The sequence below is a fragment of the Almyronema sp. genome (assembly GCF_052168255.1).
GTDB classification, from domain to species: domain Bacteria; phylum Cyanobacteriota; class Cyanobacteriia; order Phormidesmidales; family Phormidesmidaceae; genus Sphaerothrix; species Sphaerothrix epifaneia.
Map to the genome: position 1 here is coordinate 1 of NZ_JBQLZL010000029.1, position 57,671 is coordinate 57,671.

The 57,671-nt window shown below is 49.3% G+C and carries 46 protein-coding genes, 1 pseudogene and 1 CRISPR repeat array (1 of these 48 running past the window's edge); of the genes and pseudogenes, 29 read left to right on the forward strand and 18 right to left on the reverse strand.

Annotated features, from left to right (window positions below):
- The first annotated feature begins 101 nt into the window (after positions 1–101).
- A CRISPR array of direct repeats spans positions 102–1,532; the repeat unit is 37 nt; unit sequence GTCGCAACCCCCCAAACCCCCGCAAGGGGATTGAAAC.
- A gap of 179 nt (positions 1,533–1,711) precedes the next feature.
- From ACTS3T_RS05075 to recQ, 3 genes are all read left to right on the forward strand, one after another.
- On the forward strand, positions 1,712–2,005 hold the full coding sequence (locus ACTS3T_RS05075; protein WP_377961004.1) for a hypothetical protein: 294 nt from the start codon (positions 1,712–1,714) through the stop codon (positions 2,003–2,005).
- Between the two features lie 12 nt (positions 2,006–2,017).
- Positions 2,018–2,920: a DUF4253 domain-containing protein gene (locus ACTS3T_RS05080; protein ID WP_377961002.1), complete on the forward strand. Its 903-nt coding sequence runs from the start codon at positions 2,018–2,020 to the stop codon at positions 2,918–2,920.
- A 290-nt stretch (positions 2,921–3,210) separates the two neighbouring features.
- On the forward strand, positions 3,211–5,421 hold the full coding sequence (gene recQ, locus ACTS3T_RS05085; protein ID WP_377961000.1) for a DNA helicase RecQ: 2,211 nt from the start codon (positions 3,211–3,213) through the stop codon (positions 5,419–5,421).
- Between the two features lie 26 nt (positions 5,422–5,447).
- Here recQ and ACTS3T_RS05090 read toward each other — a convergent pair whose 3' ends face one another.
- Together ACTS3T_RS05090 and ACTS3T_RS05095 are read right to left on the reverse strand one after the other, a co-directional pair.
- Positions 5,448–6,695: a hypothetical protein gene (locus ACTS3T_RS05090; RefSeq protein WP_377960997.1), complete on the reverse strand. Its 1,248-nt coding sequence runs from the start codon at positions 6,693–6,695 to the stop codon at positions 5,448–5,450.
- 246 nt (positions 6,696–6,941) lie between these two features.
- Positions 6,942–10,553, reverse strand: a complete 3,612-nt coding sequence (locus ACTS3T_RS05095) for a WD40 domain-containing protein (protein ID WP_377960994.1) — start codon at positions 10,551–10,553, stop codon at positions 6,942–6,944.
- Between the two features lie 743 nt (positions 10,554–11,296).
- Here ACTS3T_RS05095 and ACTS3T_RS05100 point away from each other — a divergent pair.
- The gene (locus tag ACTS3T_RS05100; protein WP_377960992.1) at positions 11,297–12,532 is read left to right on the forward strand and encodes a permease; all 1,236 of its coding nucleotides are present in this window, start codon (positions 11,297–11,299) and stop codon (positions 12,530–12,532) included.
- A gap of 115 nt (positions 12,533–12,647) precedes the next feature.
- On the forward strand, positions 12,648–13,028 hold the full coding sequence (locus ACTS3T_RS05105) for an FKBP-type peptidyl-prolyl cis-trans isomerase (protein ID WP_377960989.1): 381 nt from the start codon (positions 12,648–12,650) through the stop codon (positions 13,026–13,028).
- An 84-nt stretch (positions 13,029–13,112) separates the two neighbouring features.
- Here ACTS3T_RS05105 and ACTS3T_RS05110 read toward each other — a convergent pair whose 3' ends face one another.
- Complete coding sequence (locus ACTS3T_RS05110) at positions 13,113–13,934, reverse strand: hypothetical protein (protein ID WP_377960986.1); 822 nt, start codon at positions 13,932–13,934, stop codon at positions 13,113–13,115.
- A 296-nt stretch (positions 13,935–14,230) separates the two neighbouring features.
- The gene (locus tag ACTS3T_RS05115) at positions 14,231–15,247 is read right to left on the reverse strand and encodes a multicopper oxidase domain-containing protein (RefSeq protein ID WP_377960984.1); all 1,017 of its coding nucleotides are present in this window, start codon (positions 15,245–15,247) and stop codon (positions 14,231–14,233) included.
- Positions 15,248–15,424: 177 nt separating this feature from the next.
- Here ACTS3T_RS05115 and ACTS3T_RS05120 point away from each other — a divergent pair, with 177 nt between their 5' ends.
- The 5 genes from ACTS3T_RS05120 (at position 15,425) to lepB (ending at position 18,531) form a co-directional block, all read left to right on the forward strand.
- Positions 15,425–15,799: a hypothetical protein gene (locus ACTS3T_RS05120; protein ID WP_377960981.1), complete on the forward strand. Its 375-nt coding sequence runs from the start codon at positions 15,425–15,427 to the stop codon at positions 15,797–15,799.
- A 14-nt stretch (positions 15,800–15,813) separates the two neighbouring features.
- Positions 15,814–16,095, forward strand: a complete 282-nt coding sequence (locus tag ACTS3T_RS05125; RefSeq protein WP_377960978.1) for a PepSY domain-containing protein — start codon at positions 15,814–15,816, stop codon at positions 16,093–16,095.
- A 774-nt stretch (positions 16,096–16,869) separates the two neighbouring features.
- Complete coding sequence (locus ACTS3T_RS05130; RefSeq protein WP_377960976.1) at positions 16,870–17,349, forward strand: hypothetical protein; 480 nt, start codon at positions 16,870–16,872, stop codon at positions 17,347–17,349.
- A gap of 99 nt (positions 17,350–17,448) precedes the next feature.
- On the forward strand, positions 17,449–17,895 hold the full coding sequence (locus ACTS3T_RS05135; RefSeq protein WP_462934834.1) for a thermonuclease family protein: 447 nt from the start codon (positions 17,449–17,451) through the stop codon (positions 17,893–17,895).
- Between the two features lie 72 nt (positions 17,896–17,967).
- Positions 17,968–18,531, forward strand: coding sequence for a signal peptidase I (gene lepB / locus ACTS3T_RS05140; RefSeq protein WP_377963195.1), 564 nt, complete (start codon positions 17,968–17,970; stop codon positions 18,529–18,531).
- Here the strand turns inward: lepB and ACTS3T_RS05145 are convergent.
- The 3 genes from ACTS3T_RS05145 to ACTS3T_RS05155 form a co-directional block, all read right to left on the reverse strand.
- Entirely contained in the window at positions 18,495–19,682 is a 1,188-nt protein-coding gene (locus ACTS3T_RS05145; RefSeq protein WP_377963197.1) for a sensor histidine kinase, read from the reverse strand. The two genes, lepB and ACTS3T_RS05145, sit on opposite strands and share 37 nt — an antisense overlap.
- A complete protein-coding gene (locus ACTS3T_RS05150; protein WP_377963319.1) occupies positions 19,672–20,376 on the reverse strand; it encodes a response regulator transcription factor in 705 nt (234 codons plus the stop codon). Before ACTS3T_RS05150 ends, ACTS3T_RS05145 begins: the two co-directional genes overlap by 11 nt.
- A 203-nt stretch (positions 20,377–20,579) precedes the next feature.
- Complete coding sequence (locus ACTS3T_RS05155; RefSeq protein ID WP_377963199.1) at positions 20,580–22,016, reverse strand: caspase family protein; 1,437 nt, start codon at positions 22,014–22,016, stop codon at positions 20,580–20,582.
- A 105-nt stretch (positions 22,017–22,121) separates the two neighbouring features.
- Here ACTS3T_RS05155 and ACTS3T_RS05160 point away from each other — a divergent pair, with 105 nt between their 5' ends.
- On the forward strand, positions 22,122–24,227 hold the full coding sequence (locus ACTS3T_RS05160) for a hypothetical protein (protein WP_377963201.1): 2,106 nt from the start codon (positions 22,122–22,124) through the stop codon (positions 24,225–24,227).
- On the forward strand, positions 24,217–25,002 hold the full coding sequence (locus tag ACTS3T_RS05165) for a hypothetical protein (protein ID WP_377963203.1): 786 nt from the start codon (positions 24,217–24,219) through the stop codon (positions 25,000–25,002). Before ACTS3T_RS05160 ends, ACTS3T_RS05165 begins: the two co-directional genes overlap by 11 nt.
- 215 nt (positions 25,003–25,217) lie before the next feature.
- Here the strand turns inward: ACTS3T_RS05165 and ACTS3T_RS05170 are convergent, their stop codons facing one another.
- The 3 genes from ACTS3T_RS05170 to ACTS3T_RS05180 form a co-directional block, all read right to left on the reverse strand.
- Complete coding sequence (locus ACTS3T_RS05170; RefSeq protein WP_377963205.1) at positions 25,218–26,129, reverse strand: hypothetical protein; 912 nt, start codon at positions 26,127–26,129, stop codon at positions 25,218–25,220.
- A 116-nt stretch (positions 26,130–26,245) separates the two neighbouring features.
- The gene (locus ACTS3T_RS05175; protein ID WP_377963207.1) at positions 26,246–26,839 is read right to left on the reverse strand and encodes a hypothetical protein; all 594 of its coding nucleotides are present in this window, start codon (positions 26,837–26,839) and stop codon (positions 26,246–26,248) included.
- A complete protein-coding gene (locus ACTS3T_RS05180) occupies positions 26,839–27,372 on the reverse strand; it encodes a hypothetical protein (protein ID WP_377963209.1) in 534 nt (177 codons plus the stop codon). The genes ACTS3T_RS05175 and ACTS3T_RS05180 overlap by 1 nt, the downstream gene beginning before the upstream one ends.
- A gap of 501 nt (positions 27,373–27,873) precedes the next feature.
- Here ACTS3T_RS05180 and ACTS3T_RS05185 point away from each other — a divergent pair.
- Positions 27,874–28,974: a hypothetical protein gene (locus ACTS3T_RS05185; protein ID WP_377963211.1), complete on the forward strand. Its 1,101-nt coding sequence runs from the start codon at positions 27,874–27,876 to the stop codon at positions 28,972–28,974.
- Here the strand turns inward: ACTS3T_RS05185 and ACTS3T_RS05190 are convergent.
- On the reverse strand, positions 28,945–29,163 hold the full coding sequence (locus ACTS3T_RS05190; RefSeq protein WP_462934835.1) for a hypothetical protein: 219 nt from the start codon (positions 29,161–29,163) through the stop codon (positions 28,945–28,947). The two genes, ACTS3T_RS05185 and ACTS3T_RS05190, sit on opposite strands and share 30 nt — an antisense overlap.
- Between ACTS3T_RS05190 and ACTS3T_RS05195 the strand changes: the two genes are divergently transcribed.
- From ACTS3T_RS05195 to ACTS3T_RS05215, 5 genes are read left to right on the forward strand one after another with little or no spacing between them, the layout of a single operon-like run.
- Entirely contained in the window at positions 29,152–29,736 is a 585-nt protein-coding gene (locus tag ACTS3T_RS05195; protein WP_462934836.1) for a hypothetical protein, read from the forward strand. The two genes, ACTS3T_RS05190 and ACTS3T_RS05195, sit on opposite strands and share 12 nt — an antisense overlap.
- 15 nt (positions 29,737–29,751) lie before the next feature.
- Positions 29,752–31,224, forward strand: coding sequence for a TrbI/VirB10 family protein (locus ACTS3T_RS05200; RefSeq protein ID WP_377963215.1), 1,473 nt, complete (start codon positions 29,752–29,754; stop codon positions 31,222–31,224).
- Complete coding sequence (locus tag ACTS3T_RS05205) at positions 31,221–31,988, forward strand: hypothetical protein (protein WP_377963217.1); 768 nt, start codon at positions 31,221–31,223, stop codon at positions 31,986–31,988. Before ACTS3T_RS05200 ends, ACTS3T_RS05205 begins: the two co-directional genes overlap by 4 nt.
- Complete coding sequence (locus ACTS3T_RS05210) at positions 31,985–33,772, forward strand: type IV secretory system conjugative DNA transfer family protein (RefSeq protein ID WP_377963219.1); 1,788 nt, start codon at positions 31,985–31,987, stop codon at positions 33,770–33,772. Before ACTS3T_RS05205 ends, ACTS3T_RS05210 begins: the two co-directional genes overlap by 4 nt.
- Positions 33,773–33,789: 17 nt before the next feature.
- The gene (locus tag ACTS3T_RS05215) at positions 33,790–34,839 is read left to right on the forward strand and encodes a hypothetical protein (protein WP_377963221.1); all 1,050 of its coding nucleotides are present in this window, start codon (positions 33,790–33,792) and stop codon (positions 34,837–34,839) included.
- A 13-nt stretch (positions 34,840–34,852) separates the two neighbouring features.
- Here ACTS3T_RS05215 and ACTS3T_RS05220 read toward each other — a convergent pair whose 3' ends face one another.
- Positions 34,853–35,212 (reverse strand): hypothetical protein, encoded by a 360-nt coding sequence (locus ACTS3T_RS05220; protein WP_377963223.1) that lies wholly within the window; start codon positions 35,210–35,212, stop codon positions 34,853–34,855.
- 8 nt (positions 35,213–35,220) lie between these two features.
- Complete coding sequence (locus tag ACTS3T_RS05225; protein ID WP_377963225.1) at positions 35,221–35,772, reverse strand: hypothetical protein; 552 nt, start codon at positions 35,770–35,772, stop codon at positions 35,221–35,223.
- A 616-nt stretch (positions 35,773–36,388) separates the two neighbouring features.
- Between ACTS3T_RS05225 and ACTS3T_RS05230 the strand changes: the two genes are divergently transcribed.
- Positions 36,389–36,832 carry a hypothetical protein gene (locus ACTS3T_RS05230; protein WP_377963227.1) on the forward strand — a complete coding sequence of 148 codons (444 nt, stop codon included), beginning with the start codon at positions 36,389–36,391 and terminating at the stop codon, positions 36,830–36,832.
- A 4-nt stretch (positions 36,833–36,836) separates the two neighbouring features.
- Here the strand turns inward: ACTS3T_RS05230 and ACTS3T_RS05235 are convergent, their stop codons facing one another.
- A complete protein-coding gene (locus tag ACTS3T_RS05235; RefSeq protein ID WP_377963229.1) occupies positions 36,837–37,679 on the reverse strand; it encodes a tetratricopeptide repeat protein in 843 nt (280 codons plus the stop codon).
- Positions 37,680–37,909: 230 nt separating this feature from the next.
- Here ACTS3T_RS05235 and ACTS3T_RS05240 point away from each other — a divergent pair, with 230 nt between their 5' ends.
- The 6 genes from ACTS3T_RS05240 to ACTS3T_RS05265 all read left to right on the forward strand — a co-directional run bounded on the left by ACTS3T_RS05240 (position 37,910) and on the right by ACTS3T_RS05265 (position 44,732).
- Entirely contained in the window at positions 37,910–38,686 is a 777-nt protein-coding gene (locus ACTS3T_RS05240; RefSeq protein ID WP_377963231.1) for a hypothetical protein, read from the forward strand.
- Between the two features lie 117 nt (positions 38,687–38,803).
- Positions 38,804–39,574, forward strand: coding sequence for a hypothetical protein (locus tag ACTS3T_RS05245; protein WP_377963233.1), 771 nt, complete (start codon positions 38,804–38,806; stop codon positions 39,572–39,574).
- A complete protein-coding gene (locus tag ACTS3T_RS05250; RefSeq protein ID WP_377963235.1) occupies positions 39,558–40,448 on the forward strand; it encodes a TRAFAC clade GTPase domain-containing protein in 891 nt (296 codons plus the stop codon). Before ACTS3T_RS05245 ends, ACTS3T_RS05250 begins: the two co-directional genes overlap by 17 nt.
- A 2-nt stretch (positions 40,449–40,450) precedes the next feature.
- On the forward strand, positions 40,451–42,337 hold the full coding sequence (locus ACTS3T_RS05255; RefSeq protein ID WP_377963237.1) for a hypothetical protein: 1,887 nt from the start codon (positions 40,451–40,453) through the stop codon (positions 42,335–42,337).
- Between the two features lie 15 nt (positions 42,338–42,352).
- Entirely contained in the window at positions 42,353–43,414 is a 1,062-nt protein-coding gene (locus ACTS3T_RS05260; protein WP_462934837.1) for a hypothetical protein, read from the forward strand.
- Entirely contained in the window at positions 43,386–44,732 is a 1,347-nt protein-coding gene (locus ACTS3T_RS05265) for a vWA domain-containing protein (RefSeq protein ID WP_377963241.1), read from the forward strand. The genes ACTS3T_RS05260 and ACTS3T_RS05265 overlap by 29 nt, the downstream gene beginning before the upstream one ends.
- On the opposite strand, the gene ACTS3T_RS05270 is transcribed toward ACTS3T_RS05265, so the two are convergent.
- The 4 genes from ACTS3T_RS05270 to ACTS3T_RS05285 are packed head-to-tail and all read right to left on the reverse strand — an operon-like array spanning position 44,729 to position 51,693.
- On the reverse strand, positions 44,729–45,286 hold the full coding sequence (locus ACTS3T_RS05270; protein WP_377963243.1) for a hypothetical protein: 558 nt from the start codon (positions 45,284–45,286) through the stop codon (positions 44,729–44,731). The two genes, ACTS3T_RS05265 and ACTS3T_RS05270, sit on opposite strands and share 4 nt — an antisense overlap.
- A 14-nt stretch (positions 45,287–45,300) precedes the next feature.
- Positions 45,301–48,681, reverse strand: a complete 3,381-nt coding sequence (locus ACTS3T_RS05275) for a hypothetical protein (RefSeq protein WP_377963245.1) — start codon at positions 48,679–48,681, stop codon at positions 45,301–45,303.
- Positions 48,682–48,701: 20 nt separating this feature from the next.
- The gene (locus ACTS3T_RS05280; protein WP_377963247.1) at positions 48,702–50,675 is read right to left on the reverse strand and encodes a hypothetical protein; all 1,974 of its coding nucleotides are present in this window, start codon (positions 50,673–50,675) and stop codon (positions 48,702–48,704) included.
- A gap of 28 nt (positions 50,676–50,703) precedes the next feature.
- Positions 50,704–51,693, reverse strand: coding sequence for a 5'-methylthioadenosine/S-adenosylhomocysteine nucleosidase family protein (locus tag ACTS3T_RS05285; RefSeq protein WP_377963249.1), 990 nt, complete (start codon positions 51,691–51,693; stop codon positions 50,704–50,706).
- A gap of 354 nt (positions 51,694–52,047) precedes the next feature.
- Here ACTS3T_RS05285 and ACTS3T_RS05290 point away from each other — a divergent pair.
- The 4 genes and pseudogenes from ACTS3T_RS05290 to ACTS3T_RS05305 form a co-directional block, all read left to right on the forward strand.
- Positions 52,048–52,597: pseudogene (locus ACTS3T_RS05290) on the forward strand (IS1 family transposase); the annotation flags it as partial.
- Between the two features lie 139 nt (positions 52,598–52,736).
- Positions 52,737–55,328: a phosphorylase family protein gene (locus ACTS3T_RS05295; RefSeq protein ID WP_377963251.1), complete on the forward strand. Its 2,592-nt coding sequence runs from the start codon at positions 52,737–52,739 to the stop codon at positions 55,326–55,328.
- A gap of 81 nt (positions 55,329–55,409) precedes the next feature.
- Positions 55,410–57,161 (forward strand): tetratricopeptide repeat protein, encoded by a 1,752-nt coding sequence (locus ACTS3T_RS05300; protein ID WP_377963321.1) that lies wholly within the window; start codon positions 55,410–55,412, stop codon positions 57,159–57,161.
- A 218-nt stretch (positions 57,162–57,379) separates the two neighbouring features.
- A protein-coding gene (locus ACTS3T_RS05305) for a tetratricopeptide repeat protein (protein ID WP_377963253.1) crosses the window boundary here: on the forward strand, positions 57,380–57,671 show its 5' portion. The gene runs 887 nt beyond the window's last position; only the first 292 of its 1,179 coding nucleotides appear in the window; the start codon lies at positions 57,380–57,382; its stop codon lies off the right edge, out of view.

The following is a 57,671-nucleotide window of genomic DNA, read 5'->3' on the forward strand; positions in this document are numbered from 1 at the left end:
GCTGTTTCATGAGCCTAAATCGAGTTTAGTGTCTGTTTTTTTAGGGGTTCGCGCAATTGGGCTTTGAAAGTGGCTCTAGTAGTCGGTTTTGAATGCCTACAGTCGCAACCCCCCAAACCCCCGCAAGGGGATTGAAACAATGAGGCTTAGGTCATTCCCTGTCGGTTGCATACGCTACCGTCGCAACCCCCCAAACCCCCGCAAGGGGATTGAAACGCTTTCATGGTGGCCAACGATGCCGCGCTAGGGGGTCGCAACCCCCCAAACCCCCGCAAGGGGATTGAAACAAGCGCATTTGGAATGGTCTTAGCCGCATTTTTGGTCGCAACCCCCCAAACCCCCGCAAGGGGATTGAAACCGACCACTCAAAGCCCATCGGGGGCAGAGCAAATTTTTTGAGGTCGCAACCCCCCAAACCCCCGCAAGGGGATTGAAACTACGACGTTTCCGTCTGCATCAATAACTTTTAGATTAGTCGCAACCCCCCAAACCCCCGCAAGGGGATTGAAACTGCCGTCTTCAACATCTTTGCCAATCTTCTTGACGCGTCGCAACCCCCCAAACCCCCGCAAGGGGATTGAAACACCATTCTCATCGACAGGAACGATTTCGACAAAAGCAACGGTCGCAACCCCCCAAACCCCCGCAAGGGGATTGAAACTATTCATCGCTAATCGAAAGCTGCGAAAGAGAGATGTCGCAACCCTCCAAACCCCCGCAAGGGGATTAAAACACTAAATTTGATACCCATTCTTCTCCAATTCCTCTGTCGCAACCCTCCAAACCCCCGCAAGGGGATTGAAACTCTCCTTTGGATTGCCGACCTTCTTTTACTTTTCTGTCGCAACCCTCCAAACCCCCGCAAGGGGATTGAAACGATTCGCGATCGCATAAAAAGCCAATTGCGCCCTCGTCGCAACCCTCCAAACCCCCGCAAGGGGATTGAAACGATAAATTTGTGCAGGTCTGCGGGTCTGCTTTCCAAAGTCGCAACCCTCCAAACCCCCGCAAGGGGATTGAAACCGTATATGCGGCTAGAACTGAACTTCCTTTTAGTGGTTGTCGCAACCCCCCAAACCCCCGCAAGGGGATTGAAACTTTAAAAGTAATTAGTCGGGCGTACTGGGTCGATCCGTGTCGCAACCCCCCAAACCCCCGCAAGGGGATTGAAACCACTCACGCCAAGATATTAGCTTAAAGCCAGAAAGTCGCAACCCCCCAAACCCCCGCAAGGGGATTGAAACATTCCTGAATATAAGGGGCGGTACGAAGCTGGGCAAAGTCGCAACCCCCCAAACCCCCGCAAGGGGATTGAAACTGAAAGATGTCGAGGATTATCGATTCCCCGATGCTGTCGCAACCCCCCAAACCCCCGCAAGGGGATTGAAACGAAGCTTGGCGAGGTGAACCTTATATAGGGTATCGTCGCAACCCCCCAAACCCCCGCAAGGGGATTGAAACTTGGTTCTTGATAGTTTGCCGGAGCTGGGCGTCGGTCGCAACCCCCCTAACCTCCGCTAGGGGATTAAAACCCTTACTCAACCGATCGCCAAAAACTGACCCAACTAAAAGCCCTTTATTAACCCAAAAATAGCTCGACGATTACCCGCCCCCTTGCTAAATTCAGGATGTAACACCGCCCACCAACCCCAACCAATCGCCCAACCAGTGCCCTTAGACCGTGCCTTAAATCCATTAAATTAAAAAGAACATGACCCCACTGAGGATCGTTTTAGCCTGCACCACCAGCCGCTATTTGGGAACCATCGCCAACAGCAGCCAGCTAGCCTCAGACGGAATTTTGATCATTATTGCCTTAGGAGCCGCATTTGGCCTATTCAGCTTGCTAACAGGTCTAATCACCCTCCTCAAAAACCCCAAAACACCCCCCATCGGCAGCGGTTGGAGCAGCAGCGACGCTAGCTTTTGGGGTGACTTCTCCAGCCCCGAAATAGGCGACTCCGGCAGTTGCCCCGACAGCGGTAGCTCCGGCGGAGACTGCTAAGAGCGCCCACCCATGCTTAACACCGTAGACGCCCTAGCCGCACTGCTACACGGTAGCTGGCTAGAAAAGCACACCCTCACCCCCCTGACCATTGCCGAATCTGAGCAAATAGCCTTTGCCCTTCAGGTTGAAGCCGCCAACGCCTTAGCCGCTTGGCAACTTTTGCGATCGCACCTTCAGCAAACCCAAAGATACCCGATCCTCTCTGAAGGCTGGGGCAGTGACGACTTCTTTGCCCGCTTTTACTATCAAGAAGAAGTCAGCAGCGGCACCCTACAAAACACCTCACCCGAGTCAATTTTGGCTCAGGTCGCCACAGCCGACACTGACGCCTTTTTAGCCGCCCGCCAAGCCGCCAGCGCCGACTATTTAGAAGACGCCATCCCCAGCGCCCTAGAAAATACCAAAGCCTACTGCGGCACCTGCCCCACCGAGTCAAAAATTAGAGAACTCATCGCCGACGGCACCGTTTGCACCGAACTGGACTTAGAAAAATGGCTATTTAACTGGGAGTTGCAAAACTGCGAAGCCAAAGCGCTCACCCCCCTCGACACTTGCCATCTCGATTGGTTTACCCCCGACAACCCCACCTTACTGCTGCTGCCAATCGATCAAGGCTGGCAGTCACTGGCTTATCTCCACTGGTACGGCGCTTGCAGCGTCGGCACCCCCATCGCCAGCCGCTTTTTGCAAAAGTGGCATCAGCAATATCACGCCGAACTGGTGTGCCACTACGGCACGATGCTGCAACTTCAGGTGGGCAAACGGCCTGCTAGCCCAGCCGCAGCGTTTGAGTTAGCTTGGCAGCAAGTCGCCTTAGCCGAATGCACAATCTTGCTTCCTGGCGTTTCCCTGCGCGATCAGGCACGGGCTTTATTAAACCTCGATCGCTGGTTTTTGCACGAACGCCCCTAGCCAGCCCAAAAATACCTGCGATCGCCCCTAGCCCCTCAAATGATGTTTGCAAAGCCAAAAGGGAATCAGCTTAGAAGTCCCCCTTTTTAAGGGGGATTTAGGGGGATCTCAACCGTTTTGTTACGCAGCAAATATCTTTTCAAACCTCCTCTCAGGCTGATTTTAGGCACTCATCGATCCCCTCTAGCCTCCCTTAAAAACAGTTGCTTATAGACGCTGGCGATCGCCGTGCTTTAGCATAGGCATCTGCGGCAGTTCTTGCCGTTTCCAGCAGCAAGCCTGAAAGCTCAATGGTGAATCTTCCCCTTGATGGTTCGGTACCGCCCGCATTAGATCAAACCAACTTCCCCTCTTTAGAAAAAGCCCTTAAACACTTTTTTGGCTACGACCAGTTTCGCCTGCGCCAGCGGCAAGTCATTGAAGACGTTTTGCAAAACCGCGATAGCTTAGTGGTTATGCCAACAGGCGGCGGCAAGTCGCTTTGCTATCAGCTCCCCGCCCTGCTCAAAATAGGGGTAACGCTGGTAGTTTCTCCCCTTATTGCCCTCATGCAAGACCAGGTAGAAGCCCTGCGAGACAATGGCATTGCCGCCACCTTTCTCAACAGCAGCCTTTCTTTAACCCAACTGCGTCAGCGCGAAGCGGCGCTACTGCAAGGGCAAATTAAGCTGCTCTACATTGCCCCAGAGCGACTTTTAAGCGATGCTTTTTTGCCGCTGCTTCAGCGTTTGGCGCAAACCGTTGGCGTTGCTGCCTTTGCCATTGACGAAGCCCACTGCGTTTCTGACTGGGGGCACGACTTTCGACCTGAGTATCGCCAACTGCGGTTTTTGCGGCAGCAATACCCCACCGTACCCATGCTGGCGCTCACAGCCACCGCTACCGAACGCGTCCGCGAAGACATTGTCGAACAACTGCAACTGCGCCACCCGGCGCTGCATATTACCAGCTTTAATCGGCAAAACCTCTACTACGAAGTTCAGCCCAAAGGCCGTCAAGCCTATGCCCAGCTTTTGGCGCTGGTACAGCAGCACGCAGGCACCGGAATTATTTATTGCCTCAGTCGCCGCCGGGTAGACGAAATTGCGCTGCGGCTCCAGCAAGATGGCGTAGCGGCGCTGCCCTATCATGCGGGCTTATCTGACGCGGCTCGACAAGAAAACCAAAGCCGCTTTATCCGCGATGATGTGCGGGTGATGGTTGCGACGGTGGCGTTTGGCATGGGCATTAACAAGCCAGACGTACGCTTTGTGGTTCACTACGACTTGCCCCGCAGTTTAGAAAGCTACTACCAAGAGTCGGGGCGAGCCGGACGCGATGGCGAAGCGGCTCACTGTACGGTGTTTTTGGGCTATGGCGACATTGCCACGGTAGAATTTTTAATCGATCGCAAACCTGATCCGCGTGAGCAGCGCATTGCCCGACAGCAGCTACGCCAGGTGATTGACTATGCCGAAAGCGCGGTGTGTCGTCGGCAAATTCAGCTTGCTTACTTTGGCGAAGATTTTGCCGGGTCGTGCCAGAACTGCGACAACTGCTGTTCGCCGCCGCCGCTAGAAGACTGGACGATTGAAGCCCAAAAGTTTTTGTCTTGTGTGGCTCGTTGCCGCGAACGCTTTGGCATGACGCATATTATTGATGTTTTGCGCGGCTCTCGCAAGCGACGACTGCTAGAGCTAAACCACGATCAGCTTTCTACCTATGGCATCGGCAAAGATCACAGTTTGGATGATTGGCGGCTTTTGGGGCGATCGCTTTTGCATCAGCGCCTAGTAGATGAAACCAGCGATGGCTATTCGGTACTCAAGCTCAACGCCGCTAGCTGGCAAATTTTGCGGGGGCAACTGGCGGTGCAAATTGCCATTCCCAAACCGCTATCTACCGCTGTGGGCGAAACCAGCGATCGCACCCCGGCAGAGGTCAGCCTTTTGCTGGGCAAGCTGAAAGCCTTGCGCAAGCGACTAGCCGACGAACAGGGGGTACCGCCCTATGTGGTTTTTGCCGAATCTAGCCTGCGGCAGATGGCTCAGCAGCGACCTCAAACCCTCGACGCCTTTGCTCAAATTTCTGGCGTTGGCAACCGCAAGCTAGCCCAGTACGGTCAGGTGTTTACGACTGAGATTAACCAGTTCTGTCAGGAACACAACCTCAGCCCCCAGACTAAAAACCGAATTGTCTCAACCACCCAAACCCTCACCAGCACCCACCTGACAACGCTACAGCTTTATCAGCAAGGGCTTACCCCCGCCGAAATTGCCATCGAGCGGGGGTTACGGCTTAGTACCATTAGCGATCATCTGGCTCGGCTGATTGAATCAGGCCAACCCGTCGAACTCGATCGCCTGGTTTCTCGCGAACGACAGGCGGTTATTCAACAGGCGATCGCCACGATGGGCGATATGCCCCTGCGAGAACTGCGAGAACACCTCGGCAGCACCTACGACTACAGCGAAATTCGCCTGGTCAAAGCTGCTTGGCACCAAGCCGCCCAACGCCGCTAACTCCTGGCAAGGCCAACTGTTTTTGCCTAATGGCAGAAGCCAAAGCCGCCAAAGTTGGTTACTAAGGCAATGTTTGTATGCTCAAGCGACTCTACCAACCAGGGCACATCGCCCCGTTGGCGAGTTTCGTGCAGGTTAAACATAACCGAAAAGCAGCGCTCTAAAGCGGGTCTCGCCGCCGAGCAAAGCAAAACGATGCGCAACAGCAGCCCCGTGGTCAGGGTATAGCCCATATCTTCTAGCAGCCGTCTAAAAATGACAAAAATCGGACGGCGGCGGTTTTGCAGCAGCAAAAAGATCAGCAACTGACGAATAAGTTCTACCAGGGTAAAGCTATTAAGCCGTTGCTCATCAAAGTCGGTCAAGGTGGCGCGAGCCCATTCTCGCAAAGCCCGACTAAACTGATTGTTACGATATTTGGGAATTTCAGCCGCGATCGGCAGCAGCAAATAATCGTTAACCAGTTCTTCTTTGAACTCCCGGAAGGTTTTAACCGAGCGGCTATAGGTGGAAAACCAGCTAGCAAACTCTTTGTAGGATTTGGCTTCGTAGCTTTTGCCCGTGTAGTGATCGAGCGCTTGATTGAGTTGCTGATCGCTCAAACGCGTCGGATTTTCAATCGGCTTGCGAGAATGGCCTAAGCGATAGCTGTTGTAGCGAGCCAAGTTGATGCCCAAGCGCTGCTCGGCTTGCTGCTTCAGGTTTTGGATGCTGCGCTTTTGCTCGTGATCGCTGTCTTTAGTCAGCAAACTGTGATCGTAAAGAAAAGGATAGTGGCGCAGCAGCGTACCCACGGGCTGATGATGCTGAGCGTTGTAGGCATTGTCAGCATCCGGCTCACCAAAGACCTGACGTAAGCGGCTGAGGGCTTCGTACTGGTCGGTTTGGGTAAAGCGAGCCACCAGTTCGCGAATGCGGCGGCTAGCGGCTAACCCCGGATCATCCGTTGGCAGATCTTCAAACAGTTCTATCAAACGGGGGATGGCTGCGTGGCAGCGGGGTTGGCTATACCAGTAGTTAATTAAGGTATAGCAGCAGCGGTTGAGCGTGTATTTAAACTGCCGATCCGATTCGGCGGCGTTGGCTAAGCGATTAACAACTTGCCAAACTTCGGGATCGGGGTAGTTGAGCGCTTCAATAAACAACTTAAAGAAGCGGTTAATAATGGCATCTTCAGACTCTTTGCTACGGTGGTAGCGCAGGTGTTGATAGAGAAAATTTTCAGCAGGGCTAGCATTTTCGACCCAACCGTCGAAAGAATCAAAGGAGTTCATGGCTGTTAAGAATCAGATGAACGGGAGACGCAGCGCCTACGAAGTCTCTAAAGAACTGGTGGTAGCAGCTCCGTTGTGACTGGAGACAGGCTGACAAAGAGATCTATTTCAGATATCTCAACTGTTATTCAAGTAGATGCGGAAACCGGATAGGTAGGGACTGTCCATTATTTTATGGCCAATTCTCAATTCAGATCAAAAAGTTTTATACAGTTTTTGCCGTAACTTTAGATTTTTAGCGCTAAACTATAGCTCCACTGCGCCCAAGAGCTGTAAAAGGTGCTTTTCTAGCGGCTCTAGACCGACGCTATCACGGATGTTCAGGCGTTCATAGGGGCGATCGACGTGCAGGGCTAAGCGCTGGGTGCCAGAGGCAATTTCCCAAATACCTAATTCTGCATTGGTGCTAAGGCTGATGAGATGTTGGTTATCGGCACTTAAGGCGGTTTGTTCTACCGCCGTTTCATGCGCCTGACGGCTGTAATAGGGCTGTTCGGCTTGAATCGACCAGTAGGCCAAAGCGCGATCGCAGCTACTGACCACCCTCGGTTCGTCTGCTGACTGAAATAAAACTTCACAAACCCGGTGCTGAGGCTGTTGCCAGGTAGTCAAACACGCTAGCGGCTCAAGCTGCCACAGTTTGACCTGCTGATCATAGCTGCCGCTTAAAAGCTGGGTTCCGGCAGCATTAAAGCACAGCCGATGAATCCGCCGATTGTGCGCCTGATCGATTATCTGGGCGTGCCCGTGGGGCAGGTACCACAGGTGCAGGCTTTGATCGTCGCCACCGCTGGCTAACCAGCGGCCATCAGCGCTAAAAGCCAGAGCATAGACGGCAGCGGCATGGCCTGATAGCTGGGTTGAAAACCGCCCCGTTTGAACTTGCCATAATCGGATAGAGCCGTCTTGTCCGGCACTGGCCAGGGTTTGGCTGCTGGGATCAAAAGCCAGCGCCCGAACGGGGTCTGTATGGCCGGAAAGGGTATAGGCAAAGTCAGCATTGGCGGTTTGCCAGAGGCGAATCGTGCAGTCGTCGCTGCCGCTGGCTAGCCAAGCGCCATCAGGACTAAAGGCTAAAGTGCGTACCCAGTTTTGGTGCTGAAACACCTGCTGGCAGCGGCTATGGTTGGAATAGAGGTTGACTTGCCAAACCCGTACCGAATCATCGCGATGACCGCTAACCAGCAGCCCTTGATTAAAGTCGCCTGTAAAACTACTAACCGGGTAGCGACTGCCGCGCAGCGTTCGCAAAACCTGGGCAGTGGCTAAGTCCCAAAGCTGGATCAGATAGTCGCTGCCGATCGCTAAATAGCGCCCGTCGGGGCTAAACCGCAAAAAAGAAACGGGTTGTTCAAATTCGGGCGGCGCGGCTAGAGGAGTTTGGTTGGGCAGGTGCCACAAAGCCACCTGCCGCGACTGACGACTGTAGGCTAAATAGCGGCCATCGGGGCTAAGGGCGATCGCGGCGGGTGGGGTTTCGAACTGCTCTGGTAAAAAGCGCCGCCAGGGGCGATCGGCATCAATCTGCCAGAGCAAAACGCTGCGATCGCTACAGCTAACCGCCATCGGTCGCCAGGTTTGAGCCGCCGCCATTGGCTCTAGCGCCGCCGCTGGCAAAAAAGCCACCGTACTCAACCAGCTATCGGTACCATTGCGAAACGTATGGCTGGTTTCGGTGCGCACGTTCCAGTAATGAATGGTTTGGGCTTCGCTACAGCCCATTAGCCAGTCGCCATCGGGGCTAAAACACAAGCTGGTGATTGGGGCAGCGGCGGTAGCTAAGCAAGTGAGACAATCGCCCACCCCCACATCCCAAAGCTGAATTGCGCCGTCATCGCTGCCGCTAGCCAGTATTTGGTCGTCGGCGCTAAAGGTTAAGCAGCGGATGACCTGGGTGACGCCTTGAAACGGATAGGGATGCTCTTGTGGCAAGTTCCACAGCCGCAGTTGTTGATCGTCTGCTCCTTCCGCTAAGAACTGACCATCGGCGCTAAAAGCCAGGGCGTGAATAGCCGCCCCACTGACGTTAGAAAAAACCTGCTGCGGTTTGCCATCGCTCAGCCGCCACACAATGATGCGCCCTTCATCGTCTCCGGTGGCTAACAACGGCTCGGTAGGATGAAAAGCTGCTACCGGATTTTTGCTCAAGGGTTTGGCAAACACGGTTTCTGATAAAACCGTCTGCGATAGGTCAATGCCGTGCAAATTGAGTCGCTGAAAATCGGCCTGCCGCAGCGACAGCTTTGACCATTCAAAGGCTGAGAGGGGCAGATCTAGCTGCTGGCAGAGATTGATCAAGTTGCCAGCCCCATAGTGATGTTCGCCTAAAGATGAAGAACTCATAGCCGCCAGCAGCCGCCCAAACTTTTCGATTAGCGCTTGTTTGGAGGGGCAGCGCTGTTGCAAATGAGCCGCTAGCGGCTGCAAAAGCTGACGCCGTTGTTTGTGCTGAATGGCTTCTTTGGCTTTGGCTTGTATCAGGGCATGGCTGTTGAGGAGCCGGGGGGAGGCTTGATCTAACTCGCTTTTGACCTGCTGGCGAAACTGCTGCAAGCAATAAAGCTGAATCAGCGGGCTTTGCCCCAAACGCTCTGGGTCGCGATGAAAGACGCCCAGCGATCGCCCTAGCAGCGAACGGATAACCTGTTCTCTGAGATCTTCTACTGAGATAGCCTGCAACGTTTCAAACGACAGGGGTTCATCTGCGATCGCCAGCCAGTACATCACCCGCTGCTCAGCCGCCGATAGCCGCTGAAACAGGGGTGCAAACGTTCGACTGATTTCGTCATCTAGTTCTAGCGGCTGTCGCAAAAACTGCTCAAGCTGGCCTTGAAAGACGGTATCAATGGTTAAGGTGGTCACCAGCAGATGACGCGGGTTACCGCCATAGCGATCGCGCAGTTCTGCCCAGGCAGTGGCGGCGGCGGCGGAGAGTTTGTTTTGCAGCAGGGCTTGCACTTCAGCGGTTTTCAAACCCGTTAGCTGATGCGATCGCACAGCGGCAGTGTTGAGCAATCGCGCCTGCTCTCGCCCTACCCACAGCAAGCAGCTTTTGTGCTGCCGAACAGCAATAGCTTCTAAAAAATCGCGATAGACTTCACAGCCAGAGCGGTAGGTGCCCAAAAGCTGCCGCGCCGCAAAAGCAGACTCTACCCCATCTAGCACAATCAAACAGCGTTGCTGGTCAAATTGCCGAAGCAGCCAGTCAATTTGCTCAGCCGGGGTCTGCGGTAAAGGCGCAGACGAGCCATTAGCCAAAAAGTTAACTAACTGCGTCAGCAAATCAGCCGTCGTCAACTCTGGTGACAGCCAGCAGCAAAAAACAACGTCAAACTGCGCTTGCAACTGCTGCGCCAGCTTGACCGCCAAAAAGGTTTTGCCAATTCCGGCTTCACCCCAAAGATTAACCAGCCGACAGCGATCGCGGATTATCCAGTCTTTTAACTGCTCAAATTCGGCTTCTCGCCCCAAAAAATTGGAAACATCCAGCGCTAAATCCCCCCAGCTTTGTCGAGGGCGAAGCGGCGGGGCAACCACAGCCACGCTAGACGACGACGCCCCACTGGCAAAATCTTCTACAGGCTGTCCGCCATTGCTAGAGAGAGATAAACCAAAGCGCAGTTTGAAATTCTTTTTGCCAATCGGCTCTTGCAAAAGCTGAGAAAGCCGCTTCCATAGCTTAGGGCCGATGTCGCGTTTGAGATAGCTAGAGCTATAACCAACCCCTTCTGCTGCTTGCTCATACGTCACATTGTCCCAGGCTGCCGAAAGAACAACTCGTTCTGCCTCGCTCAAATGACGCCCTTCTGCGTCAAAGACCAGCGTATCGACTGTACTGAAGACTTGATCAAAGTCCATGCACCCGCGACTTGCATATTGCCCAAATCTTAAGTGCTTAGTTTAACCTGAATTTTCCAGAACTTTGCAGAACTTTTTATAAAGAACCCAGCAGCCGCTAGGAGCCAAAGCGATCGCTGCTGCCCCTCAGGTTAAGACACAGCTCTGGCTGCAAGCCGCTGACCGCAAAGCTTTGCTTCCTACCCTTTGCCCTTTGCTGGCTGGCTTCAGCGATAAAACCATTCTGGCCAGGGCGGAATTTTTATTCACGCCTGCATGGCCGTTCTGCCTCTGGGCAGAAGCCAAATCAGCCATAATCTGGCTCAATCAATAACGTTCTGGTGCGCTGGAGGTAAGCACTTGTAACCGTTCATCAACGGCTCTTAACGCTCTAGCTGACTGGAGATTTTAGGGTAGATTGACCCCGCTGAACCCTCAGCCTCGGTTTGAGTTTGCTTGTTCAAGACTCGATCAACCAGCCCTGTGAGCCATTCCCACACCGCTACGTCGCTCTCCACTGCCGCTAGCCCTCCCGCTGGTGCTAGCAGCCCTGCTCAGCTTGCTAACCATAGCCCCCAGAGGTTTAAGCAGCGGTTTTGGACTTCCCTGATTTTGACCTAGCCGATTCTTTACTTGTCGGCTCAGTTGCCAAGCTGGTTGGGCGATGAAGCAGCTTCATTCCAGCGTAAGGGTGGCGATTAATGTCGTTAGGTTGCCACAGACCGCCAGCACCAGCAAAAAAAGCAGATCAGGAGGCAAACGTTTTGGCAGAGACTCATTTTTGGCACCTTTACGGAGAAGCTGCGCTCACGTCGTTGGGGTATTTTTGGCAAGCTTTATGGGCTTTTGTGCTGGGCTATGTGATTAGCAGCCTGATTCAGGTTTTTGTCACCCGCGATCGCATGCAAAAAGCAATGGGTAAAGCTGGCCGCGGCAGCGTTGCCCTGGGTACGTTTTTTGGCTTTATTTCAAGCTCTTGCAGCTTTGCAGCGTTGGCAACCACCAAGTCTTTATTCAAAAAAGGGGCGGGCTTTGTTCCGGCAATGGCTTTTTTACTGGCTTCTACCAATCTGGTGATTGAGCTAGGGATTATCATTGCCGTGTTTTTGGGCTGGCAGTTTGTCGTGGGTGAGTATGTGGGGGGTGTCTTACTCATTTTGTTTTCCTGGCTGATCTACAAGTTCACCCGCCCCAAACAGATGATTCGCAAAGCCCGCCGTCGCCTGCGGGAGCAAGAAGGCGAAGCGGACAGCAACCAGGCTCAAACCGACTGGCAAGACAAGCTAAAAAGCCTTGCAGGTTGGCAACAAGTCGCCCACCGCTACTTTATGGAATGGGGCATGGTCTGGAAAGACGTGACCGTTGGCTTTACGATTGCTGGCATCATTGCCGCTTTTGTGCCGTCTGCCTTTTTTCAAACCCTGTTTATCGGCGCCGGTCAAGGCAACAATCCCAGCTTTTTAGCCGTGCTAGAGAACGTCTTGATTGGCCCCATTGCAGCCTTTTTTACCTTTATTGGCTCTATGGGGAACATTCCGCTAGCCGCCATTTTGTATGGCAACGGGGTCAGTTTTGCTGGCGTTATGGCCTTTATTTTTAGCGATTTGGTCGTGTTTCCGGTAATTCGGGTCAATGCCAAATACTACGGCTGGAAAATGGCGCTGTATATTTTGGGGCTGCTGTTTGCCTCTTTAGTGGCGGCTTCGCTAGTGTTGCATTATGGCTTTGCCCTGATCGGGTTTTTGCCCCAGGGAGCAACCGGGGGCGCTCCAGAAAATCGCTTCGCGATCGACTATACGTTTTTCTTAAATCTGGCGTTTTTGGCGATTACAGGCATTTTAGCAGGGTTGCATTTTGGCAGTCTACCGCCATCCGACTCGCACGCCGCTCATAAACAAGGGGGTGACCAAAGCCCGGTAGAGATTATCCTGTTTTGGTTAGCGATGGCCGCCTATGTCTGGCTGGCGGGTGGACTGGTCGCGGCTTATTTGAGTTCATAGTGGGGTGAGCCGCGCCAAATTGATCAGGGGCTAGGCTACAGGCAAAGAGCAGAGGGCTTGGCTGTCAGAGGTTTTAGCCAAGGGCGGGTCTAGTTGTGATTACGGCTCTAAAACTGTGAAGCTTAAAAAAGGCGTCAAGCTGCTAGCGGCGATCGCAGGCACTGGCCCCCTGGTTGAGCGCCAGCAGCGCTATGTTTTAGCGTTACGCCTCTGGTTGAACCACGGGGAGCGGGTAAACTTGCCCAATCAATGCCTCTCTCACGCCGTAGCCGAACCGACAAAGGTTCATGCAGATGGGTTCTTTGAACACCAGGTTCGTATCGATCGCGAAAATTTGATAGCAGGCATTTTTTACGCTGTGCAAGGGATGCGCATTGGGGGCTACCGGAAAGTCGCTATCAGTCCTCACCTGGCCTATGGTGAAAAAGGCATTCCAGGGGTGATTCCTGCAAATGCCAAGTTGACGGTTGAAATTAGGGTTTTACGACAGGTATAGCTGTCGCCATCCGCGCTAAGAACGTCACTTGCCGCCAGCCGCTGACTGCAAAGCTTTCTGCCCTGTGCCCTTACCTGACGCTCACTAATTGCTGTTTAATTCAATCTCAGAAACAAGGCTATAAACCTCCGGTGGTGAAAGCACAGGCGCAGCGGGAGGGGTCACCGAAGGCCAAGCTGTTTTTAGCGTTTCTAGATTGGCTAGAATCACCTGATGTGCTTCGGGTTGAGCCTGACTCATCGAGTCAGCAATGGTTTGGTACAGTTCTTCCGCGTAGAAGACAAAGCCGCGCGAGTCCTGATATTCAACCAGTTCGACAAAGCTACCGTCTGCGATCGCCGCTTCATATTCAGCCGCAGCGGTTGCTAGCAGACCGTTCGTTACTGCCATTACAAATTCAGGCGACTGTCGCTGATCGGCAGGTAAAGCAGCGATCGCGGTGTCTACTGCCGCTGTTGCTGTCTCAAACTGAGTTGAAAAGGCAGCGCTGTCGGGTGCTGTTTTAGCCAGGTCGTGCAACTCCATCAGCGTTGATTTGAACTGGGGAACTTCTCGTTCACCAAGCTGCGTTTCGACATCGGCGTATAGCTCATCCACTGGGTGCCCGATGTGAGGTTCGGCTGCTTCATACTCGCCAGCCGCAATTAGCTCCTCTGCTACCATCAGGTGACCTTTCATCAAAGCGAGGGCTGTCATATAGTCAACGTCGGCATTCCCCGTAGTGCCGCCTTCGCCACCTTCACCGCCTTCACCACCTTCGCCGCCAGCAGGCGCAACTTCAGCGGCGCTTTGGTCAAGTCCTTCGCCACCAGTGTCGGTGTCTGGGGTTGAAGTTCCGCAGGCGGCCAGCGTTACCGCTAACCCCGTCGCCAGAAAAATTTCTATTGTTCTTCGCTGCATAGTCATGGCCGTTCTGTTAATTGACTTTAATTCTCATCTAGTAAAGTCTATTTAAGGTTTATCCTGAATGCTTTGTCAACAATCTTCGCGGGCACTGAATCTGCCCCAGACTTTGTTCCTCTTCTCTCAAACTGGGATCAGACCTTGATTTTTCGTAGGCCAAAACAGCACAAATTCGTCAGTTTTCCCTGGACTGACGAAAGAGGGTTATAGCGGTAGCCACCCGCGCTGAGACACGTACTGGCTGCAAGCCGCTGAAAGGTTTTCCTTCTGTCCTCAGCCTTCTACCGTTGGCGATCGCGTCAAGCAGGCAGCACATCAAACCAGCCCATGCAGCCTCGCTCAGCCAGAGTGTCTTGATGGGGATGAAACATGAAGCGTCCCGGATAGCGGTAGGCAAATTCTAGAATGTGGCGCTCGGCGGTTCCCATCGTAATCACGTCGCTTTCTTCAGTCGGCTGCAGCGATCGCCCAGTGCGATAAACCTGAAACATATTGGCGTGGATATGAAAGGTAACAGCAGCGTCAAACTCAATCATGTTGAGTAAATAGAGTCTGATGCGCTGGTTTTGATAAATGCGGATAGGATGGTCGCGGTAATAGTTGGGAATGCCGTTAATGGCGTAGATTTCATTGTGATTGTCGTCATTTAGGTCGTAGCCGCCCATCACCATCACCAGTTCGTCTGCAGGCGATCGCCCGCCCGGTGGATCGACAATCAGCAGACCGTACAAGCCCTTGCTGATGTGGCGAGTGACGGGGGCAATGTGACAGTGATAAGGATGCACGCCATACGGCTCGGCGTCAAATTCGTAAATGGTAGTTTTGCCGTGGCGAATGGGGGTAATGCCATCCATCTCAGCCGCATGGGTACCGTGAAAGTGGAGACTGTGGGAATGGCCGTCTTCATTGTGAAAAACAATCCGCAGGCGATCGCCCGCTGTAGCGCGTAGGGTAGGCCCAGGAACCCGGCCATTGAGGTTCCAACTGACATGAGTAAGGGCGCTATTGAGCGGTAAAACAGTGCTTTGCGCCGTCACCTCAAATTCACGCACCGTCCGGCCATTTTCTGTTTTGACTACCCCTCTGTCAAACTCGCGCAGCAGCGTCATCGGGTTAAAGTTACCGACAACTGCCTGGTTGGCTTCTGCTAGAAGCGGCGGAATTCGTACGGCTGCCGGGGCAGATCTGGCTGGCAGCAGCCGTTTAAGCGCGATCGCACTGGCTCCGGCTCCAATAGCCGCACCGCCCCACAGCAACACTTGACGACGATTCCATTTGGGCTGCGAAGGCTGAAGGGGATTAGCAGGAAAAGACATAGAAATCAGAAAACACAGCGGCAAATTTAATGAGAAATGATCTTATCTAAGCATACTGACAGGTGAAAACAGTTGTCCTTAAGTTCAGCCTATAACTAACTACAGCGATCGCTACTTCTAAAAACCGCTGTCAGTAGTAAGGTAAAGACTGAAACTGAACAGCACCGATGCGGCTACATGGGTTCCTACCTCCCTCAATCTCAAATCGCTATAGCTAATGGTGTTTCTCACCTGAAACCTAGCCAACTGCTAGCCCACCAAGGCCATCCCCACGCCGAAGATGCGCCCCACCCACCCTCGACCCCCCAGGAAACATCAGCAAATTCGCCACCAGCAGCAGACCCCGCTGCAACCTCAGAGCCAGCCGCAACCCCCTCAGGCTCGAGCCTAGAGTCAACCAGCGGGTCAGACCCCTCGTTGACTGCCCCCGTTGCCCAGACGAGTTTGGCAGATGGCTTGGCTTTTGGCTTGGGTGAATCTTTGTTAGGCTTGCTGGTGGCTAGCCCTTTTCTACTGATGGCTTTGAGAAAATATCTGCAATCTCGCCCTTGAGCTTATAGTTTGCCATGACGCTTAATCGTGTTCGCTTACGCCAGTTGCACAGAGCTTTAGCCCCTTTTATGGTGCTACCGCTGCTGTTGACCTTAACAACGGGGATGCTGTTTCAAATTGCAGTTGCCAGCGATCGCGCCAATGATTTTTTTTGGTTGCTCGATTTGCACCGGGGTAAATTTGGTCAAATCAACCTGGAATTTGTCTATCCCATTCTGAATGCGTTAGGGCTGCTAACCCTTCTCATCACCGGGATTTTAATGTGGTTCAGACCGCAACCTAAAAAGCGTACATAAGCAACATCGAGCTAGTTTGCCAGGTTGGTATAGCCGTAGCCATCCGTATTGAGACACTTCAATGACTGTAAGCCGCTGATAGCAAAGCTTCCCTGCCGTCCTTAGCCGTCTCAGTCAACATTTGCCGCCATAGCTAAATCACGGGGGCACTCGCTAGCAGCATGAGCGGGCGAGATGTCAGCCATCTTGTTTGCGTTAGCCCTGACGCCGTTTATCCCCACTACACAAGCCGCAGCCGTCGAACTATAGCTCCAGAGTTCTGATTTTGGATGTTGGCCTAAAATCGGCCTAAAAAGCTCAACTGGCACATACCTAAAATCTGCATTCTCTCGTTTGGGCAAAAACGGGAAAAAGCGGTTTCTGACTTGAATGGTTGCTCACTGATGCAGCCATTCAAACAAACGAATAAGTTTAAATTATTGAATTCGAGAGGCTAGAATGATGCCAGGAGGCGGACTTGAACCGCCGACACGAGGATTTTCAGTCCTCGCCCAACTCTTATTCTAAGGGCAGTTCAGGCTTCGCATGTAGGCTTTACCCCAACCTTACCCCAATAACTCACAATTCAGGTGTTTTTGGAACAGGTTAGGTCAAGTCGAAGAAAGTAGAGCAAGTGTTCGCCTTCCCCCCTGCCCCTCAATCTTTAGCTTCCGCAGCAAAAATTAGTCACTTACTTAAAAGCCATCACGGGTTTGCCCTTTACCATCCACATCTCAGTCTTAATCCCTGCCTAGACTCAGGAGCATCAACTGAAATGAGGGGGCTAGCAGGGCCATGACTCATGAACAGAGACTAGAGGATTTGCTCGCAAATCCGGCATCTTCGCAGGGACTTTCGCCACAGGAGGCTGAGATCTTCCAAGCCATGTGTGGGGAGCTGGGCGGTTTGGTCTCCCAAATCGCAGGCTCAATCGCGGCTGAAAAGGTGAATCAAGTCTCATCTGGGGCAACCGTTGATCTTTTGACGCTTTTCCAAAGTGTCTCTACTGCTCTAAGCGACAACGCTGGAGAAGAGTCACTGTGGGATCAGTTTCAGGGGCAGATAGCGGAGGCTAAAGTGACGCTGGCTGAAATTTGCCAAGGTCCCGTTTCTGTTAACGAACTGGATGCTGCAAAATGCCAGGTTGAAGCGTTGCTGCAACTTATGGAGCAAGTGGGTGAGTCAGGAGTCGCAGACACCCGGCAAAACCGTTACTCCTTCTGGAGCAGGTTACCGAGCCGAGCCAGGGCAATTCTCTTCTACAAACTTTTTTAAGGAGGGGAAATGAAACCGCTGCGGAAGCGTCTGACGCCGTTGCTGTATGGGTTGGCGTTATGCTTACCTTTGGCGCTCAAGCTGTGAGTTCCTCTGGCTTTGGAACAGGGAGAACGGCTTGGATTATTGGGGAATCTCGCAGGCGATCGCTTATCCGACAACCTGTATACCGTCGATAGCGTTCAAGGATTGCTACTAACGGTTCACCAGCCCAACCAACCACCCGTCCAGTGTCAACTGGCAGGACTGACGGAACCGGATGAACGGTGGCGGGATGAAGCCACTGGCATTCTCTCGATGCTGGTGCAAGCTTCTCAAAATCGAGTCACGATCAGTTTTACCGAAACCAAGCAGCCCGATTCAGTAGCCAGCGCACTGGTACAGCTTCCAACCGGAGCTTATGTGCAGCAGATTCTGCTCTTAGAAGGTGTCGCACAGCTCGATCGCACCCAGCCCAATAGTTTACCCACTGAGACGGCCCAGATGTTTCAACAAGCGGAGGCATTGGCTCAGGCAGAGCGCAAGAATATCTGGAGTCGGAACTGAAGACTGTAGCAGATTGCCCACTCTCAGAGTGAACCCATCTGCAAGGCTAGGCAAAATAAGCGGGTCATCATCATGAATGGCATTTATGGTTCAAAAGTTCAAGACAAAGATCACTTGCCAAGTTGGATGGCAGCAGCCAGAACCCTGGGCGTTGGCCTTATCTTTGCAGTTGGGATAAGAACCTTCGTAGCAGAAACTCGCTTTATCCCATCCGATTCGATGGTGCCGACGCTGTTGGTGGGAGACCATTTGATTGTTGAAAAGCTAAGCTACCACCTCCATCTTCCCCAGCATGGAGATGTTGTGGTGTTCAAAGCGCCTCCGGCACTGCTGGAACAGAATCTCCGTGACGATCTGATCAAGCGTGTTATCGGTTTGCCGGGTGATGTAGTCGAAGTCAGGGCTGGAAAGGTCTTTGTCAACGGCAACGTTCTTGAAGAGCCCTATCTAAAAGACCTTCCGAATTACGGCATTGGGCCGATCGCTGTCCCAAATGGTCAATACTTTGTGCTAGGTGACAATCGGAACCACAGCTACGACTCCCACTACTGGGGATTCGTCCCTGCTGGGAACATCATTGGTCATGCGGTTTGGTGTTACTACCCGTTGACGCACTGGGGTAAAGTCGCCTCTTGAGATCGCTCAGGTGTAGCTACGGGCAGACAGAACCGAAAGGTGGTGCCTTGGCCTAACTGGCTTTCGACCTCGATATGACCGCCCTGGAGTTCTACGAGTCTTTTGGTGATGGCCAGACCAATACCGCTACTGCCTGTATTGGAGTTCCGGGATTTGTCGCCGCGCCAGAACCGCTCAAAGACCCAAGGCAAGTCTTCGGGGGCGATGCCTTCGCCTGTGTCCGTGACGGCTACCCAAAACTCATCAGCCTGCGCCCAAAGCTTAACTTTGACGGTGCCTGCGGCAGCATGAGCGATCGCATTGCTGACGAGATTGATCAGGATTTGTTTGACGCGATCGCGATCGCCATACACCTCAGGCACATCATCAGAACCTGTAATTTCTAGCTGACACTGAGCCTGGGCTGCTTGTTCCTTCAACATCGTGAGAACACTGCGCACCACTGGCAGCGGCTGAAAGCTGTCCAAGAACAGGGGGAAATGCCCCGCCTCCACTTTGGCGAGTTCCAACATGTCGCTGATCAGCCGATGGCATCGCCCCATTTCGGCGAGCATCTGTTGGGTAATTTCGGACGAAACCGCCAGACCGTCTTCAAACATCTCGACATAGCCGTAGATGACTGTCATCGGCGTGCGCAGTTCATGGGCCAAATCGGCCATTAGCTCCTGTCGTCGTTCTTCAACGCCATGCAGGCTTGCAATCAGGCTGTTGATGCTGAGACTGAGACGATGTATTTCGGGAATAGAGCTGGATGGAGCCCTCGTCGCTAAGTCTCCAGCCGCCGCTTGGCGAACCGACAATTCAATTTTTCTCAAAGGACAGACGATGAGTTGACCAACGGTGCAACCCCAGGCTGTAAGGACGAGCACAGTAATGACCACTGAAAACAGGGTGCCTTGATTGTTGATCTGATGAAATCGGACGAGGACGTCTCGGGTTGAGAACGCTTCTCGTTCGCGGATGCCTTTTTCCAGGTCGATGTTTTGTTGCAGGCGCTCCACCTCACGGGTAAACGCCAGGGATTTGTAGGTATGAGAAATCGCTGTAATCAGCCCAACGCTAATGGCTCCGACCAGAATATGGGAAAGCCACAGCCGCATCCGCAGGTTTGGAGAACGCCTACGGACAGCAGGCTTCGCTTTAGGCAGCATCGGGCGTGTCATTGAAGCTATACCCGACGCCGGAGACGGTGCGGATAAACTGAGGCCGATTGGTCTCCAGACTGAGCTTTTTGCGGATGCGCTTGATGTAGGAATCGACGATGCGCTCGTCGCCAAAGTAATCGGTGCCCCAGACCTGATCGAGCAGTTGAGTGCGACTCCAGACGCGACCAGTGCTTTTGGCCAATGTCACCAGCAAATCAAACTCGACGGCGCTCAACGTTGCGGATTGCGGTTGACCCTCATCCCAAGTCATCCAGACTTCGCGCTTGGCGATGTCGATCAGGAAGTGGGGCGTTTGAATGCGATCGCACTCAGCCTCTTGCTGCCGCATCTCCCGACGGAGCAGGGCGCGAATCCTCACGAGCAGCTCGCGGGGGCTGAACGGTTTAGCCAGATAATCATCGACGCCCGTTGAAAAGCCGATAATCCGATCCATTTCGTCGGCTTTGGCAGTCAGCATCAGAATGTAGGGATCTTTTGGGGCTTTGGCCTGGCGGATGCGGGTACAGACTTCCAATCCATCCATTCCCGGCATTCGTAGATCGAGCACTATCACATCGGGTTGATGAGTTTGAAAGGCTAAGAGCCCCTGGTGACCGTCATGGGCGACATGGCAGGTGTAGCCATCTGATTCGATGCACGTCCGAATCATTGAAGCCACGTTGACTTCGTCCTCAATGATGAGAGTTTATATTGTTACCAAATTTGCTGAAGGTTAGCCTGAGAATAATACTAAGGCAAATAAGATACAGATTTTCCATAGAAAAGCTGACAATCATGTATCCCAATTTCTCGAAGAGTCTAAATAGACATTAATACAATTGGATTTTCTCTCTTAATTCCTCCAAATCAGAGATTTAGCTCTTAAATGATACAAAAGCTTTACTAGCTTGATCTACTGTCTACAGTCAAAATGTACTTAGCTCTTAATGGATCTAACACAAAGGAATCAAACTTACTTAGAATGCCAGATATAGCACCTTCTACTCTTTCTGAGTCCTTCATTTCGACTTCGATTGTTTGCCAGTCGGAACTAAAGTTATGTGTGTACTGATCCCATGTTGATAGTTTGAAATTGGAGTAAAAGTAAAAGAATCTTATATTGACTTGCGAAAATACGAAAGCAATCTTGCACTCTTGCCAGTCTAAGTTTGGATATTTAGGATGGGCATCAATCTTAATCAGCTTAAATGGAACATCCACAGTCAATTCAAACCCAGATATTACATATTTTACCTTGTCATCACCATAGAGATATGACAAGCTAGCCATCGCTTGGATAATAGGAGATGAACCTGAAGCTGCTTCGCGTCTGTAAGTGACTTTAGAAAAATAGTCGTTATTATTTTCCTTTAGCCATTTCCCTATAGAATCATCATGTTCCGAAATGGATTTGTTGTCGCTTTCAAATTCGATTTGGATATCATACAAATCAGAAATTTCTGGCGAATAAATGTAACTTCTTACAGAAGCTTCTATAGACTCAAGAGTTTTCAAGGCTTCCTCCCTGGAGCAATATTTTTGAGAATCTTGCTTGATAAGTTCTACTAGCGTCAATATCTTTAAACCATCATCTTCAGATTTGCTTTCTAATAGGCTTCCCATTTGCCCCAACAACAAATCTTTCATTTTTTGATTAACAGAACAGAATACTTCCGTAAAACCGGCTTGAGTAACGAATAAAGGCTTTTGCAATGCATTAGTATCGAAATCATCAGAGATCGAATCTATGATGTGTTTATATCGGATTTCTGTAGAAGGATAACTTGCGACTGCATCGATAAAGCTTTTTGTAAAGTGGCTTATTACATTACTCTGGTATGATGATTGATTATTCATTGACGAAAACATAAAGTAGCAATGCTTGAACTGCTGCTTCGTCTCAATTATGTGTTTCGAGAAAACATCATTGTCTTTAATATAGGTCACTCCTGAATGACAGGCATCAATGACTTTAACTATCAACTCTGGATTAAGTTGTCTTAGAAAGTTATCTAATTCAGAATTTGCTAGAGTTGTTTGCCTATAGTTAGATCTGTCAAAATCAGTCAAAATATAATAAAACTCGTTTTCACGAAAGTCTCCATGACCAGTATAGTAAAAGAAAACTTCATCAAAAACTTCTCCTTGGTTTTTTGAAATGAAGTCAGATAGTTTGTCTTTGACCTTTATGCTAAACGTTTCTTGGTTAATGAGAAGTATTTCGTTGTATTTGCCTGTTGCATCTAGCAAGCTTTTCATTAGTTGACCATCTAGAACGCAGCCCGGCAAACAACTTGTTCCCTGATACTCACTCACTGCCAGAACAATTGCAATATTCATTGTGCGTCATTGAAGAAGGTTCGATTCAATAATACCTATGGTTTGTTGGATGTGGCACTACTCACGGTTGATGGGATATGGAGTAACCTCTGGTCGCGCTTCAACATGTCCCAGGCTCCATCTGTGCCCCAGTATTTAGTACTAAACGATCGCGGACTTTCTGAGGTGATCACCACCGACAGCCATCCCGCCACGATTTTGGTGCAGGGGGAGCAGGGGTTGTCGTCGGTGCCGAAGGGCGATCGCCGCTGGCTGAAGATCAAGAACCAGTACATTGGAGCGCTGTCGTTTACCGCTAAACCCGGTGGGTTCGTCAACACTCGCCAGCAACTGCGCTACCTGTGGGAAGTGCTCTGCCGCTTCCATGTGGTGGACACCGAAATCGTCTGTCAGATTACGGCGGCTAACTCTCTGATGGTGAAAACCGACATGCAGCGGATCCTCAAGCAGAGCAACGTCACCGCTCAGAATGCGGCGCAAAAGCTCAGCATTGACGTGGGGGCGCATATCAAGACAAAGCGATCGGTGGAAGCTCAAGAAAAACTCTATGAAGGAGCGGTGCCGGTACGTATTGGTATTGTGTTTCTCATGCATCGCCCCACCCTGCCGGAACTCGATGAAGCCTGCTCCGCCCTCTCAGACTGCTTTCAGCTTCCGGCCAAGGTGATTCGCGAGACGGAAATCACCTGGCAGCTCTGGCTGCAAACCCTGCCCATCGCCTGGGAAAAGCTGCTGGGCAGTCCCTTCAAGCGACAGCTTACTTACCTAACCCATGAAGCGCCTGGACTGATTCCCCTGACTCAAACTCGTCCCGGTAGTGCCAGTGGCTTTGAACTGATTGCCGATGAAGGCGGCTCTCCGGTACGGATTGATTTTGTCAGTGAGCACCGTAATCTGGCGGTCTTCGGCACCACTCGCTCTGGTAAATCGGTGCTGGTGAGTGGAATGCTGACCCAGTTCTTGGCGGAGGGCTACCCGATTGTCTGTTTGGACTATCCCAAGCCGGATGGCACCTCCACTTTCTCGGACTATGCCGGATTCCTCAAGCCCCGTGCGGCTTACTTCGATATTGGCCGTGAGAGCAACAATTTGTTGGAGCAACCGGACTTGCGCCATTTGCCCGAAGAACAGCAACGGGAGCGCTTTGAGGATTACAAGTCGTTCTTGGAAAGTGCCTTGGTGACAATGGTGTTGCCGTCGGCTCAGGAGGATCCGCTTCTGGAGCAGACGGTGCGATCGCTGGTGGGCCGTGCCCTGACCAACTTCTTCAAAAATGAGGATATTCAGCAACGCTATGCCGCTGCGTTGGAGGGGGGCTTCGGCTCAGCTGCTTGGCTGCAAACCCCAACGCTGCGAGATTTGCTGAGCTTTTGTACGCCTGAGAAGCTGGAACTAGAAGAAGTCGGTGTTGGGTTGATTCGTAATGCCCAGTCCCAGATTCAGCTGCAGCTGGAATACTGGCTCGATTCAAGGGTGGGCAAGGCGATCGGTCGGCCCAGTTCCTTTCCCACCAATGCTCAACTGCTGGTGTTTGCCCTGCGGAACCTTTCCAATGAAAATGAAGCGGCGATTCTCTCCCTGAGTGCTTACTCGGCGGCGCTGCGGCGAGCGCTGGAATCACCCAAGTCCATCTTTTTTATTGATGAATCGCCGATTCTCTTTGCCTACCCCACCATTTCGCGGCTGATTGGACGGCTCTGTGCCAACGGGGCGAAAGCCGGGATTCGGGTCTTTCTCTCGGGGCAAGACCCAGATACCATCATGAACTCGGTGGCGGGGCAGCAGATCATGCAGAACATGAATACCCGGCTGATCGGGCGGATTCAGCCGCTCGCCATTGAGTCCTTTGTGCGGCTGCTGCACTACGAGCGCACGATTATTGCTCGCAACGCCACCGAAAGCTTTTTTCCGAAACGATCGGAACTCTACTCCAACTGGCTGCTGGATAGTGACGGGCTCTACACCTACTGTCGTTACTATCCGAGCCCGGTGCAGTTGGCGACGGTGGCTAACAACCCGGATGAACAGGCGGCACGTTCGAGGGTGCTGGCTCAGTATGGCGGCAATTCGCTGCTGGGCATTGCCAAATTTGCGGAGCAGTATGTGGCGGCGATTCGCGGTGGCTCCAGTCTGGAGGCGATTGGTCAATCTGAACTGTTTTTGTCCACCATTACGGCTAAACCCCAGGAGGGTTTGCACCATGTCTACTGATGCGCTTCATTCACCTACCCGTTCGACGCTGAAACGCTCCGTGCTAGTTCTGGCTTTATCTTTGGGCAGTGCTGGAATCCTGACGGCTCCGGCCCAGGCGTTTGATCTGTTACAGCCCTTCAAAAGCATTGTGAATCAGTACGTGCAGATCTTTGAGGGCTACTATACCCGCACGGTGAATGATGTGTTGGGCGGCGTGCTGGGCGATATTTTGAACGGCAACACGGGAGAGTTGGGCATCCCCGACCCACCGGGAGACTGGCAGGAGCTAGACCAGGTGATTGGGGGCGATGGTCAGGGCGATGTGACGGGGCAGGCGTCGGGGGAGACGCAGCGGCTGGATAATTTCAACGCCAACCCGGTGGTGTTGCATCAGTCGTTGGCGAATGCCTCAGACCGCGAAAGTGCCCGCAGTATGGCGACTTCGGTGTTGGGAACAGAGGGGCAGACGGCGATGAAGCAGGAGATGGATGCGGCAGAACAGGCGTTGAGTGCGATCACTGATAAGTCTCAGGAAGCCCAGTCGCTGGATGTGACCCAGGACGTGATGAAAAATTTGACGGATATGGTCAGTCATCAGAGTCAGCTGGAGTCGGGCAGCTATGAGCAGTTGATGCAGCTGCGGCAGCAGTCGGCGACGGCAAATTTGATTGGGTCGAACATCTCGGAGGCGCTGGATGAGGGGAATCGGGCGAAGCATGCGGAGGAGATGGCGGGGGCGCAGCAGGTGGTGCAGGCGGCAGCGAATGTCTATTTGCCAGGAAGCATGTATTAGCTAATAACACGGCTATTTCAGGAACTGAGATTGATCAGCGCGACTACTGCCCACTAGCTAACAGAATGATAAAAAACCTAAGCAATTCAAGGTCCTCATAGGAAAGGAGAGATTTTTATACTGAACTCGTCTACTTAATCCTCCAAGTATAGGGTAGGTGGAACAGTTCATTCCAATAACGAGTTAACTTGCAAAGACTAATTGTTTTCTCAAACTTAAGACTCGTAGTTAAAATCTGGGTGTGAACTAGCTACCCCTCTCCAGAAATACTGAGTTAAGGCGCTTCCCAACTTCCTTTCTTCTTCAGGATTTCGAGGTAGAGGCCAACGAATATGCTTATACAAATCTATTCGATAAACATCAAATAATGACTCTAATAGACTTCCAAATTCACCTGCTACCTCTAGCAAATGAGAATATGAAAATAATGTTACAAGAAATCCAATTATTAATGGCCAAGCAGAAAACATGACCCATACGTTAAATAGAATTCCCCATAACCAAACTCGAGCTATATCATTTAGGTTGAATCTTGTCTCTTGAAAAGTTTGTCTAACAGTTTCAGGTAGTATTAACCAAAGTCTTGGCAAACAAATAGATGCATCTAGACCGTATTTTGAAACAATACGATGTTCGGCACTTTTCATAATATTGCCTAATTGTGTAGGCATTAAATCTTGAACAGGTGGTGACTTTTGAAGCTTTGTATCTATCTGGACAAAAAAAGTTCTTTCTATGGGGCTCAAATTGCCTTCCATAGATCTTCTTGCTAGAACCTGAAACGCATGTTCAATCTCATATCGCCTTTTCTTATGTCTTCTAACTAATGTACGATGTAGAGGCTGTAGATAGTTAGGCCAGTAACCTTGCAAGAAATAGAGCACCTTAGAATCAAAGCTCTGGACAAAAAATGCGGAAGCCAATATTGTCAAGAATGTTGCGAAAAGAATAATAATTTGTGCTATAACCGATTGTTTATTTAGTAACGCTACCAAAGTGTCAAAGCCAAACCTATCTATAAATGCAACCAATCCTCCCACCCAAAAGAGAATCGCTGGCATAAACAGGGTTGTAAGCCAGCGCTGATTTTGTCTACTATTTAGAGTGCTTGGTAACTGGATCGACATATTAGGCTTTCATAAAATTATTTTCTAAGCTGTATCTCTAGTATTTCAATTAACTATAGAAGACTTTCTAGAAGCTATGGATTCCTGATTCTAGTTCGCGCTTGCATCCAATTTTCTCAATCAAAAGAGGTTTCTAAGTCTTTCAAGACTTTGTCAATAAGCTTCGAAAGAGTGGTTTCCATATCTCGATATTTTGTTGAGATTGAATCAAATAACCTTACAACTGCTGTTGTGTCATTAGCATCTACATTTTTTAATTCCAAAATCAAGTCACGAACACTTCTAAGTTGTTCTTCCAATTGCCCTTTCTCTTGTGCATCAATATCTGTTAGGGAGCCGACACTAGAACTAACACGACTATAGTCACCCTGTCTTTCATTCGTAAATGTTTGCTTAAGGCGAGATAGCTCTGGAATCAGACCATATATTTCACCTGTTTTATCTGCTAAAATTCCTGCGATTCTAACATCTGAAATTAAGCGAGAGTAAAAACGTACCAACCTTGCTAATTCTGGAAATCCCTTGCCAATCTTTGTCTTGAATGAGCTGAAGTCACTCTCAATCGAATCTATCCTTTGTTGAGCCTCTAGTAGCTTCGCTTTTGCAGGTGGAAGAAAAATGGGTAAAGGGATAGTTTCATAAACCGTCTTTAGTTCTTCAAATCCCTTCGAAATAAGGTTTATCAATGAAATTGCTTCACTAATTTCCATTAATCTTCCTCTTTTATTGTGTATAAATCTCGATTAAGCTTCCAGTAAGACGCAAGTGCAAGCGCTAATCGATAAGCTTCATGATCATCGCTCGCCTTCAGGGACTCTGCAGTAGTTTGAAACATTTCATGAATGGATGCAGCAAGTTCTGATGCTTTCGAGTATCGCTTCTCATCAAGAAACTCTTGATACAGCTCAGAAGCTTTCACAATCTGTGTGAATATGTCATGGTCCATATTCTCCTTTAAGTGTCTAAAGTATTCCTGTGCCTCCTTTGTAATAGTCACAGTATTAGTGTCCTCTTTTACTGGGGTTGAGGACAAGTTGTTCAAGTCTCTATTGCCTTCAATCTGAGCGCCTAAAGAAGAGTTGCTATCTTCAGCAGGTTCTAGTTTTAGAGGAATACAATGCGTTGGGCAATCTGGTGGAGTTATGCCAATGTCAAATTCATACCAGACATAATCTCCATGCGGACAGATATACTTTCTAGTAAAAGATAGAGATTGAAAGCCAGGTAGGGGTTGAAACGCCATAAGTTCAAATTTGGCTCAACAACAATCAAAAAAAATGAGCTCCTCAACTTTCATACTATTCTCCAATTTCACAAAAAACTTGAGTGAAGTGTAGAAGAGCGCCAGAGAGAGCTACTGGCAAGTCTAAGCCAAAACAACAGAAATGAAGTTCAGTAGTATGCATGTTTTCAGTACATATGTATTTCATCCCCGGAGATAGTGGTTTATTCAAATCATCTCATTGAGCGTGCGAGAGGAACTGAAAAGTCCTGATAATCTAGCTGCAAGACTGCATCTGAGTTGTCTGGAAGATGTGATAATGCACTCTACCCTATCGTTGGTACCAGCAACCTAGAGACCTTGGTAGCGGTCTCTAGCTTTCCTGCTGCCGCGCAACTCAAGGCCGTTAGTCAGCCAGTCTTAACTTTACCGCCACAAATTTCAACTCTATTTTCCATCCCCCAGTCACATCTGCTCCCTAGCCTGAGGTGATATCCCTCACCCTCGCTCTGGAGCACCTCCATGACCTCTCCTCCCCTCCCCTGGCTCGCCGTCACCGGCGCAACCCAGATCCTCCAACAAGGGCTCGACACCTCCCAAAGCATCGCCCAATCCTGGGACCAGCAATGGCTGACCATCTTTGATAGCACCCTCTACGTCGCCATCAACCAGACCGCCGCCATCTTTGCTGCCGGTGCCCTGATCTTCTTCATCGTTCAGTTTGGCCGACAACTCATCGTCGAAGGCGACCTCACCCGGCCCCTGCAAAACCTGATCTGGCCCATCATTGTCGTCTGCCTGCTGGCCAACAACGCCCACCTGCTGGCCGTCTCCACCGTCAGCCTGCGCAGCGTCATCCACACCCTCTCTAACCAGGTGCTCGAAGTCACCCTGCTGGATGTCAAACTGCGCGATGCCGTCCAGTCCGCTACTTCCCGCAGCGCCATCGCCAGCGAAATCAGCGCCCAGCTTAGCCAGTGCGAAGGCATGGTGGGCCAAAAGCAAATCGACTGCCTCACCGCCGCCAATGCCCAAGTGCAGGCCACCATCAACGACTACCAGGGCTTTATCCCTCTGCCCGACTCCCTCCGCAACATTGCCCGCGCCATTGATGGAGCCGTGCAGACCGCTCAGTCAGAAAACAATCCGATATCCGGCGCGGTTTTTGGCACGGCTGGCTTCTTCGCCGGATTCCTCGGCTCCGTCAACCAGGAAATCCTTCAATACGTGCTGCTGGCTTTTCAATGGGCCTTCACCAACATCTTGGAAATCTCGATGCTGCTCACCGGGCTGATGGGGCCATTCGCCGTCGCGGGCAGTCTGCTGCCCTTTGAAGCCAAGCCTCTATTCGCTTGGTTGACGGGCTTCTTCAGCCTGGGCATGGCGCAGGTGTCCTACAACATCATCGTCGGGCTGGCGGGGGTGGTCGTGGTCAATGCGGATGTCACCGATACCCTCGGCTTTCTCGTGATTATTGGCCTGCTGGCTCCCGCTTTGGCGTTGGCGATCGCCGCTGGGGGTGGCCTCGCGGTCTTCAACATCATCACCAGTGGCTCGGCTCGCATGGTCAACCTGCTCGGCTCTTACGCCTCCTCACCCCGCTACTTCCATTCCTTTCGTTAGGGGAAACCTGCAATGCAACTCCTCAACCGTACTCGTCGCTTCCATTCCTCCGACATTCTGCCGCTGTTCGTCTTGGGTACCCTCGGCGTCCAGGGCTTGCTGCTGGTCTTGACGCTGCTGAATACGACCCGCATCACCATGCTGGCCCATCGCCCGGTGCCCTCCCTGGTGCAGCTGGTGGATGGCCATTCCATCAGTACCGAAGCCGTTGACCCCAGCCAGCGGACGCCGGAGGTGATTCAACAGTTCGTCAAAACCTCAATGGGGCTGATGTTCACCTGGAATCCTCAGGGACAGCCTGCCGACACTGCCGATACCAGTGCTGCAACCGATCAGGGGGTGCCTATCGGTCATGGCCGCATCACCACCAGTAGTTGGCAAGCGTCGTTTGCCCTGAAAGAAGACTTCCGCACCGCGTTTCTAGATCAGGTCGCCGCCATCACGCCCCCCGGAGTGTTCAGCGGCAGTGCCCAAAGCGTGCTCAACATTGAGACGATTTCGACTCCGAAAGAACTGGAGGCCGGTTACTGGCAGGTGGATATGGTGGCTAACCTGCTAATTTTCGACCCCACGCATCCGCAAGGACTGGCGGTGCCCTTCAACAAAAGTCTCTTTGTTCAGGCGGTGGAACCCGCTGCCGACCCGCTGCCGGAAACCTCGACGCCGCTGCAAAAAGCCGTGTATCGCCTGCGGGAAAACGGTTTGGAAATCACCGAAATCCGCGACCTGGACATTCAACAACTCGCTCCCAATCCTAGCTAAGCAAGGACGTTTGCCATGTTATCCATCCCCTCATCCGAGACTGAAACGCCGCTGCCGGAAACCGATGAACTCAGTCATCTGGCAGCCCTCACGGGTTACAGCGAAGACCCAGTTACGCCAGCAGCCCCCAGCACCAACGGCTCTGCCTTACTCGACCCAGAAGATTTTGAACCCGAGACCGACCCCACGACACAGCCGCAACTGTGGAGTAATCCCTGGGCGAAAGCCGCTTTTGTGGGTTCAGGACTCGCGATCGCGATCGGTCTCGTTGCCCTCTTTCTCCACAGCGTTCATGCCCCCAGCAACACTCTCGTTGCCGATGAAACCGCTCCAGCGGTGGAAGCGCCCCTTGATCCAACGACGCAAGCTGATGCCGACCCCAGTGAAATTGGCCGACTCAAGACCGTTGAAGCCCTGGGGAGTCAGGCGGAAGCGTTAAAGGCAGAGAAAGCCCAGCCTGAGCCGACTTCACCGACAATAACGACTACGCCAATTCCCGCCACGGCGGTGGCGACATCCCCGCCCCCCGTCAGCCATCCGGCTCCGGTCAGTTACGCTCCGCCCCATGCCTATTCGGCTCCAGTGCGCTCTGCTCCTGTATCGGCGATCGCGGCTGCTCCCACAATCAAAGCCGATCCAGTTGAGCAATGGCAGACCGCCGCCGCATTGGGCAGCTACGGTCAGGTCAGCTACGACCCGGCAAAACCCAACACCGCAACGCCTGTCGCATCAGCGGAAATTCCGGTAACGACAGATGCCGCTGTTAAATCGGCAGATCCTGACCAGACTCGTTATGAAGCCGATGCCGCCGCGATTCTCTCCGGAACACCCAGCCATGTGGTCAGCATTCTGGCGGGAGCGAAAGCCGCTGCCACCCTCAGCACCCCGGTCATCTGGGCGCAGGATTTGGACAACACTCAGCAGCCTCAGCGCTTTGGTCTTCAGCTCACCGAGCCGATTCTAGCTGCCGATGGCACCGCTGCCTTACCTGCCGGTACCCAGATGGTGACTCAGGTAGACACCATTTCTGGAAGCGGTCTGGTAGAACTCTCGGTCATTGCCGTGATGATTCCTACTGCTACTGGCAACCAGGTGGTCTCTGTTCCTGTTGGGGCGGTGCTGGTTCAGGGTGAGCAGGGCAATCCGCTGATGGCGGAGGAATACAACCACGATGCCGGGCGCATCCAGAGCCTGGATGCCAGCGTGGCCCTGATGGGGGCGCTGGGCAAAGTCGGTGAAATCCTCAACCGTCCCACCAGCCAAACCTCCACGGGGTCTGTTTTCTACAGTTCCTCGACTACGACCAATCCACCGCCGAATATTTTGGGAGCGGTGCTGGAAGGGGGCTTTGATGCGCTGCATGATCAGGTGTCCGATCGCCAGCAACAAGAAATCGAAGACATCCTTAGTCGTCCCAATGTTTGGTACATCCCTGCCGATCAGCCGGTGCAGGTATTCACCGGAGCCTCCTTTGAGGTGGCGCTATGAAACGGATTGCTTTGGTGTTGCCATTGGTAGCCGCTTCGCTGCTGGCGATCGCAACACCCACTTTCGCGGCCCCCATCGTCCGCCAAATCTCCGAAGCCCAAGCGCAGGGACTCACAGGTGACGGGGCTCAAATTTCTGTCTGGCCCGGTTCTGGCACCAATCTGGACTTTACCCGCACCGGGGAAGTGATTCAGCGAGTCTGGCTCGATGACCCCAGTCGGCTCACCCTGGATTTCGACGGCAACCTCTGTGGTCAGGGAAATTCCGGGAATTGTGATGGGGCCGGAGCCAGCGTCATCCACCTCAGACGAGTGACGGGGATTCACTTTGAGAACCTGCCGGAAACTGTCTTTACCTTGCTGACGGTAGTGACCGATTCCACCGCAGGGCGTAAGGTCTATCAGTTTCAGGTGAACTATGGCTCGGGCGATCCACAGTATGCGACGGTGGCGATCGCTCCTAATGTATCTGCTCAGTCCTCAACAATCGTTACCATCAGTGGTCGGTCGGCTGGTCTCCTGGATATTCAGCGGGGGCTGCGGAGTGTGATCGCATCCCAACTCATTCCTTCTGATAGTCCCGTTATCCCCAAAATCCAAGACTTCCTGGCCCGTGTCCGCAATGGCGCAACGCCCCAAGCGGCTGCCGACGCGGCAGGGATTTCTCTGGCTGTAGTGTCGCGACTGGCGGAGATGGGATTACCTGCGATCGCTCAACCTATCGAGACCTCTCCACCTGTACCGCTGGAGGTCGCCAATCCATGAGCGCTCCCAAAGCCTACATCGGCGTGACTCCCGTTCCCGACGGCATCACCAGCACGGGCAGCAACATCTTCCATTCCCTCCAGGGCCAGAACGGACTGGTGCTTGTGGGAGCAATCGCCGCCATGATGGTGATGTCCTTCGTCGGCAAAAACCAGAAGAAAGGCCAACTGGCCCGAGGCTACCTGGCCGGAAGCGGGGAGAAACGCGCCGCCCGCAAGAAGGCGATGCAGCAACTGCAAGAACACCGCCATAATGCCGTCACCCTATACGTCGGCAGCGCCATTCGGAACGCCAAAGGCCAGATCAACAGCGGTCGCAGTCTCTGGCTGCCCGATGCCCAGCGGGGCATTGCCGTCTGTGGTGCTCCCGGTTCGGGGAAGACCTTCTCAATGATCAACCCCACTATCCGTTCAGCGCTGGATCAGGGCACACCTGCGATTGTGTACGATTTCAAATACCCCGACCAGACGGAAGTCCTGGCCGCCTACGCCGCCAAACGGGGCTACTCGGTCAGCATCTTTGCCCCTGGTTACCCCGAAAGCGAGGTCTGCAATCCCCTGGACTTTCTGCGGGATGCTGACGACGCGCTAATGGCGCGGCAGATTGCCACGGTGATGAACCGCAACTTTGCCCTCTCCGCCAATGCCTCGGAAGACAAGTTCTTTGCCGATGCCGGAGACCAGCTCACCCAGGCCATTCTGATGCTGGCGAAGGGGATGCCGGAACCGGATTTGATGATGGCCTCCGCGATCTTGAGCCTGACGGATTTGCCGAGTCGCATTCGCCATGCCAAAGAACGAGGAGATGCCGGAGCCGACTGGCAGATGAGCAACTGGGTATATCTGGCCTTTTCCCAGCTATTACAGCTAGCAGGGTCTGAGAAGACCGTGGCTGGAGTCATCGGCATGGCGAGTAAGGTCTTCAGCCGCTTCCTCAGTCAGGAGTTGGTGAGTGCCTTCTGTGGTCAGACCACGCTACCCCTGGATCTAGAAGGCAAACAGCTGCTGATTCTGGGACTGGATCGCCAGCGACGGGAAGCAGTTACTCCGCTGGTCGCCACCCTGTTGCACCTGATTGTCACCCGCAACGTCACCCGTAAGCGCAGCGATCCGCTGGTGCTGGCCCTCGATGAGTTGCCGACGCTGTATCTGCCCTACCTGACCCAGTGGCTGAACGAAAACCGCTCCGATGGTCTGGTGACGATTGTCGGCTTTCAAAACCTGACCCAGCTGGAGAAAGCCTACTCCCGAGAGGTGAGCCGCTCGATTCTGGGCGGCTGTGCCACGAAAGCCCTGTTCAATCCCCAGGACCCGGACAGCGCTCGCCTCTTCAGTGACTACCTGGGGGAAGAGGAGGTGGAAATCAAATCCAAAACCAAGAGCACGGGCAAAGGGGGCGGCAGCACCAGCACGGCAGGCCATACCCAGAAGCGGGCGATTGTGGAACCGGCCCAGTTCAATAAGCTGACGACGGGCAAGTGTGTGCTGATCAACCCGGCCTACAGCCGCAAGGATGAGGGCTCGATTCCTTTGATTTTGAAGGTGAAGGTGCCCAAGGCGGATCTGGCCCAGGAAGCCTGGAGCAAAGAGCGCTGGCCCAAGGTAAGAGAGCGGCTGATTGCGGCGTCTCATCAGTCGTTCAACTCGGAGGCGCATACCCGCGAGCAGTTGGCTTCCCGCATGGCAATCGCCGAACAGCTCTTCCCCCTCCCTAAACAATCAACGCCCAGTGCGCCCAATCTCAAAGACCCGGCGATTCTCAAGCAGTTTCAGGATGTGTTTTGACCCTTGCGAGGTGACCCATGACCTTCGGCGGCTCTCCCCACAGTGCTGAGAAAGTGCAGCACGACATTAATTCGATTTTGGATGCGATCGCTCAGATGCTGGCCAAAGTGCGACTCCAGCAGTTGTTAGCAGAAGAGAAAGAAGCCCAGCAGGAACCGCTGCAGCTCAAGGCAGAACTGGAAAGCTATCCGCTTGAGGTTGCTGAGACAGAGCGCTGCGATGAGCCGCCCTTGCTGACGGGCAATGACCCAAAATTGCTGAAGCCGGTGCCACCGTATCAGTTGGCAGCCACGCCAGTGCGGATTCAGATTGGTGAGGCGATCGTGGCGGGAGCCCTGGAGGGTGACCTGCGGGAGCAGTTGCTACAGTTGCCGCCAGAGCAGGTGGCTTATCTGCGGCAGGTGATGGAGCCCCCAGCTTTGCCCGGTGAAGTAGAGGTAATTGACGGCGAGATTGTCGATGTCGAAATCGACGGGGTACCTTGCTTTCACTATGAGCCCCTTAAGCAGCTGGCTCCCCATCCGGAGCGGATTCCCTATGGGGAAGCGGAGCGGATCATGGGTCAGGAGTTGGGGGAATCGTCAATTCCCCATCCTGAGCTGCTAGTGGAACCTCCAGTGCTGGTAGTGGAGGTGCTGCCGGATGGGCAGGTGGAGTATGACCCCAGATTAGGTGCTCAGCTTGAAGGATTGGCTCAGGCGGCGGAGAACCGCGAAGAACGGACAGAACCAGCAGATGAGGTGGCAGCGGAGTTATCGCCGGAGGAGCAAGCTGCGGTCAAAACGGTGCAGCAGTTCTTTGCGTTGACGGGGTTGCAGGAGTTTGAGGGCCAGCATTATCGGCTGAAGATGGTGGGGAATCAGCTCTCGGTAGAAGCGAAGGATGGGCGCGGGGAGGTGTTGGCGGTAGATGGGGAGAAGGCGATTTCACGGCTGGAAACGCAGGATTTTCAGCAGTTTGACGCCGCAAGAGAGCTTTTGGGAAGGCATCTGAATCAAGGGGCTTCCATAGTATCGGAAGTGCCTAGGATGCGGGTCTTGAGACCTACCGGCCCAGAAATAGAATAGAGATTCAGTCGAGTCAGTCACTTAGAGACTCCTTCCGACTGCTAATGACACTACACCAATGTCGCGCTTGCGCCGCTATCTCGAACCGTTGTCGCTCATCGGACCAGAGTTCTGACCACCCTAACTTCCATTGGCTGAGTAATCGTTGCAGGTCTACCAATTCAGCTGCAAAGGCTATATCTGCCTCCAAATCAAAGTTAGGAACAGTCCACTCGATAAAAAACTGGCTCTCGGTAACGAAGTATTGGGCGACAGCTCCTTGAGCACCATCGTCTGCCAGTAGTTGAAGACGCACTAAATTCAGCATCAGGTTGTCTAGCTGGAAACTTTGATCAGCCTCGAAGTATCGCCGTTTGAGGATTTCCCAATTCATCGCCAAGGTCAACGCCCCTTTGCTAGGTCGGCGTAAATAAAAGTCTCAACTCCGAGTACAAGCAGCAGCAGCAGTTCTAGCCATGAGAGAAGAGCAACTGCAAAAGGGGGATGAGTCACCAAGTACCAAAACGCTGATAGGGCAATTATTCCAGAAACAACAAAGGTAATCTCGTCCACTATCAGTTGCTGAATCTTGCGACGTCTTCGGTGCTGGTCGCTACGGTGTGCAAGCTCCCAGCCAAAGAGAGTTTCAATGTCTTCATGACCTGTGTGGGCTTTGACTTTATCAACTAGTTTGTAGCGGATGTACCTGCCAATGGACGAAATCTTCTCGTCATTAACGACATAGGTCCACCCTAAAATGAGGCATACCCAGGGAATCACCAAAAGGGCATAGTAGTGGGCGGGATCGGACACGGCAAAGGAAACGATTGCCCCAAATACCCCTAGAGTCGCATACAGTAGGTTATCTCTGAAGCCGATTCGCTGCGCTTGCTCCGACTTCAGGCAGTTATACTCGGCTAGCAACACATCCAACGAAGAATCCTTATCACCCATAGCCAATCTCATTCAGCCCACAACTGCCACTTATTTTGGCTGAATGCTCAGTTTCTCCGACGAAGTCAAAAAAATTCTCTAGAGTCTGGGCAAATCTAAATTCAGTGGGCAAAATAGAGGGTATTCGGGCGACTCCAAGGATTCACCCGTGCCCCATGCTATGGTACTGACATCCCTCCCCATTAAATATGGGGTTATTTGCATAACCCCTCGAAAAGGTTATAGTCCACACCGATACATGTGAGACTCATAGAAGAATGATCGTGATTTTAGCAACTACTCTGAGCTTTTTGATACTCTGAAGCAACTTGTAAAGATGATTTACAGACATTTTTTCAGTGATGGAAGGGCATAGACTCGCAAACCCTCAAGTTTGAGCCCTAGCGTCGGAGGCTATTTTAGGCAAAGTCCAACCCAGTCCATTGAGCAATCATGAGACTTACACTGAGATTTAGATTGGTTCAGGATCCAATAATGCTTAGCTGAATACATGAGGATAGAAGGACTTAACAGAAATAACCTTAGACTTGACTGACTTGAGAATTAAAAGTCTCAGTTTGGAATATATCCTTTCGGGGGTTATGCAAAAAGCCCCCATATCTTAATTGAAATCTCTATGGCAAGTTCATTAAAATCTAGTGTGTTCAAGCTTCATAGCAGTTCTCTGAGTGGAGCAGTTGCGGCAATCGTTTTATTTGTAGCGAGTTGTAGTGGCAATCAGCTTAATCAATGTAAAGAGATTCTTGAGATTAATCGTAAAGCTGCATTAGTTACTGATACTGCTAAGACAGGGAATCGTGAAGAATTGATGAATATTGCTAAAGGACTTGATCAACTTGCAACAGAACTTGAAAGCTTAGAGGTTAATAACGAAAAGATACAGGTTTACCAGAATAGTTTTGTAAAATCATACAGAGATATTGGTCAAGCCCTACGTGGGATTGTTGCTGCGATTGATGATCCCAATTCACAAGCAATTACCAGTGCAGTGCAGGCTTTAGATAAGTCCACTAGTCATAACGAAGTGTTGTTGCAAGAAGTGCGGGCGCTTTGCCCTTGACTCATTATTTGTTTATGTTTTGAACCTTTAGGCGGTGGATATACTTTTCAGCCACATTTCTTGATAAGTCTAAGGTCGCTTGTTTTGCCTGTTGATCGCTGGGATGTTCTCTCCACAATCTTTCTGCAATAATTAATGCTTTGTCGTTGGCTCCTTCTTGCGTCAATTGAGTTTGAAGAAATATCGAAATTGAATATGAATTACTTCTTCCCTCTGCTCTTGGCACAACTTCTGGAGCAAATGCTTCCTGCTGAAAGCGTCTCACAGCAATTTTACTGAGTGTAGACTGGACTGCTTCCTTGGCTTTGGCATCATCAGGATAGTTTTTTAAAATTGTTTCAAATACAACGAGTGCAGGCTCATAATCTTCGTCTTTGAGAAGCTGCAGCCCAAATGCCATCGGTTTCTCGTAGCGTATTACTTTAATAGCTTCTAATGCTGGGCTACTCTTCGGACGTTGTTCTAAAGCCTTCGAGAAAGCGGCAAAAGCATCTGCGTATTTCTCCTGCTCAAATTGCTGATAACCTTCCTTCATCAAATCTTGGTAAAGTTGCTCTGCAACACAGGCTTTCATGTTCTCACTTGCTTTAAGAGCAAAGGAGTTATTTTGCTGTCGTTCCAGTGCTTTTTGAAAGAAATCTAAAGCTTCTTTACAATCTCCTTGCTCTGATAATAAATAACCCTCCTTCATTAATCGATCAAATTCAGGATCACTCACTTCAGCTTGCGGTTGACTAGTGGATGGGGATGGACCTTTCTTAAACAACTGCTGGCCAAACGATATAATGACACCAAGAATCACCAGCCAAACCAAACAGCCAACACATCCTGATTTATTATTTGCCATAAGTCTGGGTGTTTTAACTTTGCTCTACTTAAATCATTATGCGATGATAGTTAGGGTGCATGTAACCTTTGCAGGTGCAGAAATTTCCCTTCTGATCCACAGTGCTCTGAAAGCTTGTAAAATCTTCCTTTTGGAGCATGAGTATAAATACTCGAATGTAAACCTGACATGTTCCCCGATAGTTATGTCTAATCACATATGCTACGCTGAAATCTAAAATTTCTAAATCTATGAGTGTTGTGCTGCTTGGCGATCGCGAAGTTGGTAAAACCAGTATTGTTGCAGCTTTAGCAGAATACAGTCTAGAAAAAGATAGCAAAGTAAAGATAGTGTCTCCCGAACCTAAGTCCTTGCTAGCAGACTTGCGCCCAGAAACTGGCAAGGGGGCAGGGACGGCGAACAAGTCAGAGAAGGAGCTAACGATACAGGTGCTGCGCCCTACAGGAGCGCTAAAGCAAGTCAATCTGGTTTGGATTGATCTACCTGGCGAGTTCTTTCAGGAGCATAGTAGCCGACGAGAAAATGGTGGAGAAGACTGGCGGGAAATTCAGACGAGAATTGAGAAAAGCAAATATGTCATCCTACTGATACCGCCCCATCGAGGCATGGTTACAACGGCATCCCTAGAGAATACTACCGAAGCTTTGAGACCTGAGAAAGTGCTTCCAAACGAAGAACAGTGGCACAAGCGTCTATATGCCTGGTTTGATTTTCTCAATTTGCATTGCTCTAGGGCAAGTCGAATTCTTATCTGTATTCATAAAGCAGATCTGTTCTGCGACCTTGATCGAGTCTCTAGCGATTGGGCCTACGTGCCTGGACAAATCAGTACAGACTTTTGGCGGCGATATCACGAGTTCTCAAAAAGCTTTTTGAGAAGTATGCGACAGCGCGTGAAGGCGTACAGTCAGACCGACGCTGGAACAAATACCAATTTTTTCATCACATCCATCGTGCATCGAGAATTACTCGCGTTACCCTGGCTTTACATTGGACTTTACCTTTAGACCGATTCACAGGCTGAGGAGCATCGTCTACAGATGGCAGAGATTAGTATTATTGGTCCTAAGAAATCTGGAAAAACCACGTATCTAGCAACGCTGTTGAGACTGCCAGAGACATTAATGCAACAGTACCCGGGGCTGCGGGTGACGCCATTGGGAGAAAATGCTCCCAAGCTGGCGACACGGGCAGCCGAAATTATCGAAACTGGGGCAGTTCTCGCAGGAACAGATTTAAAGGAAGGTAATGAGCCATTTTACACTTTTCAGATTGACTTGCCTAAACGCATCCGCCTCAACCAAATGCCTTTAGAAGTCACGGTGCGAGACTACGCGGGCGAAGTCATTGATATTGCTGCCTCCGACCATCGTGCTGCCTTTGGACTGGGTGGACTGAGACCCTATGTTAAGGAATGGTGTAAGACGACCGCCTGGATGATTTTGTTGACCGATTGGGAACCGGAGCGCGATGCATCCCTCTATGAACCTGCATTCGAGGAAATTCTCAAACACATTGCTGCAGCTTGCGACAAAAAACCGAGCCTAAAGGCTTCCCTACGAGTCGCCATCGTTCTGACTAAGTGTGAGCGAGGTGAACTCTGGCCCTGTCGTCTCGATCCAGAAGAAGATTTATTCAAAGTCAGATTGCCAAAAACGTACGCCCTACTCAAGCAACTCCAACGCCGATTGTCGGGAAGGCTCAAATTTTTCGCGTGTTCTTCCTTTGGGGTGCTGGACGATCGCTATGATCCACGCCCCAATCGAAAGTTTGATAGCGATAATCCGGAGGCGAAAGCCTACCTTCAACAGAAGCAGGTTTGGCGTCCCTACGGCTTGTTTTCGCCTATCTATTGGCTCTCTACGGGAAAGACCCTCTATGATGAATCTCTTTAGGCAGCTAAATCGCCCGTTGCCTCCCCAAACCAGTCGAGAGATTCGCATCGTGGGTCCGCGCCGCGCGGGCAAAACGACCTTTCTCGCAGCATTGGCTCGCTTTCCGAACGTAGATCCAAACGGACCGATTCAATTGATCGTACCTAGGGATGAAGCGACTGCCGCACTGGCTGAAATGGCAAAGGATATCTTAGAAACCGGAAGTGATTTCGCCCCCACCGATTTCTCTAAGCAACCGCTATATTCGTTCGAGATGACGCTGAAGCCAAGTCTCTGGAGTCCGCGCTCTCGGAATGCAACGCCGATCCGAGTGACTTGTCGAGAATACGCAGGTGAATTACTTCAGCATCTCGTAACAAACCGAACTGCGCCAGAGATTCAAGATTATATTGAGGATTGCTCTTTCGCCTCTGGCTTGATATTGCTCGTCGATGCGACTGCCTCTCAAGCGGATGCGGAATACGCCAGCGCGTTCGAGATCTTGCAGCGCGAACTTAAGCCCAGATTGAAGTCGCAGGGAACCGACCTGAGCACTTATCGCATTTCGACCGTCTTCTCCAAGTGTGAGCAGAACGAGATTTGGGTTCACCGCAAGGATATTCGACGGTTTCAAACGCTGAAGTTCGATGAGACGACTGCGGTGATCTCCGCTTGGACAAAGGACTGGGGGTGTACGACCAATAGCTTTTTCTGCTCCGCTTTTGGATTTAAGAGCCGTAATCCGCCTGAGCCTAACGTTCAAATTCTGAGTCGGTCGCAGGGAGTTACGCGCGCGATGATTGCCAGTCCTGAATTTTGGCGGCCGACGGGTTTAGCAGCTCCGTTGTATTGGTTGCAAACGGGAAGTGACCATCCGAAACTCAGGGAGGTATAGAGATGAGCAATCCCGTTGAAATTTACGAATTCTCTAGAGCGTTTGACAACGTTCGCTATTCGGATGTCTATGGCAGATGGGTATCAGGTGGGTATGCCCCTGAGAAGATCAATCGCTCCAATCACAGCATTCCAGCCGTGCTCAGAAAAGCGGTTACGTCTGGCAGTTTTGCACTGAATGATAGCTATCCTCCCCTGGAAGGCAAGGTTGCCCTTATTGGCTGTGAACTAGGAAGTTACTCACTCTTAGCGATTGCCAATGGACAGATCGATGATGGTGATAGACCAACGATCGGCTATCGGTATTTCTGGCTAGAACGGCAAGAGGACGACCAAGAATTAGATGGGGTAGGCACGTTGTTGTTCTGGTGGCATGCCCAAGCAGCGCATCCGCCGCAGTTTGAGATGGCACAAGCACTGTCTCAAGACGTGCCAGAAGTCGCTTTAACCAACGATCCAATCACCAGAGTGAGATTTACAACAGAATTTGAGCCAGAGATTGACAGGCTAGAGACGGATAGGTTGATTCCTCAAATAAAAGTCGCTAATCCGCTCTATCCAGATTACATCCAGTGCCACTTTCTAGCTTACTCGCTGGCGATGCAGACGCAGAGACCAATCACTTGGGCGTGGAATGTCCGTAGATTGGAAAACCCTGAATTCTTTCTCAGCATCTATGCTGCAACGGGGCAAGAAAAGCCTGCTGTTCCTAGAACAGAAATTGCAACTTATAGCGCTAGTCAAAATCCACCTGTAGAACGGGAAAATCCTTATCAAACCGCCCCACTTGAGATTAGTTTAAAGGATATTGAAAGTAGATTTTCTAACGGCTTGGATCTTAAGCAAACGCGAAAGCTTGATGAAATCTTTCAGTATTTATCGAATCCTTACCCAATTAGAATAGACAATAAACTTTACAGTAATTCGTGGATTTATAGCGCTTTAATTGCTCTACTGGTTGCAGATAAGATTGAGGATTGGCTGATAAAACTGCTTGCTTTAAATGATTTAGACAACGATGAAGTCCGCGCAGGATTCGTCCTTCAGCAGCAGCTTATTACAGCCGTCTATTATGAAAGGGGGAGATACCCAGAGGCTTACCAAAATCTTCGCCGAACCCTGCACCAATGCATCTCAAATTTTCTTCTGAAGCTGTGTTTGGAAACTGACAAAAAACAAGTCGAGAAGCGGAGTGATTTGCTAGAGGTGTTAGGTGATTGCTGGGAAGATCACTTTCGGGAATATGCTAGCTTTCTAAAGCAATTCTTGCTTAGTTCACCTCAATCTGATGCTAGTCAAGCTGAAAATAAGGTCGCAAGCACGATCATAGATCCGTTTTATGATGAGGTTTCACGGTTGATCCAGAAGAGTAAAAGCAAGCACAAAAATGGAGCAAGATTTACGAGTCATAAAAAATTTGAAATTCTAGCTAAGTTCTTTAAGAAAAAGAACGCTATTGTACTGAGCACGGTGTTTAGCTATTTGAATAGTGGCAAAGTTGATAAATATTCCCCTCAATGGCTTTCGCAGCTATTAACGCCTCAATATTTGCTAGCAAAACCGACAGTACAGAGCGATAGGCGATCGATCAGGCAAGTTTCTGTCAGGCATTCTCATGGAGCAGTGCGATATCGAGATAATGGATTGATATCTTTTTTCATTGTTTGCGATTTTGTTTGTATTGTATTGAGTCTGTCCCTCTTTTACTACGATAGTACTTTTTTAATCTTTGCCAGGGGACTTCTAGCTTTGGGATTAATCTTCTCAGCTTTGGGGTTAATCTTCTCATGGCGTGCCTTTCGAGCCAATACAGCCGATCCGTTACCCATTTACATAATCATCTTCTTTCTAATTATCTTAAAAGTCATTGCTTTTTTCATATTGTGGTAGAAGCCGGTTTGTCCTATGAGTTTTGCAAGACTATTACTTTACAGTTCTGCTGGGATTTTTGCGGCACTCTTGGGTTGGAGCTTAGGTCAATTTCTCTGGATTGATCTGCCCACGGCAATCGGAGTGGAATCGATTCCTTCCTTTCTAATTTTGACGATAGTTACCCCCTGTCTTGCGATCGCGATGGTCGTAACCGAGTTTTTTCTCAGCAACCCGACGCGCTACAAGGCAAACTGGAAAACTCTGCGCCGCAACTACCTGCCGCTGGTCACCCTAACGGGACTGATTTCGGGTACCATCCTGGGTCTACTCAACTGGCAACTGCTCAGCAGCAGCGGATCGAGCATTCAGGTCAGGCTCCTATCTTGGGGGTCAATCGGGCTGTTTACAGGCTTAGCAGAAAGCTTGAGTTGGAGCTTTCGCAGTGTTGAAGGGTCCGGCAAGAGTGCTCGAAATCGAATCATTCAAAGCGTGATTTTGGGATCTGTTGCAGGGTTGGTAGCAGCGACACTCTATGAAAGCCTGCGCCAGTACCTAGGGATTTATCAAGAACCGTTTGGATTCATAGGGCTAGGGTTGCTTCTCGGCTGCGTGCTGAGTTTTACATCTCGTCCCAGCTATCAAGTTGCTTTGCGGGCGGGACAGGGGTTTGAGAAGATCGATTTTGAGAGCGATCTGGTGCCTCAGTTGAGCCATAAGAAATTTTCGTCTAGTGTCTTCAACTTTGTGCCCTTAGTGGACAACCGGGATAACTTAGTCCGCATTGAAGAAGGTCTCTCGATTAAGCTGCCTGCTATCGTTAGCAAGAATCATCCGATCATCGTTGGTTCACGCTCCGATGCGGATATCTTCATTCCAGACGTTGCGCCAACTTGCGCTTCTCTATGGCGTGAACAGAGCGGCGTCAAACTAAGGTGTGAGTTTACTAAAGCAGTCAGAATTCAACAACAGCAAATGCGAGTGGGAGACATTGTAATGCTGAGACACAATCAGATCCTATCCTTCTATCATGAAACAAATCCTGCGGAATTCTATCGGTTTATCTTCTATGACCGCTTGCTCGATCCTCAAGCTTAGCGCCCTCTTAGCATCAATTCTAGGTGGACTTTGGGCTTCTCCTGGACTAGCGGCTCCCAAAATTGAGGTGACGCCGGGACAGCCACAAGGAGGACGGGTCACGCTATCAGTCAAGGCATTAGATGCAAACAATATCCCAATCGACGGCTTGAAGGTTGAGAACTTTAGGGTTGTAACCTCCAAGCTGTCAGATCAAGCGGGACAAGACTCATTGGTTCAATTCAATTCGATTCCGGCGGGTAGCTTGAGATTGATTCCACCTGCTCGTCAATCGGGTGACGAAGCTTCTTATGTGATCATCCTAGTGGACATGAGCGGCAGTATGCAGGAGCTAGACACCAATAACGTGCGGAAATTAGAAGGGGCGATCGCGGCGATTCGAGGATTTATCAAATTAGCCCGTGATAGTCGTCTCAATCTCAACATTGCAGTCATTCCCTTCGGCGAAAACTCGCAGCGATCGGAGTGCAACTATAAAGTCGATCCGGGCGAAATTGAAAAACAGCTGCTTCCGATTCAGGACAGGGTTCTGGATACACTGGTGGATCAATTGGCGGCGGCTCAACCTTGTGCTGCCACAAACTTATATGATCCACTCGAAGCTGTGGTGCGGTATTTGGGAAAACCGGATCGCTTTGAGGATGAATCGGGGCAATTGGCTCGACGCTCTGTGATTTTGCTTTCAGATGGCTTTGATACGGCGAGTCGCAAGCCGAATGATGCCACGAGTGAACCTAGACGATTCGACACGCTGCAAAAAGTCCTGACGGGTTCAGGGGTAACTGTTCATACATTAGGCTATGGAGAATCGCTAGAGAAGCTGCGGGGGCGCGTCGACTGTAGTCAACTCGTTCGAGAGGGAGACAGCCTGATCAGCGATTTGCTGAGATTTTGCAAAGTTGCCAATGGGGATACAGTCGAGCCCTGGATTGTAGATGAACCTCGCCTGCGCCAAATTGCTGAGGTAACCGGGGGAATTAGTCAGTTTCCTGAGAATGCCGATGATGCAGCGGTAAGTTTAGCGACGTTTTTTAAGACACTACAAGCGTACGAATTGCAGTATGTTGAGCCAACAGCAGATGCAGCAGATCTCTACGAGGTTAAGGTTCAAGTCATTTCAGAGCCAAGAGGAATTGATGTAACTTCAGAACCAACGAGGGTTCGGTTACCTAATTTTGTCTTTTATCAACTCCCGCTATATCCCGATCGATTGCTGTTTCTGTTTGTCTCCCTAGCTGGAATTGGCACGATCTCGTTTATTTTCTACAAGTGGAGCGAAAAGTTGAAATCAGAAGCAGCACGATCTCTGAGGTCTTAACGTTTCAGCCTGAGTGTCGTGGCTGGATGACCTAGCTCAATCTCTTTGCACCACTCCTCAATCAGTCGATCGATTGCTGCTACCGACACCTGCTGCTGTAATTTGTCCTTCAGGAAGTTATCGAATTTCAATCGACCGTTTGTTATCGGATTCGCAAAATAAACGGCCTCAGGATTTCTCTCGCAGGGTTCGTTCAAGTAGATAAAGTACTGCGGGTTAGGACTGATATTTGGAATGAGTAGCGTGAGGGTATACATTACTAAGTCACCAGGGAAGAAAACGGAGTCTGGCAGGTGTTCAAAACGGCAAAAAATCAGGCGATCACCACTCTGAATCTGCTCACTTTCAAACGTTTTAGTGTTATCTAAAATCCGTAAGTAGCAACCGTTCCGCTCCAGTACAAACTTGTAGATTGCTAAATCGCGCAATCCAAATCTAAGCGCAGAGGCTTCTTGAAACTCAGCGATACTAACATCCCCTCGCGCCTCTTCTGCAAACGGCGGCTTGGTTGCATCGTCCTGTACAGCGCAAATGACTTTAATAATCTGATCCATAAATTGCGAATGAGCTAGTCGTCCTGTATAGGCTTGGCATCGGTATCGATCGTAATGGGTTGATCTTCAGTCTGAGAAGACGTAGGCTGAGGAGCCGCATTGGACTGAGGAGGGTGGGGCGATGCCTCTGAAGGCTGCTTAACTGCCTGATCTCCCGGTGCAAGCATGCGGCGGCTTGGGATATCGCGCAGGAGAGGGATCGAACCGCCCTTGATCTGACGGTCTTGCTTCGATTGCTTGGCTGAATCAAGTTCTTGCGTCAACTCTCGCTTTTGCCCCTTTAGTTCCTGAATGTACTCTTTCAGTGTCTTGATGTCCCGCATTGCGCGAGGAGACGAGGTGATTTCTTTAGTGCGATCAAGCACCTGCTGGTTTAGCTCCTTAATTTGAACATCTATCAAAGCAAGCTCTTCGCGAATGCCACCAATCTCACGCTGCTTATCAGCCTTTCCTTCTTCTGTTTCTGTAACATCTCCATCGACTCGACTCACCTGCACGATTAGTCCGTATAGGTCTTTGGTTGAACCTGCATCTTCTTGCAACCAGGTATTCATAACGTTCTGAACATGAAGCCAGTCAAGCTTGCTCGCATAACGAAACTCATTGATCGATCGTCTGTGAAAAATGCTTCTGCAATCAGCCTCGATATTTCTGCGAATCAAATCAATGCCGCAAGCTTCATTCTGGAGAGCCTGAATCTGCTTTCTTAACCTGCTGATATCCTCCTCTCTTTTAGGATTGCTGCCAACTTCTTTCTCATAATCCTTTCTGCGTTGTTCTAATTCTTCAATCAGCTTCAATAAATCTTCTCGCTTGTTGAGAGCACCTCTGAATTTAGCTCGAAACTTATTCCAATCGTTCTCAGCCACGGAGCGAACTTGAAACGCTCCAAAGATTCTTACTTGTTCACCATCACCGATGGGTTCAAATTCAAATTCAAAATCAGTATTTTCAGCCCCTTGTAGGGCATCAAACAGTTTCTTAAGATCGGTGTCGATTAAGATTGGTGAAATCGAAATGATTTCTGCCTTGAAATGAGCCTTGAGTTCTTCTGCGATCGCTTCTCGTAAGAGCGCCTCTACCGACTTTGTTTCCCCTTCTTCAGAATTAAAGATATCAAACCGCATGAAGAACCGTTCTGGTTCCATATCACGCAAGGTTCGACTGATCGCGGCATCAATTCTATTTCTAATTTGATCGTTAAGAGGCGTTTCAGAAATTCGCTTTAAGCGCTCCCCGATTTCCTCTGGCTTATCAATCCGCATCTCCACTGTCGTTCTGAGTTTTACTGGACAGTAGGCATCTTTTGTTGAGTATTCCTTCTCTCCCGTCTCAACAGTAAAAGTTTCTCTGAGTCTTTGAGACTCTTCTACTTCTGGAATTGAAAGAATGTTGATGACTTCATAACCTATTTCATCGGCTGCACTTCTAATTCTTTCCAGGACTGCGGCTGAGTAAGCTTCTAATCCACTTTCAGGAATTAAACTGACATATTCTGTTTCCAGCAGTAGGTTCCTAACAATTCTCTCAATTTGAAATTTTGCCCACTCCTTTAAGTTTGGCTTTCCATCTGCATAAGTTAGGGGAATCTGCTTGGTTTTGACTGCAAGACTGTACTTCCAAACGTCTACAATTTGCAGGTATAGCGTGTTATTAACTCGAATTTCCTTAAAGCCTTTGACTGGACATCGAATTTCAAAATCTCTCAATTGTAAAAACTCAAATTCTTGTAGCGCAAATTTTTCTCTAACTTTGAGTTCTGGCTCTGAAATGAGACGAGTGACAACGTAACCGATTTCCTGCGCAGCTGCTTTGAGCGCATCGAAAATTTTCTGTGAATAACGCTTGCTTTCAGCATCAGGCTGTTTTACAGATATGATCGCATTGCTCACTCCGCTCTGTTTGCTGGAAACAATAGGCTCAAATTCGCGCAGTAAGTTGTAGAACTTTTCGTTTGGAAGAATCGCTTTAATCTCCCGTTCTAACCGTTGTTTTACCCACCGTTCTAAGTCAGGTTTTCCACTTGCGTCTAAGGGAATCAATCGACTTGCAACAGCAGCACGATAACGACTGAGATCAAATAACTCTAAGCTGATAAAATTACGAACTTGGATCAGTTCTACTGAATCTTGTAGCGAGCATTCCACAAGATGACGTTGAATTTCTAGAAAGGGCGTTAAGTTGAAGCGATCGCGAATTTCATCGATCGATTGAGAATATAGAGAGAAATAGCCTAGCCTTCGACCTTTAGGAGCAAGAACTTGATTATTAAGCGTTTCTTCCAGTCGGGCGCGAACCGTAGACTGAAGTTCAATACAAAACTGGCGAAGACTGATCTGCTGGAAGAAGGCTTCTACTGCTGGCGTGATCGAGTTCAACAGCAGAAATTCGCGCCCTCTCAGATTAAATGCTTGCTCTATGTATCGCTGATCGACTTCGAGAATCGCTTCGATCTGTAACTCTAGCTCTTGATCATAGTCTTTAAGTCGAAGGGGAATCGAAATTGCTCCTGTTTTGTAAGGTTTGAGCGCTTCCGGGTTAATGTTATGCCTTTCTTGAAAGTCAGAGGAAAGTCTTGCTTCAAAATCTAATCCAACTTCTGCTTTCGCTTTTTCGCGCAATTTAAGCTTTAAGTTACCAACCTCAAGATCAAAGTTTTCAATCACGTAAATCGCTGTTTTATCTTGAGCAAATTCATTCACCCACTGTTTGACTTTCGCATTTAAGGTTTCTTTTACAGAAGCGCTGTTGTATAGCGTTAGTACGGCTTTCTCTATGTTGTGCGGAGCGCAAGTTGCCTGATAGTCAAGCGTAATTTTGCGCTGTTTACCGCTTGAGAAGTCTTTAATTGAGCAGTCTAATCCGCTTGCTTGAATTGTAAAAGCATTAAACTGAGAGATGCCTGCGATCGTAACTTTTGACTTAAAATCCAAGCCAAATCCAGATCCAACTTTTCTTCTTATATCTTCTTGAATACTCCGAATACCAGCAAAGCAAGCATCAAGGTCACTAACGTAGCGCTGGATTGATCCTGCTACAAATTGGTCAATCCAAATTTTGATGTTTTGCTCTAGCGTTTCCAGTGGGAAAGCTCCTTGTAACGTTAGAACAACAGTCTTAGCATTTTCAAGATTAGGACAACGGACTTCGTAATCGATCAATAAATCGATAAAGCTTTCACTAGAAAGTTCAGAAATTCTATACGGTAATTTACCCTGAGCAACGCCAGAGAGCGAAATCCTGTAATATTCATCATCTCGCGGAAAAAAAGGATTGTTTTGTACAATTTCTCTTCGATCTTTATGGATTCTAAAGACCACTTCGTCGCTTCCTCTTTCTTGATAAGAGCGGGTGACTTTTAAGATGATGTTGTCGATCGAACGAAGTTGGCTCATGATGCTTATCCTCTTAACTTCTAGAATTCGTTGACTCTGAAATTTTCAAACTGTTCAATCAAATCAACAATAGAGTATCGCTTTTGAATCAGCTCTTCTTGGCGTATCCTTTGATCGCTAGCGTAAGCTTCACTTGATTTGTCTGCTAAATATTTCACGTGCCTACTCCATTGCTGAACCAGTTCGTTTTGCTGCTCTAAAGTTGTGGCTTCCATCACTTGAGTGAGCAATCGATTTGCTAACGCAAGATTTTGGGGGTTATACTCCTCACTATCGAAACCACATAGAATACTGAACCAGTCAGCGATCAGTAAGCTTGCCTCTCTCATCGGTTGTCTTACACCACAGTTGCGATGCCCAGGATGAAAAACCCACTCCACCAAAAGCTTTAGATTCTCATCGGCAAGGTCATGATCTAAATCTGCAAATAGCTGATACTTTGGTGGATAGCATCCGAAGTCGCTCTGTTCTAGTTCGCTTGCAATATACAGTGAGTATTTGTAGATCAAGCACAAAGCGAAAACTTCAACCTGGTTATAACCTTTTTCTCTCATTTGCTCTTCAGGAACCCAGGTTCTGATTTCTCTTAAAATCTCATAGATATCATTTTGGCTGTCTCTCAGTTTGGAGAAGAGAATTTGACGAGTATAATTGCCAATCAAACGGCTTGGCTCATTCAGCAACTTGCGTATCCAGAAGAGCCAATCGAATTTAGGAACGGATTGGAGCAGCGCTACCAAAGCTAAAAGAGCTTCTTGATTCTGGTCGTCTATCTGTCGGTTCAGAAAAGCGTCAATCTCAGGATTGAGAATAGGATAATCGAGCATCCTCTGAATCAGAATTGCGACACGCGAAATCAAAAATTGGCCTCGATAATCTTCCTTAATCTCTCCAATAAAAGCAGAAAATGATCTGAACTCTTCCTGCTTCCTTTTGTCCTCAGGAAATAACATTCTTGCAATGTCAGTCGCGCTGATATCCAAGCCAATTTTTCGCAGCTTTGGAATATCATTGAATAAGCTAAATAAGTTGAGAATATTGGTCAACCATTGCTCTCCGTAAAAGGAATGATCTGAGCTAACAGCCATCTCGATAGAAATTTCAACTGCACTCTTAACCACTTCATTAGAGAAGTCAAGCAGCAATAGCCTTGCTCTTTCAAACCGATCACTTGAATAGTCGAGCCCACGATTTTCAAAATAAGATTTTAGATCGTCTCTAAGGTAAGGTAGTTCAAAATCCAAACCTTTAATAGAATTCTCAAGAGAGGACCATGTAAGATGACATTCTTCCATGACCCTATCAAAATCATAAGTGCTATCTTCTTGCCACACTTCATAAAGGCTTTTTCGAATCTTAGTTGTCTTGGGTTGATCCTCCACAGGGATCTCTACGGGAATATCAACGTAAGTGAACTGATCCTTTAGTAAGAAAGCAAATGTACGTCTAAAGTCATTTCTACTCAATCTTGGGAAAAAAGTCACTAAATAAAAAATAGTTTTCTTAATCGGATCTTGAAGTCGTATGAGTTTATCCGCAAACACTTTCTTGGGAATATCATCTGACTGAGAAGAATTAGAGCCAGATTGTTCTTCTTTACCTTTTTCCTCTTCCTGAAAGTCTGACCAATAAGCGTTGTTCGTGTTTCCATACTCGCCGAGAATGATGTCTGCTTTCGGCTTATTAATTTCTTCATCGTCAATGAAATCAGCGGATGTTTCTTCTGTTTGACTTGTTACGCTCTGCTTTGATTCTTCTTTAAAGGTTTCAATCTCTTCAATGACCTCTTTTATATCTTGGCATATTGTTTTTAAGCTTTCTTTGTGAGCTATTATTATGTTTTCAAGGTCTCCTGTTGCTGAGGAACTAGCTCGATTCCTCATGTTTTCAAATTTATTTATTGCGTTATTCTGCTTTTTGCGTTGTCTTTCTAATTCAGTAAGCCTTTCTTGTTTCCACTCCAATTCTTGTGTGATGAAATCGCTGTTTGGCATAATAGTTTACATTGCTCAAATATTTCAGTTACTCGCCAATCTCATTCCTGATTTTGCTAATTTCCTGATCTACTTTTTCCAAGCTCTCTTTGCGAGATATGATGATGTTTTCAAGGTCTCCTGTTGCTGAGGAACTAGCTCGATTCCTCATGTTTTCAAATTTAGCTATTTCCTGAAGTAGCTCTGTACGCTGTCTTTCTAATTCAGTAAGCCTTTCTAGCTCCCGCTGCGTTCTGGGTTGTTTCATGCGGGCAGGTGAGACTCTTTGCTCTTCTTTGCCTTTCGGCAGTTTCGCTAACAGTTCAAAGGCAAATGCGCTCGCATGACGAGCCGCGATTTCTTGAAACCCTTCCACGTCAGCTTTGCTTTTTCCATCAATCAAATCCGAAATCCCACGAATCACGATCGCAGGAACCGCATGATTGATACGGGCAGCCTCTAATAAACCGAACCCATCCATCTCTACAGCAACCGCGTCTCCATAATGAGATCTTAAGAAATTAAAAATGTCTGATTCTTTGGAGGCAACGACCTTCTCACCTGATGCAATGGGTGCAACGAAAACCCGTGGAATTGTTGCTGGACTAGGATGCAAGCGTTTTAGCCAATCGCCTCTTTTTGCTTCCGCTCTTGCTCGTTGCTCCAAACTGTGGGCAGATAAAACTACCTCAGGTCTAGGTCTAAATGTTTGTTCTGCTTTACCCGACTCATAGCCGTATACTTTAGTCGAAGCAACCACATCCCCCAGTGCCACGTCCTTTACTCCTCCAGCCACTCCTACGAACAGAACGACCTCTGGGCTAAAATGCGCGATCGCCCGTTCCGTTTCTACCGCGGAGCCAATATTACCTGCACCAATCTCAGCGATCACAATTTCCCAATTTCGACCCTGAACAGAAAATATTCCCCGTTCGTAGATAGTCCCCTGGCGATGCGTTTCTTCTCGAAGATCCGTCAAGTGCTCATGGACAGCTAAGTATTCAGTAGATAAAGCAGTCACTATCACTGCACGGGGCATTGGTCAATCCTCTGATTAACTGAAATCTCCACTATTTTGACAATTCAACTCTGAACTGACCACAGCTCAGAGAATTTCTTTAGATTGTGCCTGTGCATAGAATCCGAAAGGTTTTGGTCGATAAGCCTATTACTTCAGACTCAATCAACGAGTTTTCCAGGGTTTACAGACATCGCGGAGTCTAAACACAGTTTTTTGATGAGCATAAATGCTTGGAGCCGTAACCTTCAGCAAAGCGTTTCAGCTCTAAAGACCAAAGTTTCTCCATGTCTATGCACGGGCCAGCGGTAAAGATGCAGGAGTCCGTCACTACCCCGTTCACCTGAACTTCTACCCAAAATGAGTATCCTTCATAAGGACGCATCGTTGTTCACCTTCGGCGTCCAAGCAGTTTGGGAAAGGGCCAAAGGCTGTGATGGCATCCGGTGGTTCACAGACGGTGAGCGGCGCTATGATTAGGAGCTATGGAAACTAGCCAGTGTCTACCTTAGATTGGGAGACGTATATCCTGGTTATGGTCATTGAAAGGTTTGGCGAGAAGGGCCAGAGGTGGCCATGAAGATTAAGGGTTCTCAGGGCCAGAGACGGGTTGAGTGGCTCAAAGTAGAGCATCCCCTCATCGCTATCAGTTCGCTCAGGGAGGTCCACGCTAATCACAATGAGTCTCACAATGCTGCATTGAGGAGACTATGTAGTGCTTATTGAAGACGAGAGAACCTCTACGCGAAAAAGCGATCCGGTTTGCAGTGGATGTTAGATGTATAGAGGCTGAATCCATAATTGGGTCAACCCTCACTGGGGTCTCGGCAGAAAGACAGCACCAGCAATGCAGATGGGGGTTTGCTCAAGGCTAACAATATTCGAACTCCTCAATAGCAGAGGATTTGAACTCATGCCCTCTTAACAGGCCAGCACTCGAGTACTACTCGCTATATCCTAAAGCCCAACTTCTTGAACGAAGTCAAATAAATTCTCTAGAGTCTGGGCAAATTCTAAGCCAGTAGCCAAAATAGTAGATATTTGGCCATTCCGAGGATTCACCTATGCCCCGTGCTGTGATACTGACGGCCCTTCCCATAGAGTACCTAGCAGTCCGGGCTCATCTCACTGAGCTACAGGAAGAGATGCATCCTCAAGGAACCATCTATGAGAGAGGGAGATTTTCTGCCGACTACCAAGTATGGGAAGTTGGGATTGCTGAGGTCGGAGCCGGGAATGCCGGAGCGGCTGTTGAGGCAGAAAGAGCGATCGCCTACTTCAAGCCTGATGTCCTCCTCTTCGTCGGGATTGCTGGAGGCATTAAAGACGTCGCGATCGGTGACATCGTCGCAGCAACCAAGGTTTATGGATACGAATCAGGCAAAGTAGAGAGCCAATTTTTCACTCGCCCGACGGTAGGTCAGTCCACCTATGCTCTAGTACAGAGGGCCAAGTCAGAAAAGAGAAAAGGAGATTGGTTACACCGGCTCTCCAATAGCTTGGAATCTCAACCTAGTGTCTTTGTAGCTCCGATAGCTGCTGGTGAAAAGGTGATTGCCTCCAGGGAGTCAGATTTATATCAATTTTTGAGGAGTAGCTATAACGACGCGATCGCTGTTGAGATGGAAGGATTTGGGTTTCTAAGTGCTGCCTTTGCCTACCCTAATATCCAATCAATTGTGATTCGTGGCATTTCCGATTTGATCGAGGACAAGAATACAGTTGATCCCAAGCAAGGTAACGAGGAAGAACGGCAGGAACGAGCTTCACGCCATGCCAGCGCCTTCGCCTTCGAGGTGTTGGCTAAATATACTGTTGAACGCTTGTCTAGTACTGCAACAACCGCTAGTCAATCTAGTTCGCCCTCACCTCAAGCAACTCCCATATCGCTCAACTTACCTGATTCGGCTCAAAACATAGATCTCGAAGCGGCACCACCTAAAGTCTTCATTAGCTACAGCCATGATTCTCAAGGACATAGAGAACGAGTGCTAGCCTTAGCTGATCGCCTTCGCGATGACGGAATCGATGCCAATATTGACCAGTACGAAAACCCTCCAGCAAAAGGTTGGCAGCGGTGGATGCTGGATGAGGTTGAAGCCGCAGAGCATGTCTTGATTGTTTGTACAGAGGTGTACAACCGCCGGTTTCGGGGCCAGGAAGAGATAGGCAAAGGCAAGGGTGTCACCTGGGAAGGTGGTGTCATTATTCAAGAGCTTTATGATGCTCAGGGCGTGAATTCCAAATTCATCCCTGTCACCTTTAATGCTCAAGATGTTGAAGTCGTTCCAAACCCCCTTCGCAGCACGACTGTCTACAGACTGGATACAGCAGATGGCTACGAGCAACTCTACCGCCGTTTGACGAATCAACCCATCACTCGCAAACCTCAATTAGGAAAGTTACGAACTTTACCCCCCCGCGATCGCAAACAGCTCTTTCTGGATGAACCGCAGCCTTCTATCAACGAAGATTTGTCAGAACTTCAAGCCCGCCCCTTAAATTTCTTTGCTCTGGATGATCGATGGGTTGGACGAACGGACTTAATCCAAGACCTCAGTCATCGAATTCGAGAATCCTGCCGCCTGCTCATTCTGGTAGGCATGACAGGAATCGGCAAAACCGCTCTGGGTGAACGGCTTGCGGTAGAGCTCGAAAGTTGGTTTAACGGAGATTGGTCCTATTTTCAGCAAGAGAACTTCGATGATGAGCAGCAGTCTTCAGACTTTGCCAGTGTTGCTGCCCGCTGGCTAGAGAAATGGGGAGAACTAATCACCCCTGACGATCGCAAAGATCCTCAGCGGTTATCATACCGACTGGTTAAACACCTTTGTGAGAACCGCTACCTGGTGCAGATGGACTCCCTAGAGAACATCTTGCGGGGGAATGAGGAAGAGGGCTGGAATGACTTTAAGGATGAATGGTGGGTCAAATTCTTCGAGAGTTATTTGAAGGCAGACACCTGTCAGAGCTGCATTATCCTGACATCTCAAGATTTGCCTGGACAGATTGAAGCAATTGGGACACGAACGCAAAACTTCTGGTACTGCCAACCTTTGAGCGGACTAGAGAGACCCGAGCAGATTGCGTTGTTCGAAAAAATAGAGCTAGATGTCACCCCTAACTCGGAAGGTAGACCTTACTTAGAGCGTATTGGGGCCGCCTATGAGGGACACCCTTTAGCCTTGCGAGTAATTGCTGGAGAAATCAAGAACAGACCTTTTGACGGCAATGTGACTGCATACTGGAACCGATACGGCAACGAGGTTGAGGAGGTCGAGAAGGCGATCGCTCAGGCCCAAGAAGGTCAGTCAACTGGCATGGATAAGTTTCAGCTCGATCGATTTACCAAGACCTTGAGAAGAAATGTGCGATCACGGCTAGACAAAACCTTTGCTCGCTTAAAAGAAGATGCCCAGTGGGCCTATATCATGCTGTGCGAAACCTCAGTTTATCGTTGTGCTGTTCCCGAAGATTTCTGGCTTAGCCATTTGGAAGATTGGGATCGAGATGAAGATGAACAAAGGGCAGCTTTAGACGCTTTGCGAGATCGGTATCTAGTTGAGGAGCTAATTGATCGAAACCAATACTTATTGAGACAGCATAATTTAATTCGTAGTGTCTCCTTAGAGAATCTAATGACCTTGGATAGTTGAGAATTTCGTATAGCCATCCAATCTTGCCAAAAAGCCTTTGACTCAAGTAATTAGTTTTGAAAAATTAAAGTTTTGCCTAAAATGGATTCTCCGCATAGCGATCCTGCTGAAATAAATAGCATAGAAACTAGAGAAGTATCCTCGACACAAAAGGATGTAGAGCGGTTTGTCAATTTGGGCAATCAAGATCAGTATGAGGGAAACTATGGAAAAGCTACAGAAAGGTATTTACAAGCATTAGAGCTTTTATACCAAATTCGAAACTGTAAAGTTCAAGAATTGGAAAGCGCTTTGGCTTCCTTGAGAGCGCTTATCTTGGCTAAATTAGGCGACAATTTCAGCTACTTAGGTCAACATGAGATTGCCCTAAAATATTATGAACAACAGCTTAGAATAGCAGAAAGCGGCGCGAGCAAGTTGAGCGAAGCATCTGCTTATCATAATATAGGGTTTTGCTACTATTTTATGAATTCTTATGGAACCTCAATTGAATTTCAACAGCGAAGTCAAGAAGTTTTACAAGGCTTAGAAGACAGTATTGAGTTAAAAGAAATAGAATGTAGCACACATCTTTGCGTTGGGCTGAACAAGCATAGACTAGAAGATTATGGAGAGGCGAATGATCACTATCAAAAGTCTCTAAATATTGCAAGAGGATTTAGCTTGCAGGCCAAAGAAGCTGAAGCAATTATTAGATTTAACTCTCTGCATGGAGAGAAACTAAGTTTAGAGAGTAACGATTTTGACAAAAAAGAAATAGAAACGATAATGGGAGACTTGCATTATGCAATACGCATTATTGATAAGAATCCTTATCTAAAGGTTTTAGGATTAAGAGAACTTGCAAAAATTCATGAGGCCACTGATTTCGATATTGCCCGGAAATACTATGAAGACGCCCTTGCTATTTCGTTGTCATACAAGATTTGGTTTTCTGATACTCTTGAGGATGACATTCAAAGAGTCCTAAAAAAGAAACGAGAGCTTACTGAACAGGAATACGCTCTTGAAGAGCAAGATTGGTATCATGAAAACTTTCCTAAGATACCAGAGGTTGATAGAGAAGCCATAGACTCTTCTGGCTTCAAGGCAGAGTTCGCTGTTGTAACTGCTACTTCAATAGAGCTCAAAGCAGTAGTTCATTTGCTAGAAGATGATCCTGATAATAGTTCATTACCTTGTCGGGTCTACACTCAGCATGGACAATATTATCTCGGAAGATTTGGTCAATATGCAACAGTAGTCACTCAATGTCGTATGGGTACACGTGATGAGAGAAGTGCAGGTTTTGTCACTCAGAAAGCCATAGAGTTATGGGATCCAAAAGCCATAATTATGGTCGGAATTGCTTTCGGAAAAAGCCCAAAAGATCAGAAGATCGCTGATGTATTAGTTGCCACAGAAATCATTGACTATGAGGTCAACCGTGTTGGGCTAGATGGCATTGTAGATCGAGGAACTCGACCACTTAGCAGTAGAAATTTTTTAAGCCTATTTGAACAGGCCTATGAATGGCAGTTTCATCGTCCTGACGGTTCTCCCTGCGAGTTAATTCCTGGCCCTGTTTTATCTGGAGAAAAACTTATAGATAATGCAGAGTTTAAGGCCAATTTATTCGAAAGATTTCCACATGCCAAAGGTGGAGAAATGGAAGGAATAGGCTTTTGCCATGCGGCCAATTCACTCAAGAAACCTTGGATTTTAGTAAAGGCAATATGTGATTGGGCAGATGGAAGAAAAAATGACAAGCATCAGCCATTAGCAGCCGCAGCTTCTATCAGTCTTGTGCATTATGTCTTATCACAGAGAACCATTATGGATAGCTTCGAGTAAGCCCTAATAGTAAATATTGAAAAGCAAATTAGTCTATTTTTATTTTATATCAGATTTCGCAAGAAAACTATTGATTATGAAATATTTACAGGATATTTTTTGGATGCAAGTTGTAAAGTATGTCCTCCAACTCTTCCAAGTAATAGTAGGCGGCAATCTAATAAGTGAAACTTGTATCTACCTTGCTGGTTCAGGAGGATTTCTAGGATTGAAACATAATGGTTAAGATTTCATTTTCTTGCGAATCAGTTATTCAACAGATTGAGCTATTTCAGAGAGCTGATAGAACTAATTGGTCTTCTTGGAAACGCATCCATTATAGAGCTGTAATTAATTGGCTAGATAAGTACGAACCTCCTAAGAATGCTTCTAACTTGGAACAGGTTCGAGGATCTCTAGAAGCTATTTATCATCTTTGTGAATTAAATGAATGGCGGGGTTGCGAAGTCATATTATCTGCTCCAGCCCAAAAAATTGCCAATACAAAATATGCACTGTATCAGCAGCTCG

Coding starts and splice junctions, on each gene's coding strand:
- ACTS3T_RS05110 (WP_377960986.1), bottom strand. CDS start 13,934: ATGACTATGCAGCGAAGAACAATAGAAATTTTTCTGGCGACGGGGTTA.
- ACTS3T_RS05280 (WP_377963247.1), bottom strand. CDS start 50,675: ATGCCAAACAGCGATTTCATCACACAAGAATTGGAGTGGAAACAAGAA.
- ACTS3T_RS05165 (WP_377963203.1), top strand. CDS start 24,217: ATGTCTACTGATGCGCTTCATTCACCTACCCGTTCGACGCTGAAACGC.
- ACTS3T_RS05295 (WP_377963251.1), top strand. CDS start 52,737: ATGCCCCGTGCTGTGATACTGACGGCCCTTCCCATAGAGTACCTAGCA.
- ACTS3T_RS05200 (WP_377963215.1), top strand. CDS start 29,752: ATGTTATCCATCCCCTCATCCGAGACTGAAACGCCGCTGCCGGAAACC.
- ACTS3T_RS05175 (WP_377963207.1), bottom strand. CDS start 26,839: ATGGAAATTAGTGAAGCAATTTCATTGATAAACCTTATTTCGAAGGGA.
- ACTS3T_RS05090 (WP_377960997.1), bottom strand. CDS start 6,695: ATGAACTCCTTTGATTCTTTCGACGGTTGGGTCGAAAATGCTAGCCCT.
- ACTS3T_RS05225 (WP_377963225.1), bottom strand. CDS start 35,772: ATGGGTGATAAGGATTCTTCGTTGGATGTGTTGCTAGCCGAGTATAAC.
- ACTS3T_RS05130 (WP_377960976.1), top strand. CDS start 16,870: ATGACTCATGAACAGAGACTAGAGGATTTGCTCGCAAATCCGGCATCT.
- ACTS3T_RS05095 (WP_377960994.1), bottom strand. CDS start 10,553: ATGGACTTTGATCAAGTCTTCAGTACAGTCGATACGCTGGTCTTTGAC.
- ACTS3T_RS05190 (WP_462934835.1), bottom strand. CDS start 29,163: ATGGCCATCCACCAGCTGCACCAGGGAGGGCACCGGGCGATGGGCCAG.
- ACTS3T_RS05145 (WP_377963197.1), bottom strand. CDS start 19,682: ATGCTGCCTAAAGCGAAGCCTGCTGTCCGTAGGCGTTCTCCAAACCTG.
- ACTS3T_RS05275 (WP_377963245.1), bottom strand. CDS start 48,681: ATGAGCCAACTTCGTTCGATCGACAACATCATCTTAAAAGTCACCCGC.
- ACTS3T_RS05265 (WP_377963241.1), top strand. CDS start 43,386: ATGACCGCTTGCTCGATCCTCAAGCTTAGCGCCCTCTTAGCATCAATT.
- ACTS3T_RS05250 (WP_377963235.1), top strand. CDS start 39,558: ATGATGAATCTCTTTAGGCAGCTAAATCGCCCGTTGCCTCCCCAAACC.
- ACTS3T_RS05230 (WP_377963227.1), top strand. CDS start 36,389: ATGGCAAGTTCATTAAAATCTAGTGTGTTCAAGCTTCATAGCAGTTCT.
- ACTS3T_RS05075 (WP_377961004.1), top strand. CDS start 1,712: ATGACCCCACTGAGGATCGTTTTAGCCTGCACCACCAGCCGCTATTTG.
- lepB (WP_377963195.1), top strand. CDS start 17,968: ATGAATGGCATTTATGGTTCAAAAGTTCAAGACAAAGATCACTTGCCA.
- ACTS3T_RS05115 (WP_377960984.1), bottom strand. CDS start 15,247: ATGTCTTTTCCTGCTAATCCCCTTCAGCCTTCGCAGCCCAAATGGAAT.
- recQ (WP_377961000.1), top strand. CDS start 3,211: ATGGTGAATCTTCCCCTTGATGGTTCGGTACCGCCCGCATTAGATCAA.
- ACTS3T_RS05300 (WP_377963321.1), top strand. CDS start 55,410: ATGGATTCTCCGCATAGCGATCCTGCTGAAATAAATAGCATAGAAACT.
- ACTS3T_RS05235 (WP_377963229.1), bottom strand. CDS start 37,679: ATGGCAAATAATAAATCAGGATGTGTTGGCTGTTTGGTTTGGCTGGTG.
- ACTS3T_RS05210 (WP_377963219.1), top strand. CDS start 31,985: ATGAGCGCTCCCAAAGCCTACATCGGCGTGACTCCCGTTCCCGACGGC.
- ACTS3T_RS05185 (WP_377963211.1), top strand. CDS start 27,874: ATGACCTCTCCTCCCCTCCCCTGGCTCGCCGTCACCGGCGCAACCCAG.
- ACTS3T_RS05285 (WP_377963249.1), bottom strand. CDS start 51,693: ATGCCCCGTGCAGTGATAGTGACTGCTTTATCTACTGAATACTTAGCT.
- ACTS3T_RS05205 (WP_377963217.1), top strand. CDS start 31,221: ATGAAACGGATTGCTTTGGTGTTGCCATTGGTAGCCGCTTCGCTGCTG.
- ACTS3T_RS05255 (WP_377963237.1), top strand. CDS start 40,451: ATGAGCAATCCCGTTGAAATTTACGAATTCTCTAGAGCGTTTGACAAC.
- ACTS3T_RS05125 (WP_377960978.1), top strand. CDS start 15,814: ATGACGCTTAATCGTGTTCGCTTACGCCAGTTGCACAGAGCTTTAGCC.
- ACTS3T_RS05245 (WP_377963233.1), top strand. CDS start 38,804: ATGCAACAGTACCCGGGGCTGCGGGTGACGCCATTGGGAGAAAATGCT.
- ACTS3T_RS05180 (WP_377963209.1), bottom strand. CDS start 27,372: ATGGCGTTTCAACCCCTACCTGGCTTTCAATCTCTATCTTTTACTAGA.
- ACTS3T_RS05240 (WP_377963231.1), top strand. CDS start 37,910: ATGAGTGTTGTGCTGCTTGGCGATCGCGAAGTTGGTAAAACCAGTATT.
- ACTS3T_RS05080 (WP_377961002.1), top strand. CDS start 2,018: ATGCTTAACACCGTAGACGCCCTAGCCGCACTGCTACACGGTAGCTGG.
- ACTS3T_RS05170 (WP_377963205.1), bottom strand. CDS start 26,129: ATGTCGATCCAGTTACCAAGCACTCTAAATAGTAGACAAAATCAGCGC.
- ACTS3T_RS05155 (WP_377963199.1), bottom strand. CDS start 22,016: ATGAATATTGCAATTGTTCTGGCAGTGAGTGAGTATCAGGGAACAAGT.
- ACTS3T_RS05160 (WP_377963201.1), top strand. CDS start 22,122: ATGTCCCAGGCTCCATCTGTGCCCCAGTATTTAGTACTAAACGATCGC.
- ACTS3T_RS05270 (WP_377963243.1), bottom strand. CDS start 45,286: ATGGATCAGATTATTAAAGTCATTTGCGCTGTACAGGACGATGCAACC.
- ACTS3T_RS05220 (WP_377963223.1), bottom strand. CDS start 35,212: ATGAATTGGGAAATCCTCAAACGGCGATACTTCGAGGCTGATCAAAGT.
- ACTS3T_RS05120 (WP_377960981.1), top strand. CDS start 15,425: ATGGGTTCCTACCTCCCTCAATCTCAAATCGCTATAGCTAATGGTGTT.
- ACTS3T_RS05215 (WP_377963221.1), top strand. CDS start 33,790: ATGACCTTCGGCGGCTCTCCCCACAGTGCTGAGAAAGTGCAGCACGAC.
- ACTS3T_RS05260 (WP_462934837.1), top strand. CDS start 42,353: ATGAGTTTTGCAAGACTATTACTTTACAGTTCTGCTGGGATTTTTGCG.